This is a genomic window from Bradyrhizobium sp. Pa8 (assembly GCF_052588265.1).
On sequence record NZ_CP176767.1, the window covers coordinates 8,323,213 to 8,379,966 of the forward strand.

Here is a 56,754-nt window from a genome sequence, read left to right on the forward strand (position 1 = left end):
GAGGGGCATCGAGACGCGAGGACGAGATGCGGTCGCGGACCGTTTCAAGGGCTATTACGAGGGCACCTGGCACCTCGAACCCGACATGTCGAAATTCCACGTCGCCGTGATCTCGAACGAGGTCATGCAGGTCCTCGTTCCGATCGTCTTCACGCGTGGCCTTCCCGGCAAGCCGCCCCAACAGAATACGTTTCTGATCAGCCAGACCTACGTGCGGGATGCGAACGGCTGGTCCGTCGCCTCCGTCCTGCCGGTCGCGAACACGGAACTGAAATAGCCGCGATCGAGTATGGTCAGGGCGTGGCTCGCTGCAGCACCGGGCAAATCCCGGATTGCGCTTCGCTCCATGCGGGCTATACGCACGCTTCGCAATGGCAGATTGTTTGGGCTTGCCTGGCCAAAGCTTGCGGCGGCAGCCCGCCTGCGCCCTTTGGGCTTCGGCGTGGCATCCTTCTCTCGGCTATCACGAGCGAAGGATGGTGGGCGCGACAGGGATCGAACCTGTGACCCCTACCATGTCAAGGTAGTGCTCTCCCGCTGAGCTACGCGCCCTAGATGTCGTCTAGATCGGGTCGGGTCCCTATAACGGCTCAGGGGAGCCGGTGCAAGGACGGAAGGGGGCCGATTTAGGCCGCCAGCATCTTGTTCACTTCGCTGACCAATTCGCGCAGGTGCACGGGCTTGGACAGCACCTTGGCGTTCTTGGGGGCGTCCGAATCCGAGTTCAGGGCGACCGCGGCGAAGCCGGTGATGAACATGATCTTGATGTCAGGGTCGAGTTCCGAGGCCCGGCGGGCGAGTTCGATGCCGTCCATCTCCGGCATCACGATGTCGGTCAGCAGCATCTCGAACGGCTCCTCCCGGAGCCGCTGATAGGCGGCCATGCCGTTGTCATGGGACGAGACCTGAAAACCAGCGTTTTCCAGCGCCTTGACCAGGAAACGGCGCATGTCGTTGTCGTCTTCGGCGAGCAGGATTTTGGGCATGGCAGGAAACGTCAAATCCCCAGAGGATATCAGCAGAGATCACTAAGCCCGACAGAGGGTAAATTTGGGGTGAAAATCTTTACCCTGGACTGCGCTGCCGGTCCCTTGTGAACCGGAATGCGGCGCGAATCAATCGAGCCGCGCTGGCGCATCCCCGCTTCCCTGCCCGCACGGTTAAGACATGTTCCAGCGCCGATCACATCTTTTCGCTTGGCAGAATGGTTGCGATTCCAGACAATGACGACACATAAGAGCCGCTCCACCGGCCGAATCAATTCGATCCGAGACCCGGATCCTGCGGCGCGAAGGGACGAAGCCTGAGAAGATGACCCGGTTTGACGGCGACGTGTCGCCCGCCTTCGAGATCGTGGAGCCCGCGCAATGGCGCGCGCCTGTCATCTTCAACTCGCCCCATTCCGGCTCGACCTATCCGGACGAATTCCTCAGCGCCTCCAGGATCGACCTGACGACGCTGCGGCGGTCCGAAGATTCCTTCATGGACGAGCTGATCGGCCATTTGAGCGAGCGCGGCTTTCCGACCGTGCGGGTCAACTTTCCCCGCTCCTATGTCGACGTCAACCGCGAGCCCTATGAGCTCGATCCCCGCATGTTCACCGGCCGGCTGCCGAGCTTTGCCAATACCCGCTCGATGCGGGTCGCCGGCGGGTTGGGCACCATCCCGCGCGTGGTCGGCGACGGCCAGGAGATCTACCGCGAACGCATCCTGGTCGACGATGCGCTGGCGCGGATCGAGACGCTGTACAAGCCCTATCATCGCGCGCTGCGCCGGCTGATCAACAAGGTGCACCAGATGTTCGGTACCGTGGTGCTGGTCGATTGCCACTCGATGCCCTCGGTCGGCGTCAGCAGGGACGAGCCGCGGCGGCCCGACATCGTGATCGGCGACCGCTACGGCACGAGCTGCACGCCGCTGCTTCCGGACAGGGTCGAGGAGACCATGGGTGGGCTCGGCTATTCGATCGGCCGCAACAAGCCCTACGCCGGTGGCTTCATCACCGAGCATTACGGCAATCCCGCAAGCGGCCTGCACGCGGTGCAGCTCGAGCTCAACCGCGCGATCTACATGGACGAGCGGCGACGCGAGCGCAGTCCGCGCTTTGCGCAAGTGGCAAGCGACTTCGGCGTGCTCGCCGACGTGCTGGCGACGACGATCCCGTTCGGCGATCTCGGCCCGTTCCAGGCCGCGGCCGAATAGACGCGAGCCGTCGCCCGGCGATCGCGTCGCCGATCAAACATCAGATCAAGCTGCCGGCGTATCGTGCGCCGAATCTTCGCTTCGCGTTTTCGCGCGCTCGAAGTGAAGATCAAGGCTCAAAGAAAAAAGGGCCGCTTCTGATGAAGAAGCGGCCCAAGTCTAGGGAGGAAACGCCCAAGGAGGGCAGCGGTAACGCAGAGCGCTACCGCACCGCAACAATATGCGGCCGCGGCGCACAAAGTGCAAGGCCTTTTGAGCCGTTTCCCATGCAATATGCACATGGCTCATTTGCTTATAGCGAAACCCAGATTCAGTTTCTTTGATAAGGAAATTCAATAGGTTGATAACCGTTTGCATACGAACAAGGCATACTCGGAACTAAGTTTTCAACTCTGTGATCGGTATTTGGCCAGCATATGACTGAGATGGGGCAGCCGGTTGCGGCATCCAAAATACCAGGGAGCAAACCAACTCAGCGCTGCACGCGGGAAGCGAATTGAGCTAGGCAGGAGCGAGCTTGACCCGACTTTCGTTTTGAGGATGCGCCGTGACGGTGATCGACTTCTCAGCCTTCATCGGACGGCTCGCCACCGCCTCCGGCGAAACCATCCTGCCGTTCTTCCGCACCTCGCTGTCGATCGACGACAAGAGCAAGACCAAGGATTTCGACCCCGTGACGGAGGCCGACCGCGCCGCGGAGGCGGTGATGCGCCGTCTGATCAAGGCGAGCTTCCCCCAGCACGGCATCGTCGGCGAGGAATTCGGCAATGAGCGCGAGGACGCCGATTATGTCTGGGTGCTCGACCCCATCGACGGCACGAAATCCTTCATCGGCGGCTTTCCGATCTGGGGCACGCTGATCGCGCTGCTGCACAAGGGCGCGCCGGTGTACGGCATGATGCACCAGCCCTTCATCGGCGAGCGCTTCTCCGGCGACAACGGCTCGGCCACCTATAAAGGCCCGTCGGGCGAGCGCCGGCTCCAGGTCCGCCGCTGCGCCGCGCTGTCGGAAGCAACGAGCTACACCACCAGCCCGCTGCTGATGAACGAGCGCGACCGCGCCATTTTCAGCCGCATTGAACAGGGCGCGCGGCTGTCGCGCTATGGCGGCGACTGCTACTCCTATTGCATGCTGGCGGCCGGTCACGTCGATCTCGTGGTCGAGACCGAGCTGAAGCCTTACGACATCGCGGCCCTGATCCCGATCGTGACCGGTGCCGGCGGCGTCGTCACCACCTGGGAAGGCAAGCCGGCCCAGGGCGGCGGCCGCATCATCGCGGCCGGCGACGCCAGAGTTCACGAAGAAGCACTGAAACTGCTCAACCAATAACAATCGCGAGCGGGAGGCTTGCATGACCATCTCACGCAGGCTGCTCGTTGAATTGTTCTTGGGATTGTTCCTGTTGCTGCCGTCACTGGCGTCCGCTCAGAATTTTCCCGCAAAACCGATCAAGCTGATCGTGCCGTTCCCGGCTGGCGGTCCCAACGACATCATCGCGCGGGTGATCGGCCAGCGCATGTCGGAGCTATCAGGCCAGCCGGTGCTGATCGACAACCGCGGCGGCCAGGGCGGCGTGCTCGGCACCGACGCGGTCTCGAAGGCCCCGCCCGACGGCTACACCATCGCCATCTCCTCGGCCGGCGCGCTCGCGATCAGCCCGAGCATGGAGCGGGTCGCCTACGACACCTCGAGCGACCTCACGCCGGTGACGCTGGTTGCGACCGTGCCGGAAATGCTTGTCGTCGCCACCAACGTGCCCGCAAAGGACATCGGCGAGCTGATCGCGCTCACCAAGGCGCAGCCCGGAAAGCTCAATTTCGCCTCCTCCGGCCCCGGCAGCCTGCCGCACCTCGCCGGCGAACTGTTCAAGCTGACGGCCAGGATCGACATCGTCCACGTGCCCTATCGCGGCGCTGCTCCCGCGGTGAACGATCTCCTGGGCCAGCAGGTGCAGATGACCTTCCTGGATCTTCCGGTGCTGCTGCCGCAGGTCAAGGCGGGCGCGTTGAAGCCGATCGCGGTCGGCTCGGCCGAGCGCTCCGCGACCGCGCCCGACGTGCCGACCACCGCGGAAGCGGGCTTTGCTGATCTTCGCATCGAGAACTGGTACGGCATGGTGGCGCCGAAGGGCACGCCGAAGGAGATCGTCACCGCGCTGCATGGCCTGGCGACGAAAGCCATGGCGGATCCCGCGGTGAAGGAAAAGCTCGCCGCCCAGGGCGCAACGTTGATCGGCGATGAGCCGGAACATTTTCGGCAGTTCATCGCGGATGAGACCGCGAAATGGGCCAAGGTGATCAAGGATGCCGGCGTCGAAACGGCGAAGTAGCGGCCGACTTGTTACCGAAGTGAATTGACGTGGATCTCGCCTGTTTTGCCCGAGGGGGTAACACAAGGAATTGCCGAGGGTCGGCGTAACCACGCAATCACGGCCCTGTGTCGCACACCGCCGCTTTCGCAGTCTGGCGCCGCAATGTCTGGCATGCCAATGTAATTGCGCCAAACCCGCGGGAGGTCAGCATGCGGACAATGATACTGGGAGCATTTTGCGCCATCGCAATGGTCACCAGCGCAAACGCCGCGATCAAGGAGGAGCCGGTCACCTATACCGACGGCGAGACCACAATGAAGGGCTTCGTCGTGTACGACGACGCCAGCCAAGCCAAGCGCCCCGGAATCGTGATGGTGCATGAATGGTGGGGCATCACCAATCACATCCATAACGAGGCACGGAAGTTCGCGCAGCAGGGCTACACGGCCTTCATTGCCGACATGTATGGCGACGCCAAGACCGCCGACAACCCAAAGGACGCCGGCGCGCTCTCGGGCGCGGTGATGAAGAACCCGGCAGTCATGGAGTCGCGCTTCAAGGCCGCGCGGGACCAGCTTGCCAAACAGGCTTCGGTCAATCCCCAGCAGATCGGCGCCGTTGGTTACTGCTTCGGCGGCGCGGTGGTTTTGAACATGGCGCGTGCCGGCGCCGACCTCGCCGCCGTTGCGGGCTTTCATGCATCGCTTGGTCTCAACACGCCTGCGCCAGGGCCGGGAACCGTCAAGGCAAAGATCCTGATCCTGAACGGCGCGGACGACCCCTTCGTGAAGCGCGAGCAGTACGATGCGCTCAAGAAGGATTTCGACGCCGCCAAGGCCGATTATCGGATCGTCGAATATCCGGGCGCCGTGCACGCCTTCACGAACCCCGAAGCGACCGAGCTCGGCACGAAGTTCAACCTGCCACTCAGATACGACGCCAAGGCGGATCAGGAAGCCAAGGCCGAGGCGACCAAGTTTTTCGCCGCCGACCTCAAAAAGTAGACAGAAAGGGCCACCTTTTGGGTGGCCTTTTCGAGCTTGGCGAGCTGCGTCGTCTCCAGACCTTCAAGATCGTGTCTCACCTCTGAACTTCGGCACGCAAATAGTCCACCAATTGCTTGGCGGGGCGCGGCAATGATTTGAAGCTGCGGGCGCAGATCGTCAATCTTCGATTGGCCCAGCCATCGCGGATCCTGATGGCCACGATCGGCATCGATCTCGCGCAGCGCCTTGCCGCGGTTTCCGGAACAACGGCAATCCCGACATCGGCGGCGACCATCTGGCAGATCGCGTCGAAATCGCGCAGGCGGGCGCGAACGCGAAGGCGGGCACCGAGCTTCGCCGCATGCCGGGAGATGTGGACCTGCAACGCAGTCGACGCCGTAAGCCCGACGAAATCGCGTTCGGTCACCTCCTGGAAGTCGATCTGGCGACGACTGCCGAGGTCGCTTCGGCGCGCGGCCACCAGCATCAGCCGGTCCTCGCTGAACAGAAATCGTTCGACGCTGTCGGGCAGCGCGTGCTCCGCCGCGAAGCCGATATCCGCAGCGCCGCTGACAATCGCGGCGGCGATGTCAGCGCTCTCGCGCTCCTCGACGTCGACATTGATATCGGGATGCTCGCGCAGGAATGCCGCGAGCGCCCGCGGCAGGTGCTCCGAGAGCCCCGACGTGTTGGCAAGCAGCAGCACGCTCGCCCGCACACCGCTGGCATAGGCGGCGAGATCGCCTTGCAAGGCCTCGACATTATGGATGACGATGCGGGCGTGATCGAGCAGGCTTTCACCAGCGGCCGTCAGCTCGACGCCGCGGCGCCCGCGCTTGAGCAGGGCAACGCGGAGTGCATCCTCCAATCCCTTGATCCGCGCGCTGGCCGAAGCCAGTGCCAAATGCGATCGCTCGGCGCCGCGGGTGATGCTGCGCTGGTCGGCGACCGCGATGAAGAGCTGGAGGTCGACGAGGTCGAAGCGCATGGCGGGATTCTCCTCAGCCTCCGCCAGGAACGAAGGCTGTCTCCGTAACCTCCAGATTGTGCCGGCGCGCGGCTTCGGTCAATGTGCAAGATATGATCGACCCGCTCCTCATCCTCATCGCCGCCGTCTTCCTGATCGCCGGATTCGTCAAGGGCGTGGTCGGGCTCGGCCTGCCGACCGTGTCCATGGGCCTGCTCGCGGTGAGCATGGCGCCAAGCCGCGCGATCGCCATCGTGATCGTGCCCGCCATCGTCACCAATATCTGGCAGACCTTCGCCGGCCCGCACTTGCGCGACATCCTGAGGCGGCTGTGGCCGCTGATGATCGGCACCGTGATCGGATGCTGGCTCAATGCCGGCGCGCTGACCGGTCCCCATGCCCGTTACGGCACGATCGTGCTCGGAATCCTGCTCGTGATCTACGCGATCATCGGGCTCAGCAAATTCAAGTTCCACGTCGCGCCGCAGAACGAGAAATGGGTCGGCGGCGTGGTCGGCGTGATCACCGGCGTGATCTCGGCCTCGACCGGCGTGCAGGTGATCCCCTCGATGCCGTTCATGCAGGCGATCGGCATGGAGAAGGACGAACTGGTGCAGGCGCTCGGCGTGTTCTTCACGACCGCGACGCTGGCGCTCGCCTTCAATCTCACCGCCGGCGGATTGCTGACGCCGGCGAACGCCGTGCCGGGCGCCGTGGGCATGGCCATGGCCTTTGCCGGCATGTTCGTCGGCCAGTCGGTGCGGGCGCGGATGCCGGCGGAAGCGTTTCGCCGCTGGTTCCTGATCGCGATGATCCTGCTCGGCCTCTATCTCGCCGGCAGCGCACTGCTGAAGGAGTTCGCCTGAGGCCTACGATTTGGGTTCGTAGCCAGGCACCCATTTTTCGTGCTGGGGCAGATCGTCCTGGATCGTCCACCACGGTGCGCGCGACGAGGTGAAGACGTGGAGGCGGGGCCTGACATCGGGGTCGTCATCGAGCAGGCCGGCGGGAATGCTGACGGTCGGCAGATAACTCGCCTTGCCCGGCGTCAGGCAGCCGCAGGTCTTGCAGCGATGGCGGAAGCTCCCCGGTGCGGATTCGTAAGCCACCGTCATGTCCTCGCCGGCAACAAAGCGAAACTTGTCGGCATCGACATGGGCATAGGTGGCGAAGGCCGCACCGGTCAGCTTGCGGCAATTGGCGCAATGACAATGCGTCAGCGCACGCACCTGATCGATCTCGAAACGCACGGCGCCGCATAGGCAGCTTCCACCAACCATCGAAACCTCCCCACGCGGCCTCTATCGGGCCGACTGCATGCCGGACCAGTCATTCGTTCGAATGAGTTATCGCGTCTCCAGCATGGCGACGCGGATGCCGAGATAGATGAAGAGGCCGCCGAGCGCGCGGTTGACCCAGGCGATCGCGCCCTCGGAGCTCCGCAAGCGATGGGCGGCCCTTGCCGCGAACGCCGCCAGCACCAGGCACCACAACGTTCCCGTAAAGATGAAGATCAGGCCGAGCGTCAGGAAGGCGAGCGGCTTGTGCGGGGAATCGGCTGCGACGAATTGCGGCAGGAAGGCCAGGAAGAACAGCGCGACCTTGGGATTGAGCGCGTTGGTGAAGACGCCCTGGAGGAAGACCCGCCGCAGCGGGCTGCGCACCGGCTCGTCGATGACTGCGGCTAGCGCCGGGCGCGACCACAGCATCTGAAGTCCTGTCACGACGAGATAGGCCGCGCCGACCAGCTTCAGGATCGAGAAGGCGGTCGATGAGGCCATCAGCAGGGCCGAAAGGCCGATTGCCGCGCCCGCGACGTGGAAAAAGCAGCCGAAACTGATGCCGAGCGCGGCCGCGGCGCCGCCCCGCCAGCCCATCTGCATGCTGCGGCCGATCACGTAGACCGAGTCCGGGCCAGGCGTGATGTTGAGCAATATGCCCGACAGGATGAAGAGCCAGATCTCGTGAATGCCCAGCATGTGAGGTGCCCCCGTCAGCCTTGAAAGGCGGGCTTATTCGGTTCGGCCGCCGCCGTCCACCGCCAGGATTGCGGAGAATTTACCTCAAATTTGCAATGCGGATGATGCTTCCGCTCGGCCTTATCTGCTCTATAAAGGCAGGGTTCTTGGAAATGCGGGATTCGAGGCGACTGCCACGCGGGGGCCGGTCATCGATCCCTTGGAGCTCCGGATTATGGAAAGACGTCTGGCCGCCATCGTCTGCGCCGATGTCGCCGGCTATTCGCGCATGATGGGCAGCGACGAGGCCGGCACCCATGCCGCCTTCAAGGCCCATCGCAGCGCGATCCATCCCATCATCCTCAACCATGGCGGCCGCGTCGTCAAAAACACCGGCGACGGCTTCCTGCTGGAGTTCCCGAGCATCGTCGGCGCCGTCGAGGCCGCAATCGCGATGCAGATGCTGATGGCGGAGCGCAACCATCACCTGCCTGCCGAGCGCGCCATGCAGTTTCGCCTCGGCATCCACATGGGCGACGTCATCGCCGACGAGGACGAGGTCTTCGGTGACGACGTCAACATTGCCGTCCGCCTCGAATCGGTGGCGAGCCCCGGCGGCTTCGCCATCTCGGCCAAAGCCTACCGGGAGGCGAGCAAGCACCTGACCGCGCTGCTGGTCGATGCCGGCAACCATCGCTTCAAGAACATCAAGGACCCGATCGGGGTCTGGACCTGGATGCCCGACGGAGCTCCGGCGCTCGCGCCCGAGCTCCGGGAGGCGTCGGCGCTGTCGCAGCAGTACCGCACAGCGATCGTCGGCGTGCTGCCCTTCGCCAATCTCAGCGACGCCCAGGACGAATATTTCTCCGACGGCCTCACCGAGGATCTGATCCACGCGCTGTCGCTGCAATCCTTCTATCGCGTGCTGAGTCGCAACTCGACCTTCGCGTTCAAGGGCAAGAACACCAGCACCCGCCTGATCGCGCGCGAGATCGATGCCACCTATCTGATCCAGGGCTCGGTGCGGCGCGCCGGAGCCAAGATCCGCGTCACCGCCGAGCTGGTCGCGCCGGAGACCGGCGAGCAGCTCTGGACCGGCCGCTACGACCGTGACATCGGCGACCTGTTCGCGATGCAGGACGAGATCACCACCAATCTGTCCGCCGCCATCGCCACCGAGATCGTCCGTGCCGAGGCCTCGGCGCCGGCGCGGCTCTCCACCGACGTGACCGCCTGGGACCGCTTCCTCAAGGGGCTGTCGCACTACTACCGGCAGACCAAGGAAGACCTGGCCACCGCCGTCGGCCTGTTCCGCGAAGCCATCAGCCTCGACCCCAAACTGTCGATCGCGCACGCCTATCTCGCCACGATCCAGATCCAGAGCATCCAGTTCGGGTGGGTCAAGGGCACGCGCGAGATGTGGGCCGAGGCGATGGCCCTCGCCGAGACCAGCGTCCGGCTCGACCCGCGCTCCTCCTTCGCCTTCTCGATCCTGTCCTGGGCGCATGCCATGGAGGGCCATTACGAGGCCGCGATGGACGCCGCCAAGCGCGCGGTCGCGCTGAACCCCTACGACATGGGCGCGCGCGGCGTGCTCGGCATCTGCCATTTCGTCATCGGCGAGCACCGCGAGGCGATCGAGCTGTTCTCGATGGCCGCCCAGCGCGACAACAGCGACCCGCGCTACCAATGGGCCGCGCTGAACGCCTTCAGCCATTATCTGCTGGGGCAATACGACGCGACCCTGTCCTGGGCCCGCGAGCAGCTCTACATCAACCCGAACCACATGCAGGCGCTGGCGATCCGTGCCGCGGCGTTGGCACAGTTGGGCCGGGACGATGAGGCGGGCGAGGCCGTCGGCGTGCTGATGCGCAACTACCCGACACTGAATGTCGATCGTCACTTGCGCAATTTCCACTGGAAGCGGCCCGAGGACCTTGCCCATTACCGCGAGGGGCTTCTGAACGCGGGCGTGCCGCTCAGCAAGCTGACCCTGGTGCAAAGCGACGTCAAACGCGCGGCCGAGTCCTGACAGGCGGGCCTTCTCGGTCCCGACCCGGCCCCTTCGCAAAACCGCGGGCCGGCTTTTATTGACAGGACAGTGAATTCAGCCACACTTCTTTACACGCTGAAGTAGTACAAGTTGCTGTCGGTTTGTTAGGACTTTCCGCGCTCTATCGGCGCGTCTTCATTTCACGTTTCGCCGTTTGCAGGATTTTGGGCCATGAACGACCCCGTCTCGAAGCCTCCCTTCGATCCCTCAATCCAGGTTTCCCCCAACAATCCCTGTCCCTTCCTGCGCGGCCTCGTCGGCGAAGGTTTCGTCGACGGCGGGACCGTACCGCTCCGGACCCTGTCACAGACGATCGCAAACGCCAGCGGCGAGACCGGGCTGAAGAAGACCTCGGCCCGCATCCAGGTGCGTGGCGTCGCACTGATCGCCAACGGCGCCTGTCACATCCTGCAAAGCATCTTCTGGGGCGCGCAGCTCAACAGGCTGCGCGGCGGCCCGCTCGACAAGCTCGGTGCCGGCTCGCGCATCCTCGGCGTCGACGGGAGCGTCAACGAGGAAGAGATCGCGCGGCTCGCCAGTTTCGGCGGCACTTATGCCGATCCCGATGGCGGCGCCGAGACCGGGCTCAACGCCTCGCAAATCCAGACCTTCATGAGCGACAATCTCAAGCGCGCCGGCAATCAAGCGCGCTGGTACTACCCCATCCTGATGAAGTTCGAATGGCCGATCCTGCTCAGGATCATGGGCAAGGGTCAGGGTGACGACCGCTATCTCAGCGTGGCCGAGGTGAGGACATTGTTTAACGAACGCAAATTCCCTGACAGGGTCACCCAGCGGGTTGTCAGCCAGCCGGTCACCCCTCCCTCGCTCATCTTGCGCGCTGCCGGCGGACTCGTCGCCGCGCTCCTCGTCTTTGGCGTCGTGGCGCTGCGCTTTCCCGATCAATTCCAGCCGATGCTGCCCGGCATCCTCGGCGACCTGGTGGCGCCGCCATTGCCGGCGCACGTCGAACCGCGGGCCGCGTACTGGCTTGAACAAAACTGGGCGCTGGAGGACCGGCACTGGTTTCATCACGCCAGCCAGGGCACCGCGACCTTCCCGGTGCCCTACAGCTGGTTCATGGCGCTCGAGCAGCCGCGGCTTCATTTCTTCGCGAAGCCCGGGATGTTGCACGACAGCGACCATCTGCAGCGCTTCGGCTTCATTCCCAGTCCGCAGACGATCAACACCGACGACGCCACACTGCGCCGGTTCGGCTATGCCAATGTCTACGACAAGACGAAGCCGGTGCCGGCGCGACTTTGGGATCCGCCGGTTAACTGGGGCACCCAGGCTGAAAACGTCGACGGCCTGCCCGTCGGCTTTGCGCGCATGACCGGCGTACCCGATCCTGCGACCGGCCAGGTCGGCGAGGACCGGATCGGCCTGACCTGCGCCGCCTGCCACACCGGCCAGATCCGCTACAAAGGCATCGACATCCGTTTCGACGGCGGCCCGGCGATGACCGACCTGAGGAAGCTCGAGGTCACGACGGGTCTGTCGATCGCCTACACGCTCCTCGTGCCGGGTCGCTTTACGCGCTTCGCCGACCGTGTGCTCGGCCCCTCCGCCAGCGATGCGGATCGCGATGCGCTGAAGCAGAAGCTGCGCGCGATCAGCACGTTCCTGATCGACTGGGAGAAGACCTACGCGAAAACCATCGACGGCAAGACGAGGTTCAACGAGAAGACGAAGCGGGAAGAGAAGCAGCAGGACACGGAGGAAGGATACGGCCGTCTCGACGCGCTCAACCGCATCGGCAATCAGGTCTTCGCCCAGGACATGACGCTCAGCGGCCTCAGCGGCTTCGAAAAGAATCTGCATGCCAAGGATGCGCCGGTCAGCTTCCCGCCGATCTGGACCGTGCCCTGGCTCAAATTCGCGCAATATGACGCTTCCATCGAACAACCGCTGATCCGCAACGCCGGCGAAGCGCTGGGCGTGACGGCGCTGCTCAATCTGTCCGACAATACCCCCAAGGACACGCTGTTCCGCTCGTCGATGGATATCAAGAATCTGAACTGGATCGAGGATCTGCTGAAGGGGTCGGCGCCCTATCCGAAAAAACAGCTCTCCGGACTGACATCGCCGAAATGGCCGTCGGACATCTTCGGCGACAATGCCTGGAAGATCGATGGCGAGCGCGTCAAGAACGGCCGCAAGCTCTACGCGCAGATCTGCGTCGAATGCCATCTCGGGCCGGTCAACGATCCCGTGTTCGACACCGAGTTTCCGGACCAAAGCATCTGGTCCTCGTCGCGCTGGGAGACCATCGGCAAAGACAAATTCCTGAACGAGGTCCAGAAAAGCGTCAAGGGCATGGGCACCGATCCCGCTCAGGCCAGCGTGCTGGAGACGCGGACGGTTCAGGTCCCGGGCTTTCTCAAGCTCGATCCCACGCAGAATCTCAATGCCTGGTGGAGCTGCAACCTGCCGGATGTCTCTTCGACCGACATGCCGTACTCGCTCGGGCTGATGGTGCTCGTCGACATCGTCAGCCGCAAGGCGATGGACGATGCGAAGATCGACCCGAAGGTCCAGCAGGCTTGGTGGGGTGAGCGCAAGAACTGCCCGAATCCCGGTCCGCAGCCGCCCGAGGCGAAGGAGCCGCGACCCTGGTATCGCGCGCGACCGCTCAACGGTGTCTGGGCCACCGCGCCTTACCTGCACAACGGATCGGTACCCTCGCTCTACTGGATGCTGAGCCCCGCGGCCGAGCGCCCCAAATCGTTCTGCATGGGTGGTGGGCGCGACTACGATCCGAAGCAGGTCGGCTTCGCGGTCGTCGACGGCGAGAGCTGCAAGACCGGGCAGTCGCGCTTCTCGACGCGAGCGTTTGATGGCACCGAGACCTTCGGCAACAGCAATGCCGGCCATTCGTTCGATGGCACGCCGGGCCCCGGCAAGGACGGCACCATCGGCCGCGTGCTCAAAGAGCAAGAGCGCTACGACCTGATCGAGTATCTGAAGACGCTGTGAGGCTGAGAAGGTTCATCGTCATGGCCGGGCTTGTCCCGGCCATCCACGTTCTTTGATCGCAAGCAAGGCGTGGATGCCCGGGACAAGCCCGGGCATGACGGAGATTGTGGAACGATCAGCCGTCCTCAGGAAGTTTCCGTCACTTCACTTGAACAGCGGCGTGCCCGGCACGAAGGCGTCGAAGGCGGCCCAGAACTGGGAGCGGTAGCGGTCCTGCTCCTGCAGGATCTCGTGCTTGGCACCGGCGATCACGAGATGGGAGCCGGCGCGCAGGTGATAGGCGAACTCCTCGATCGCCGCGGTCGAGACCACCGTGTCGCTGGAAGCCGCCAGCATCAGGATCGGCTGGCGGATCTCGGAGGGGTAGTTCTTGCCCTTGAAGGTGTTCATGGCGTGGAAGGCGGTATCGGCCCAGGCGACCGTCGGTGACGCGAGCCCGAGCGTCGGATCCTCCTCCAGGATCGCGGCATTGCGCGCATAGCGCACGGGATCGCTGGTCAGCGGATTGTTGATGAAGGGATTGAGCCCGGTGATGTGGTCGCTGCCGCCGGGGACATAGCGACCGCCCATCCCCATCAGGCGCATCGTCTTCAGCAGCGCCCGCGCCGGAAACGAGGTGGCGCGGCCGGGCAGGTCGATCATCGGCGCCGACAGCACCATGCGGTCGAACCAGCGCTTGCCGGCATGCGCCACCCGCAGCATCACGGTGCCGCCCATGGAATGGGCGAGCGCGAAGAAGGGCGGCGGGCAATCCGGCAGCACCACCTGCTGCACGAAGGTCTCGACGTCGATCTCGAAATCGGAGAAGTCGCGCACATAGCCCTTGCGCGGATCGCGCAGACGGCGCGAGGAGTGGCCCTGCCCGCGCCAGTCGATCATCGCCACCGCAAAGCCGCGGTCGCGCAGGTCGCGCACGGTCTCGAAATATTTCTCGATCTGCTCGCTGCGTCCGGTGAAGACGCAGACCGTGCCCTTGCGGTTCGCCGGCGGCGCCCAGCGCGCAAAGCGCAGCTCGGCGCCATCGGGTGTCTTGATGGTGCCGCTGACGACGTCTTCGGGAACGGGATTGGACGGAATCGAGATCAGCGTCATTGGGCGAGAAATGCTGCAAATCAAGGGGCTGGAGCGCCGAAAAGGCGCAACTTGCCGCCCTCTTGAACGCCGTTCCCCTGAACCCATATCACCATGGTGCAGGCCGCTACCAGTGTTTCGGAACCGGAACATCAGGCTGCACACAGACTAAAGCCCGGCCCGATTGGCGGGCGGGTTACCAACAGTCGCTCAATGGAGGACTAGACCATGCGTAGCTACGACCTGACTCCGTTTTACCGTTCCACCGTCGGCTTCGACCGCCTCTTCAGCCTGCTCGACCAGGCCGGTTCGGACGGCAGCCCCGGATATCCCCCCTACAATATCGAGCGTACCGGCGAGAACGCGTACCGCATCACGGTTGCGGTCTCGGGCTTTGCCAAGGACGAGCTCTCCATCGTCGCGAAGGAAAACACGCTGACGATCAAGGGCGAGAAAGTCGCCAACGAGAATTCGAAGTCCGAAGTGCTCTACCGCGGCATCGCCGCGCGTGCCTTCGAGCGCGCCTTCCAGCTTGCCGACTTCGTGCAGGTGAAGGACGCCTCGCTCGAGAACGGGCTGCTTCACGTCGACCTCGTGCGCGAGATTCCCGAAGCCAAGAAGCCGCGCCAGATCGCCATCAACTCCAGCGCGCCGAAGGCGCAGGTGATCGAGAGCTCGGTCGCCGCCTAAGCACGTCGACAGCCGCCAAGCTGCGAAAACGCCCCGGTGCCCCGGGGCGTTTTTTTGTTTTGCATCGCATCACAGAACGGTGAGGACACGTAACGCCGCGACCACGCGCTCCGTCCTTTGGGCATCGCAGCAAAAACAATACGGAGCACGATCATGACACTTTGGCGCAGCCTTTTCGTCGCCGCGAGCCTGCTGGCGGCCCCCATCAGCCTTGCTCACGCGCAGACAGCGCAGACGGTGAAAGCGAAGAACGTCGTGCTGGTGCACGGCGCCTGGGCCGACGGCTCGAGCTGGTCGGAGGTGATCCCGATCCTCCAGGCCGCGGGCCTGCACGTGACTGCCGTGCAAAATCCGCTGTCGTCGCTTGCGGACTCCGTCGAGGCGACCAAGCGCGCGCTGGCCGAACAGGATGGTCCGACCGTGCTGGTCGCGCATTCCTGGGGCGGTACCGTGATCAGCCAGATCGGCAACGATCCGAAGGTCACCGGCCTCGTCTACGTCGCCGCACGTGCGCCCGATGCGAATGAAGACTTCGTCGCGTTGTCGAAGCAGTTTCCGGCAGGCCCGGCCCGCGCCGGCATCGTCGAGCGCGACGGCTACACAAAGCTCTCGGAAGACGCCTTCCTGAAGTATTTTGCCAATGGCGTGAAGCCGGAGCAGGCCAGGGAGCTCTACGCCGTGCAATGGCCGACGGCCGCCTCGATCTTCGCTGGCCGCACCACGGAAGCTGCATGGCACACGAAGCCGAGCTGGTACGCGGTGTCGAAGAACGACTACACCATCAATCCCGATTTCGAACGCTTCCTCGCCAAGCGCATGAACGCAACCACGATCGAGCTCGATGCCGGCCACCTCTCGCTGGTGTCGCATCCGAAGGACGTGGCGAATCTGATCCTGGAAGCCGCGGGGTATGCGCGCAGCTGAGCGCGCGATCGCCTCAATGAAAAAGCGCCCGAGATTCTCGGGCGCTTTGTTTTGCTCAGGTCTCCGTCCAACGCGTGGCGCACAGCGTCAAACGAGCGCGCTAGTCCAGCCCCTGCGCCGCCGGCATCTCCTGCGTCGGCATGATCGTCGGGGCCGGCTTGGCCTGACCGACGGTCGGCGCGGCGGTTTGCGGTGCGGCTTCAGCGGGCTTTGCCTGCACCGCAGCGGTCTGCTGGGCGGGCTGTGCCTGCGGGGCTTGTGTCTGCTGCGGAGCAGGCGCGGCCGGCTTGGCGGCGGCGACAGGCGCCTCGCCGCGGTGCGGGGCGGCCTTGGGCAGCGGCACGGTGCGGCTGGCGACATGCGGGATCGAGGCCGGCGGACGCGGCGGGCCGCTGCGGACCATGGTCGGCGGCGGCAGCGCGCTTTGCGGACGGTAAGGTGCAACCATCGGCACCTCATCGCTGGGCGCCATGCCGAAGGCGTCGGCGGCCGGCATGAAGCGCAGAATTCTGCCGTCGCGGGCATCGATCACCAGCCGGCCGTCGTCGCCGCGGCGGTCGATCACCGCGATGGTGTAGACGCTGCCGCGCAGGCGCGGGATGCCGAGCGGCGAGAAGCCGTTGTCGCGCAGCACGGCGTAGACCTCGGTCGGCGGCAGCAGCGCCGGTGCCGGGCCGCGCTCGTCGTAGCCATAGCCGTAACCGTAACGCGGCGGCGGTGGCGGCCCGGCTTCCGGCGGCCCATAGGGTCCGTCGAAATCCGAGACCGCGATATAGGCGCCCCGCGCAGCGCCGTTTGCCGGAACTTGTGCCTCGGCGGCCGTCGCCACCAGCGCCAGCGTGGCAGCGGCCACACATCCTGTGAAAAACTTCATGGTCGACACGCTCCTGTCAGGCCCCCGAATGTCTCGCGCTCTTTCGCTTCTTGCGGCGTGGCGCGCCTTTCGAAGGGCTGATCCGAAGCTTCATTCGGGATTTCGGCGTCGGCAGGGCCGGATCAGGGCGCGTTTGCTTCAAAACCGGGGCCGCGTGCCATGCGGAAAGCGCTGATTGACACTTTGGGAATCGGGACTTCCGCGCGCTTGTGTGATAGACCAAAATTTGGCAAGGTGATGGTTAGGACAGGAAGACTGTCTCAATTTTGCTTGCAGTTCCGGCATACGGATTGCAACGAAAGTCGGTGCTTTCGAGCGCCAGGAAGGCAACAGGCAAAGCCGTTCTCGGGGACGAAGAACGCCTTGGCCTGAATTTAAGAAAATGCGGCTCGCAGCGGACGAGCGGTGACCCAGAGGCGGGTGCCGCGGAACGCCCAAGGTGCGCCGAAGATAGCGGTGAGGCAGCTTGCCGCATGGAGAGGATTGGAACAATGAACGGGTCGCAATTCGAGCGCGCAAACATCGTGGCAGAAGAGCTGTCGGCGACGGTCGCCTCGAAAACGACTGATCCGATTCAGGAACACAATTCGCGCCCGCCGGCCGAAGGCCTCTACGATCCGAGCCTGGAGAAGGATTCCTGCGGCGTCGGCTTCATCGCCAACATCAAGGGCAAGAAGTCGCGCGAGATCGTCGCGGACGCACTCAGCATCCTCTGCAACCTCGAGCATCGCGGCGCCGTCGGCGCCGACCCGCGCGCCGGTGACGGCGCCGGCATCCTGGTGCAGATCCCGCATGCCTTCTTCAGCCGCAAGGCCAAGGAGCTCGGCTTCACGTTGCCGGCTCCGGGCGAATACGCCATCGGCGCGCTGTTCATGCCGCGCGACACCGCCTGGCGCAACGTCATCAAGAGCATCATCGCCGACCAGATCAAGGAGGAGGGCCTGACCCTGCTCGGCTGGCGCGACGTGCCGACCGACAATTCCTCGCTCGGCGTCACCGTGAAGCCGACCGAGCCCGCCTGCGTGCAGGTGTTCATCGGCCGCAACGGCACCGCCAAGACCGAGGACGATTTCGAGCGCCGGCTCTACATCCTGCGCAAGTCGATCTCGCAGGCGATCTACCAGCGCCGCGATCGCGGCCTTGCGGGCTATTACCCCTGCTCGATGTCGTGCCGCACCGTGATCTACAAGGGCATGTTCCTCGCCGACCAGCTCGGCAAGTACTATCCCGATTTGCACGAGGCGGACTTCGAGAGCGCGCTGGCGCTGGTGCATCAGCGCTTCTCGACCAACACCTTCCCGGCGTGGTCGCTGGCGCATCCCTATCGCATGATCGCGCATAACGGCGAGATCAACACGCTGCGCGGCAACACCAACTGGATGGCGGCGCGCCAGGCCTCCGTGAGCTCCGAGCTCTACGGCAAGGACATCAACCGGCTCTGGCCGATCTCCTACGAAGGACAGTCGGACACCGCCTGCTTCGACAACGCGCTCGAATTCCTGGTGCAGGGCGGCTACTCGCTGCCGCACGCCGTGATGATGATGATTCCGGAGGCGTGGGCCGGCAATCCCCTGATGGATGAGAAGCGCCGCGCCTTCTACGAATATCATGCCGCGCTGATGGAGCCGTGGGACGGCCCCGCCGCGATCGCCTTCACCGACGGCCGCCAGATCGGCGCCACGCTCGACCGCAACGGATTGCGGCCGGCGCGCTATCTCGTGACCAAAGACGACCGCATCGTGATGGCGTCCGAGATGGGCGTGCTGACGATCCCCGAGGACCAGATCATCACCAAGTGGCGGCTGCAGCCCGGCAAGATGCTGCTGGTCGACCTCGAGCAGGGCCGCCTGATTCCGGACGACGAGATCAAGGCCGAGCTCGCCCGAAGCCATCCCTATAAGGAGTGGCTGGAGCGGACCCAGATCGTGCTGGAAGAGCTGCCGAAGGTGCCGACCACCGGCGTGCGCTCCAACCTGTCGCTGCTCGATCGCCAGCAAGCGTTCGGCTACAGCCAGGAAGACATCTCCATCCTGATGACGCCGATGGCCTCCACCGGCGAGGAAGCCGCGGGATCGATGGGCAACGACACGCCGATCTCGGCGCTGTCGGACAAGGCCAAGCCGCTGTTCACCTACTTCAAGCAGAACTTCGCGCAGGTCACCAACCCGCCGATCGACCCGATCCGCGAGGAGCTGGTGATGAGCCTCGTCTCCATCATCGGACCGCGGCCGAACCTGTTCGACCTGCAAGGGCTCGCCACCACAAAGCGTCTCGAAGCGCGCCAGCCGATCCTGACCGATGCGGACCTCGAGAAGATCCGCTCGATCTCCGACGTCGCCGAATCCCACTTCAAGTCGCGCACGCTCGACACCACCTTCCACGCCGGTCTTGGTGCTGCCGGCATGGACCAGGTGCTCGACGAGCTCTGCGCGCGCGCCGAGAGCGCCGTGCGCGAGGGCGTCAACATCATCATCCTGTCCGACCGCATGGTCGGCACCGACCGGGTCCCGATCCCGGCACTGCTCGCCTGCGCCGCCGTGCATCATCATCTGATCCGCGTCGGACTGCGCACCTCGGTCGGTCTCGTCGTCGAATCCGGCGAGCCGCGCGAAGTGCATCACTTCGCCTGCCTCGCCGGCTACGGCGCCGAAGCGATCAACCCCTATCTCGCGTTCGAGACCATCATCGCGATGAAGGACCGCCTGCCCGGCTCGCTCGACGACTACGAGATCGTGAAGCGCTACATCAAGTCGATCGGCAAGGGCCTTCTGAAGGTGATGTCCAAGATGGGCATCTCGACCTACCAGTCCTATTGCGGCGCGCAGATCTTCGACGCGGTCGGCCTCAAGGCCGACTTCGTCTCCAAGTTCTTCGCCGGCACGCATACCCGCGTCGAGGGCGTCGGCCTTGCCGAGATCGCGGAAGAAGCGGTGCGCCGTCATGCCGACGCGTTCGGCGAGGCGCAGGTCTACAAGACCGCGCTCGATGTCGGCGGCGAATATGCCTATCGCAGCCGCGGCGAGGACCATGCCTGGACCGCCGAGTCGGTCGGGCTGCTGCAGCACGCCGCCCGCGGCAATTCGCTGGAGCGCTATCGCGCTTTCGCGAAGATCCTCAATGAGCAGTCCGAGCGTCTGCTGACGCTGCGCGGCTTGTTCCGGATCAAGAACGCGGACGAGGAGAAGCGCAAGCCTATCCCGCTCGACCAGGTCGAGCCGGCCAAGGACATCGTCAGGCGTTTCGCCACCGGCGCGATGAGCTTCGGCTCGATCTCGCGCGAGGCGCACACCACGCTCGCGATCGCCATGAACCGGATCGGCGGCAAGTCGAACACCGGCGAAGGCGGCGAGGAAGCCGACCGCTTCAAGCCGATGCCGAACGGCGATTCCATGCGTTCGGCGATCAAGCAGGTCGCCTCGGGCCGCTTCGGCGTCACCACGGAGTATCTCGTCAACTCCGACATGATGCAGATCAAGATGGCGCAGGGTGCCAAGCCCGGCGAAGGCGGCCAGCTGCCCGGCCACAAGGTCGACGCGACCATCGCCAAGGTCCGCCACTCGACGCCGGGCGTCGGTCTGATCTCGCCGCCGCCGCACCACGACATCTACTCGATCGAGGATCTGGCGCAGCTCATCTACGACCTCAAGAACGTCAACCCGACGGGCGACGTCTCGGTCAAGCTCGTCTCCGAGATCGGCGTCGGCACGGTCGCCGCCGGCGTTGCCAAGGCGCGCGCCGACCATGTCACCATCGCAGGCTTCGAGGGCGGCACCGGCGCTTCGCCGCTGACCTCGATCAAGCATGCCGGTTCGCCCTGGGAGATCGGCCTCGCCGAAACCCACCAGACCTTGGTGCGCGAGCGGCTGCGCAGCCGCATCGTGGTCCAGGTCGACGGCGGGTTCCGCACCGGCCGTGACGTCGTGATCGGCGCGCTGCTGGGGGCCGACGAGTTCGGCTTCGCCACCGCGCCGCTGATCGCGGCCGGCTGCATCATGATGCGCAAGTGCCATCTCAACACCTGCCCGGTCGGCGTCGCGACCCAGGATCCCGTCCTGCGCAAGCGCTTCACCGGCCAGCCCGAGCACGTGATCAACTACTTCTTCTTCGTCGCCGAGGAAGTCCGCGAGATCATGGCATCGCTCGGCTTCCGCACCTTCAACGAGATGATCGGACAGGTTCAGCTGCTCGATCAGACCAGGCTGGTCGCGCACTGGAAGGCCAAGGGCCTCGATTTCTCGAAGCTGTTCGTCAAGCAGAAGGAAGAGAAGGGCCAGAAGATCTATCACTCCGAGCGCCAGAACCATCATCTGGAAGCGGTGCTCGACCGCACGCTGATCGAGAAGGCGACGCCTGCGCTCGACCGCGGCGCGCCGGTGAAGATCGAGGCCAGGATCAACAGCACCAACCGCTCCGCGGGTGCGATGCTGTCGGGCGCGGTCGCCAAGATCTATGGCCATGCCGGTCTGCCGCACGACACGATCCATGTCGGCCTCAAGGGCACCGCCGGCCAGGCGTTCGGCGCGTGGCTGGCGCAAGGCGTCACCTTCGAGCTCGAAGGCGAAGCCAACGACTATGTCGGCAAGGGCCTCTCGGGCGGCAAGATCATCGTCAAGCCCCCCGCCAACAGCGGCATCGTGCCGGAAGAGAGCATCATCGTTGGCAACACGGTGATGTATGGCGCTATCCAGGGCGAGTGCTACTTCCGCGGCGTCGCCGGCGAGCGTTTCGCCGTGCGCAACTCGGGTGCGGTGGCGGTCGTGGAAGGCGCCGGCGATCACTGCTGTGAATACATGACCGGCGGCATCGTGGTCGTGCTCGGCAAGACCGGGCGCAATTTTGCGGCCGGCATGTCCGGCGGCATCGCGTACGTGCTCGACGAGACCGGCGACTTCGACAAGCTGTGCAATCTCAGCATGGTTGAGCTCGAGCCGGTCCTGTCGGAAGAGCTGATCAACGCCGGCACCTACAATCACGCCGGTGACCTCGAGGCGCATGGCCGGGTCGACGTGTTCCAGAACCTGCTCGCCTCCGACGTCGAGCGCCTGCACGTCCTGATCACGCGCCATGCGAAAGCGACCGGCTCCAGGCGCGCCGCCGAGATCCTTGCCAATTGGAAGGACTGGCTGCCCAAATTCCGCAAGGTGATGCCGGTGGAGTACCGGCGCGCACTGCGCGAAATGGCCGCCAACGCGGACGCCGAGCCGAAAATCGCGATCGGGGCGTAACAATATCAGCGCCCGTCATTGCGAGTGTAGCGAAGCAATCCAGACTTTCTCCTCAGTAACAGACTGGATTGCTTCCTCGCTCCTCGCAATGACGGTTGAAGAAGCAACAAACGAATTAAGCGGCAGGGACTTCGGGTTTAATGGGCAAGATCACGGGTTTTCTCGAAATCGAACGGCATGACCGCAAGTACACCCCGGTCGCCGAGCGCGTGAAGCATTACAACGAGTTCGTCGTTCCCTTGACCGAGAAGGAAACGCGCGATCAGGCCGCGCGATGCATGAATTGCGGCATCCCCTATTGCCACGGCACCGGCTCGGTGGCGCCCGGCACGCCCGGCTGCCCGGTCAACAACCAGATCCCCGACTTCAACGACCTCGTCTATCAGGGCAATTGGGAAGAGGCCTCGCGCAACCTGCACTCGACCAACAATTTTCCGGAGTTCACCGGCCGCATCTGCCCGGCTCCGTGCGAGGCGTCCTGCACGCTCAACATCGACGACAACCCCGTCACCATCAAGACCATCGAATGCGCGATCGTCGACCGCGCCTGGGACAATGGCTGGCTGAGGCCGGAAGTGGCGGCCGTCAAGACCGGCAGGAAGGTCGCGGTGATCGGCTCGGGTCCGGCCGGGATGGCCTGCGCGCAGCAGCTCGCGCGCGCCGGCCACGACGTGCACCTGTTCGAGAAGTTCGCCAAGGCCGGCGGCCTGCTGCGCTACGGCATCCCCGACTTCAAGATGGAGAAGGGCATCATCGACCGCCGCGTCAAGCAGATGGAAGGCGAAGGCGTCACCTTCCACTACAACAGCCATGTCGGCGCTGACGGCAATGTCGACCCGCGCGAGATGCTCAACGACTATGACGCCGTGGCGCTGACCGGCGGCGCGGAAGCCCCGCGCGACCTGCCGATCCCCGGCCGCGATCTTCAAGGCATCCACTACGCCATGGACTTCCTGCCGCAGCAGAACCGCCGCGTCTCCGAGGAGCCGCTCGGCGGCGTCGCCGAGATCCTGGCCGGCGGCAAGCATGTCGTCGTCATCGGCGGCGGCGACACCGGATCTGACTGCATCGGCACCTCGCTGCGCCAGGGCGCGCTCTCCGTGACCCAGCTCGAGATCATGCCCGCCCCGCCCGAGCGCGAGAACAAGGGCCTGACTTGGCCGAACTGGCCGCTGAAGATGCGCACCTCTTCCAGCCAGGCCGAAGGCGCGATCCGCGAATATGCCGTGCTGACGCAGAAGTTTTCCGGCGAGAACGGCGAGGTCAAGAAGCTGCACTGCGTGCGCGTCGACGACAAGTTCAAGCCGATCGCCGGCACCGAGTTCGAGCTCGATGCCGAGCTGGTCCTGCTCGCGATGGGCTTCGTGCATCCAGTGCACGAGGGCCTCTTGAAGCTGCTCTCGGTCGACCTCGACCCGCGCGGCAACGTCAAGGCCAACACCCTGGACTACCAGACCTCGCGTCCGAACGTGTTCACCGCCGGCGACATGCGCCGCGGCCAGTCGCTGGTGGTGTGGGCGATCCGCGAGGGCCGGCTGTGTGCACGGTCGATCGATACGTTCCTGATGGGGAAGACGGATCTGCCGCGGTAACCGCGGCTAGTTTCTGCCGCCAGTTCAACAAACGTTGTCATCGCCCGGCTTGACCGGGCGATCCAGCATTCCAGAGACAGTTGTAATTGAAACGATAGGCCGCGGCGTACTGGATGCCCCGGTCAAGCCGGGGCATGACAGCGGAGTAGGTGGCGAGAGCGGAGCCAACTAAGCCGCATGCGTATACGCTCAAACGCGCTCCGTCATGCCCGCTAATTCTGCAACCTCACCCCCACCATCATCACCGTCCCTTGCGAGCTCGAGCCCGGCTGGTTCGAGTTCAGGATGTCGCGGCGCAGCGTGCCCTTGATCCAGATGTTGCGGTTGAGCTTGTAGATCAGATTGCCTTCGAGCGAGTAGGTCCTGTCGTTGCGATTCTGGTTCTGGTAGTCGTACGTGCCGTAGGTGAACTTGCCGACAGCGGTCAGCCAGCGGCGGAAGTCGTGGTCGACCTCGGCGGCGTAGGTATGCACCAGCACGCCGGAGGAGCCGGGGACCGTGGACTCGGCGATCTGCGTGTCGGTGAAGAATTTCACGGTGGTCAGGCCACTCGCATTCCAGATCAGAGAGCCCGAGGTCAGGAAGCCCGCGAGCTGGCTGAGGCGCGGGTCGACGTAGTTGCGTGCGGTATAGCCGACCGAGATCTCGCCGGTGAGAATGCGCGAGAACTCGAACGTCGAACCGACCTTGGCGTAGCCACCCGATGAATCGCGGAAATAGCCGTTGCGGTCCGCGGGCTGGTCGTGCACGCGGCTGTCGCCTTCGATCTCGACGAACGGCTTCAGCCCCGGCTTGAGGTCGTAGGAGAACCGTCCGATACCGCCGTACTGGTTGAAGTCGCGATCGTCGTTGCTCGAAATCGTACCGTCAGTGAGCTTGGAGTTCGTATAGGCGGTGCGATCCACGGTCGCGCCGGCTGCGACCTGGAAGCGGTTGAAGGTCTGGTCGAAGCCGATGGTCGTGCCGTAGGTGGCGTAGATAGGATATTTCTGCAGGCCGGCCTGCACGTTCGGGCTGCCGGGATTGTCGGTGGCGAGCCGCAAGCGGAGCTGCGAGGTCAGCTTGAGGTCGCGGTCGACGTCGAGGCGGCCGTCGACATGGCCGGTAAAGTCTGGGCGGTCGATCTCGACCGGCGACGGCGAGGCGAAGCCGTCGATCGTCGCCGGCATGTTGTTGGTGTAACCGGAGAACGAGCCGCGCAGATCCGCGACCAGCGCGTGGCGCTCCCAGTCGGACATCACGAGAAGATCGGGCGCGACCACATAGGCCGGCGAGCCGACCGGCTTGTTGAGGCGCGCAGGGTTGGTGTCATAGCCGGCGGAGAGCTCGAGCCCGCCCTTGATCAGGAAGCTGCCGGCATAGTCGCCGACCGCGCCGAACGCGTCGTCATCGACCTTGAGGCGACGGCGCAGCGGCTGGCCGGGCACGGTGCCCGCCATCGCCCGTGGCACCGGCGCCTTGTTTGCGGTTTCCGACGGCGGTGGGGCGATACGCGGCGGCCCGAGCGTCCGGTCCGGCGTTGCCGGCGGCACCGGCGAGCCGGGTCCGACCGGGCGCTTCGGTTTCGGCTGCCCGGGATAGAGCTTTGGCTGCTGCCGCTTGCGATTGAGCGAGTCGTAGCCGGAGCCGCTGGCGCCGTTGGCGCCGTTGGCGGCCGGCAGGCCGTAGGTCGGCACCTGGCCGACGCGCGAGGTCGCCGGTGCCTGCTGGCGCTTGCGCGGATCGGCGTTGGGATCGGGCAGCGCCGGGAGCGCATCCGACGGCGCCTGCGGCACGCCCGCGGTGCGCCGCGTCGGCAGCGTGTCGGGCGCGGCGAAGCCGCCGCGGTTTGGATTGAACAGGTCGGGCGTGAGGCTCTGGGCGGCCGCCGGCGCGCTTTGCAGGGCGGTCAGCGCAAGGCACGGCAAAGCCGCGCGCAGGAAATGCCCGCGTTTGCTCCGGCTTGTGCCTGGAGGCGCCCCCACGATGTAAGAACTCCAACGAAATCAGAGACTTCCACGATGACATCCGCCGGCAGGCGGGAACCATCGTTAATGGAGTTAAAACAATTATGGTTAATGACCGGTTGAGGGCATTTGGGCCCTCGTCGCCTCGCCCGCCCGGGCATGCTAAGCAGGCGGCAACTGGCGAACGCCCCACCCTTCCCTGGACCTGGACATGCCGAGTTCGAAACCGCTGATGACCCAATCATCCGGCCCCATCCCCGACAGCATCGAATCCGCGCTCCGCACGCTGGAGACGGAGAGCGGCGGCATCAACGCGCTCGCGGCCGCGTTGCGCGGCCCGCTGGGCGCGACCTTCGCCAAGGCGGTCGATTTGATCCGCAACGCCAAGGGCCGCGTCATCGTCACCGGGCTCGGCAAGTCCGGCCACATGGCGCGCAAGATCGCGGCGACGCTGGCCTCGACCGGCACGCCGGCGTTCTTCGTCCACACCGCGGAAGCCGCCCATGGCGACCTCGGCATGATCACCGCCGACGACGTCATCATGGCGCTGTCCTGGTCCGGCGAGCAGCCGGAGATGAAGACCCTCGTGAATTATTCGGCGCGGTTTGCGATCCCGATGATCGCGGTGACGTCGAACGCGGCGTCTTCGCTTGGACAAGCCGCCGACATCGTGATCGAGTTGCCGAAGGCGCGCGAGGCCTGCCCGCACAATCTGGCGCCGACGACGTCGACGATGATGCAGGTCGCGATCGGCGATGCCATCGCGATCGCGCTGCTCGAAGGCCGCGGCTTCACCGCGCTGGAGTTCGCGCATTTCCACCCCGGCGGCAAGCTCGGCGCGATGCTGAAATTCGTTCGCGACTACATGCGCACTGGCGCGGAGATCCCGCTCAAGCCGCTCGGCACCATGATGTCGGACGCGGTGATGGAGATGTCCGCCAAGGGCCTGGGGTGCGTCTGCATCGTCGACGATGCCGGCGGGATCGCGGGCATCATCACCGACGGCGATCTGCGCCGCCACATGCGGCCGGATCTCTTGACGGCGTCCGCCGACGACATCATGACCAGGCAGCCGAAGACCGTGCCGCCGTCGATGCTCGCCACCGAGATGATCGAGGTGCTGAATACAAGCAAGATCACCACGCTGGTGGTGACCGAGGCGGACAAGGTGGTGGGCATCGTGCACCTGCACGATCTGCTGCGGGCGGGCGTGGCGTAGGGTTTACCCGTCATCCCGGGGGTATCGCGAAGCGATGAGCCCGGGATCCATCGTGCCGCAGAGTTTGTCTCGCCATGGATTCCGGGCTCGCGCCAAGTGGCGCGCCCCGGAATGACAGTGAGGGTGTGGCGACACCTGCCTCCCCATCGTCATTGCTTCGTCGCAAGGGCTCCTCGCAATGACGGCGGTTAGACCGCCGGAAACTGCGCAGCCTTCTCCTCCAGCGGCAGCTTCAGCCCGTTCGCCAGATACGACACCGTGCGGTAGAAGCCGCACAGCAGCATGATCTCCAAGATCTGGGCCTCGTCGTAATGCGCCGACAGCGCGGCGAATTCGGCGTCGTCCAACGTCGCGCGGTGATGCAGCGCGTCGACGGCCGCGATCAGCGCCTGCTCCGCCGGCGACCAGCACGGTGACGTCCCATCGCCCCGCACGGTCGCGCGCACCTCCGCCTCGCTGAGCCGCGCAGGCCCGGCGAAGATCGCGACATGCACGCCCCATTCATATTCGCATCCGGTCAGCGCGCAGGTGCGGTCGATCACGATCTCGCGCTGGCGCAGGGAGAGTGGACCCGGATCAAGAAGCCCGCCGGCGCGGAACTTGTCCCAGGCGCGCGTATGGCCCGCCATCACCCGGAACAGCGCCAGTGGCGGGGCGCCGCGCATGATGCGGTCGAATTGCGCCTGGATCTCCGGGGGATAAGGCGGGACGAGCGCCGCGATGCGCGGCGTGGCCTGGGACATCAGCTGTCTCCGTTGCTACAATTATCGTAGCAAAACGCTACATTATTTGTAGCACGACGCAAGAGGGGGCCGGGATGGCGAAACAGGCAGCATCAGGGAGCCGGACCGTGCGCGGCTCCCGCACCGGCCGGCCGATCATGGCGCTGCTCGACCTCCTCGGCCGACGCTGGAGCCTGAGGATCCTGTGGGAATTGCGCGACCAAGCCCTCACCTCCCGCGCCTTGCGCACCGCCTGCGACGAGGCCTCGCCGACGGTGCTGCAGGCGCGGCTGACGGAGCTGCGCGAAGCGGGGTTCGTGGAGCTGGGCGACGGTGGAGGCTACGGGCTGACGGCGCTTGGGCGCGAGCTGTGCGAGACGTTCATGCCCCTGCACCGGTTTGCGGAGAGGTGGAAGAGGTGAGGTCTTCTCGCTTACCCTCCCCTAGAGGGGGAGGGTCGGCTCACATGGAGCGCAGCGAAATGTGAGACGGGGTGGGGTGACGGTCTCTCCACGGAAGCAGTGCCCGAGTGGAGAGATCACCCCACCCCGCTCGCGCTTCGCGCGATCGACCCTCCCCCTCCAGGGGAGGGTAAGAGCGGCTACGCCGCCGCCACAGTGAGATTCGCACCATCCACCTGCACCACCTTCACCCGCGTCCCGGCCGGCGTATCGGGCCCGGCCACGCGCCAGACCGTGTCGCCGAGGCGCACGGTGCCGCTGCCGTCGATGATCGGCTTCTCCAGCGTGAACTCGCGGCCGAGCAATGCCTCGCTGCGCTTGTTCAGGAAGGGGCTGGTGCTTGCGTCCAGCTTCGGCCGCGCCAGCCGGCGCCACACCGGCACAGCGGCGGCTGCGAAGATCGCGAACATCACGAGCTGGATCTGCCACGACACGGCGACAGCAAAGGAGATCAGGCCGACCAGCAACGCGGCGAGCCCGAGCCAGAGCAGGAATACGCCCGGCGCCAGCACCTCCAGCGCCATCAGGACGAAGCCGAAGATCAGCCAATTCCAGGTGCCGAGCGATACGAACATGTCGGTCATGACACGACCTCCTTCTATTAGCGCATGCCCTGATCGGAAAACCGGTCTCCACTTTTCCGGGGCATGCGCCTTGAATTGACGCATGCCCTCATCGCAAGCGCATGCGCTTTGATTACCCCTGTCGCGGCGGCACCGCCGGCGGCGTGGGGCCGGTCGTCGGCACCGAGCCGCCGCGGCGGGCGGCAGCAGCCGCGGACGCCGCGCTTTCGCCGAACGTTGCCTTGGCGATCTCGCCGATGCCGGCGAGCGAGCCCAGCATGCTCATCGCCTCGACCGGAAGCATGATGACCTTCTGGTTCGGCGAGTCGGCCAGTTGCCCGAACGCCTTGATATACTTGTCGGCGATGAAATAGTTCAGCGCGGCGACATCCCCCTTGGAGATGGCCTCACTGACCATCTGCGTCGCCTTGGCCTCGGCCTCGGCGGAACGTTCGCGGGCCTCGGCGTCGCGAAACGCGGCTTCCTTGCGGCCCTCGGCCTGGAGGATCTGCCCCTGCTTGGCGCCCTCGGCGCGCAGGATCTCGGACTGGCGCTGGCCTTCGGCGGCGAGGATGTCGGCGCGCTTGACGCGCTCGGCCTTCATCTGCCGGCCCATGGCTTCGACGAGGTCGGCGGGCGGCACGATGTCCTTGATCTCGATGCGGTTGACCTTGACGCCCCAGGGCGAGACCGCGGCGTCGACGACGCGCAGCAGGCGCTCGTTGATCTCGTCGCGGTGCGACAGCACCTGGTCGAGGTCCATCGAACCCATCACCGAGCGGATGTTGGTCATGGTCAGGACCGTGATCGCCTGGTTGAGGTTGGCGACCTCGTAGCTCGCCTTCGCGGCGTCGAACACCTGATAGAAGGCGACGCCGTCCACCGTCACGGTCGCGTTGTCCTTGGTGATGACCTCCTGCTCGGGAATGTCGATCACCTGCTCCATCATGTTGATCTTGCGGCCGACGCGATCGAAATAGGGCACGATCAGATTGAGCCCGGGGCTCAGAGTCTGGGTGTATTTGCCGAACCGCTCGATGGTCCAGTCATAGCCCTGCGGCACCGTCTTCACGCCGGCGACCAGCGTGACGATGACGAGCAAAACCAGAACAATCGCGAAAACATCGAAACCGCTCATATTTCCTCCAAGGCGGGAAAGCCCTTTCCCGCGCTGTCATTGGTCGGGAACGTGACCTTACCGGTTCAGCGGTCACCATTCACGTCGGCGCGGAGCAACATTTCCACAAGAAGTACGGAGGCGGAACGATCGCCGATAAGTATTGTGAGACAACCCTTGAAACGGCACGGGGGCAACCTAGCAACGGCCGGTGTCCTAGTTGGACCATGTAAAATTCACCGGCTTCAGCGTGGCGAGCTCGGGCCGCTCCTTGCGCAGCTTCGCCAGCTGGACGGCCGTCGGCCTCGTCTCGAAACTGCGTTGCTGCCCCGGAAAGACGGTCGCAACGTAATACAGTCCGGGGGAGGGAAGATCGATCTTGGGTGTATGCACCGGCACGAATCCCATCGACACGCCATTCGGAAGATAGGTGCCCGGGCGACCCGTCGTCGTATAGTTTTGCAGCTCAAGCCCAGTCGTTCCGACAGCGACCGGAATCGCAACAAACCCGTCCGGAGCAAGGCTGATCCCTCGCGCATTGATCGCGGGAAAACCATTGTGAACGAATTGAAGATAGTTGATCGTCTCGCTGCCGCCGTTTGCGACCAGGACAATGGCCGTATCACTCTTGACGGCACCGCCGGCCCGCACCGCTTCTGGATACATGGTCGACGCAACGTCCCCCGTCGTGTTGCAGCCAGCGAGTCCGCAGGCCACGACAGCTACAAGCAACAATCCCCGCATGTAATCGCGCCCGCCCCGTTCGAGCCGCATCGCTCGCGGCAACATCCCCACCGTCATTCTGCCCCAGGAATTATGGAATCACCAGTCGAAGGCAGCATCGGCGCCCCTATTCGACCACGGTGTTGGCAATCGCAAGCAGCGAGGGCGACATCGTCAACCCCAGCGCCCTCACCGTCTTCAGGTTGATCGCAAGCTCGAACTTGGTGGGATTCTGGACCGGCAGGTCGGCTGCCTGCGCGCCCTTCAGGATGCGATCGATGTAGTTGGCGGCGCGGCGAAGCTGCTCGGCGCTGTCGGTGCTGTAGGACATCAGCCCGCCCTCGTCGACGAAGGTGCGGCTCCAGAACACCGCCGGCACGCGGGCTTCACCGATTGCAGCCAGGAGCTGGGCACGATTGGCCATGGTGAAGAAGTCAGGCAGCACCAGCAGGCCGCCGTCTTTCCGCGAAGCCAGCGCGGCGATCGAGCCAGAGTCATGAACTGGCGTTGCCTCGACCGTCACGTGAAGCGTCCGTGCGGCGTCCTCGATCGTGCGCAGCATCAGGGGCGCGAACGGCGCGGTGGCTGGATTGTAGACGACGAAGACGCGGGACACTTTTGGCGTGACCTGCATCAGCATCTCCAGCCATTTGCCGGCGAGCGGGCCGTCGTAATCGGTGAAGCCGGTGATGTTGCCACCGGGATGAGCGAGGTTTTTGACAAAGCCCTGGCTGACGGGATCGGTGACGACGGCGAACACGATCGGGATCGTCGTGGTGCGCTGGCGCAGCTCCTCGACCGAGGGCGTGCCGACCGCGAGCAGGATGTCCGGCTTGAGCGCCACGAGTTCGTCGGCGAGACGCGCGATGCGTGCCCGGTCGCCGGCGCCGCTGCGCCAATCGATCCTGAGATTGTCGTGCTCCTTCCAGCCATGGGCGGCGAGCGTCTCGACCAGGATCGTACTGCGGGCCTGCCCGATCGCGTCATCCGCGGCCGTGACCGAGAGCACGCCGAGCCGCCGCGTCGCGTTCGGCTGCTGCGCCAGCACCGAGGCCGGCAGCGCGGCGATCGTCCCAAGAAGCGCCAAAGTCTCGCGGCGGTTCATGGGATACGCCATCAGATCCAGCCCTGAAGCTCGCGCAGCACCAGGGTGCAGATCACGTCCATGCCGGGATCGCTGTCGTTGAGACAAGGGATCGCGGAAAACTGCTCGCCGCCATTATGCTTGAAGATCTCGGCATTCTCCTGCGCGATCTCCTCCAGCGTCTCCAGGCAGTCGGCGGCAAAGCCCGGTGTCACCACCGCGATGCGGCGCACGCCTTCCTTGGCCAGGCGCTCCATGGTCTTGTCGGTGTAGGGCTGGAGCCACTCGTCATTGCCGAAGCGCGACTGGAAGGTCAGTAGCAGTTTCGTCTCGTCCATGCCGAGCCGGCGGCGCAGCGCCTCGGTCGTGGCGACGCAGTGGGACTGATAGGGATCGCCCTTGTCGACATAGGATTTCGGCATGCCGTGGAAGGACGCCACGATCAGCTCCGGCTTGAAGGACAGCGTCGCCAGATGCGTCTCGATCGAGATCGCGAGCGCCTCGATATAGGCCTCGTCCTCGTAATAAGGCGGCGTCACCCGCAGCGTCGGCTGGTTCCGCAAGCGGGCGAGCACGCGGAACACTTCGTCGCAGACGGTCGCCGAGGTCGAGGCGGAATATTGCGGGTAGAGCGGCACCGCGAGGATGCGGTCGCACCCCTTCGCGATCAGCGCGTCGATGCCCGACTTGATCGAGGGATTGCCGTAGCGCATCGCCCAGTCCACCACGACGTGGTCGCTGTCAGACAGTGCAGCAGCAAGCTTGTCGGCTTGCGACCGCGTGATGGTCTTCAGCGGCGACTCGTTCCGCTCATTGTTCCAGATCTTCTGATAGTCCAGCGCCTTGGTGCGGGGACGGCTGCGCAGGATGATGCCGTTGAGCACGAACTGCCAGACCAGCCCCTGGTCCTCGATGACGCGGGCGTCCGAGAGGAACTCCTTGAGATAGACCCGCACGCCGGGCGCATCGGCCGTATCGGGCGTGCCGAGATTGACCAGAAGCACGCCGACCCGGCTGGACTGAACGGTCGGCTTCGCGGTCTCGATGGGGGCTGCGATCGTCATGGCCCGTTGCGTCGCGCGTTGCACCGATCTTGTCAAGATGAGGCCGGTTTCGCTAGGGTCGCGCCCAAGCGGGGGAGGAAAGATGACACTCGCGGAATGGTGCGTATTTGGAGCGCTGCTGCTTTATCTGTCGACGATCGTCTCGATCAAATGGACGCGGTTTCGCGCGTTCGACAATTCGCGGCCGCGCGACCCCGCCTTCTTCGAGGATGCGCTGGCGCAGCGCGCGCTCGGTGCCCACCAGAACGGCATCGAGACCTTTCCGTTCTTCGCCTTCGCGGTGCTGCTTGCGGAATTCCGGGATTCGCCGCAGCGGCTGATCGACGAGCTCGCCGTGCTGTTCCTGATCGTGCGGATCGCCTACGTGCTGACCTATCTCGGCAACCGCCCGACGCTGCGCTCGATCCTCTGGAGCATCGGTTTTGCGATCAATCTCGGAATCTTCTTCATGCCGACGCTGAAGCGGTTTTTGCCCGTGTGAGGCGGCCTCACGCCGAGAGATGACGTTCCCGCGTCGCGATCAACGCCCGCATCGACGCCGGGATCGTGACCGGACGATGGGTCTCCTGGTTGGTGTAGACCCACACGATCTCGCCGGTCACCAGCGTATCCGCGCCGTCTTTCAGAAAGATGGCGAGCTCGAAGCTGAGGCTCGAATTGCCGATCCGCGCCACGCGCGCACCGACATCGAGCTCCCAGTCGAACCTGACAGGCGCCTTGTATTCGATCACCGATTTGACGACGTGGAAGTCGATGCCGCTCGCCTGCGCGTCTGCATATTGGTCAAAGCCCAGCGCGCGGAAATACTCGGTGATAGCGGTGTCGAAATAGGTAAGATAATGCGCGTTGAAGACGACGCCCTGGCCGTCGATCTCGGAATAGCGCACCCGAAACGGATGAAAGAACCAGAAATTTTCGCGCGACATTGAATCCCCCGACCGTTCTTGTTGGCAGACTGAATAGCCGACGGGAGGGAGTTCGCAAAGGCGCCGGACTACGTGGCTGCAGCCGATGCGCTTCTTACCCTCGCCTGGAGGGGGAGGGTCGATCGGGCGAAGCGCGAGCGGGGTGGGTGATCTCTCCGCAGGGGCAGTGTCGGATGTGGAGAGACCGTCACCCCACCCCGCTACGCATTGCGCTTCGCTTCATGCGTAGCGACCCTCCCCCTCCAGGGGAGGGTGAAGGAAGCTTAAAAACACGTCGTCCGTTCGGCGGCGATGTAGCCGAACAACAGGCCCGCGCCGAACAGCAGCACGAGAGCGGCGGCGCCGAATTCGATGCCGCGCATGAAGAGAGCGCCGCCACCGTCGCGCCCGGCGCTGAGACGGGCGGCGATGTCCTTGGCGGAGACGGCGACGACGGCGATGGCCGCGACCGTAATGGCGGTGCCGAGCCCCATCAGGAGGGTCGCGGCGATGCCGGCCCAGAACAGGCCCTGCGCGAGCGCGAACACCAGCACCAGGATCGCACCCGAGCACGGACGGATGCCGACGGTCAGGATCGCAGCAAACCCGCGCCGCCAGCCGCCGGGACCGGCGAGCTCGCTCGGCGTGGGGCCGTGGGAATGGCCGCAATGCTCGTCATGGACGTGGTCGTGCCCGTGGTGGTGATGGGCGTGGGCGTGACCATGGTCGTGATGATGGTGATCATGACCGTGATCGTGGTCGTGATGATCATGGGCATCATGGTGATGGTGATGGCCGTGATCATGATGGTCATGCGGCACGCCGGCGATCGCCGGCATCGGCTGGGCCGCCTGGAGCGCGCGGATGAACGTGCGACCCTTGACCCAGACCAGCCGCAGGCCGAACAGCGCGATCAGGCCGTAGCTCGCGATCTCGATCGCGCCCTCCGCCTTGCACATGGTCTTGGCGGTGGCATTCAGCACCCAGGCCGAGATGCCGACGATCAGGATCGCCACCAGCGACTGCATCAGCGCCGAGGCAAACGACAGCGCGATGCCGCGCCGCGCGGTCTCGCGGTTGGCGACGAGATAGGAGGCGATCACCGCCTTGCCGTGACCGGGGCCGGCGGCGTGGAAGATGCCATAAGCAAAGGAGATGAAGAGCAGCGTCCACACCGCCGAGCCGTCGGACTTGGCGGCGCGGATGGTCGCCGACATCTGGCGATAGAACTCCGACTGCTTCGCCAACAGCCAGCCGATGATGCCGCTGGCCTCGGGCTCGGCCGCCTGCGCCGGGCGCGGCGCGCCGAACGGATTTTGCGCGAGGAGATCGTGAAGCGCGGCGTCCGCCACGCTCACAACAAGAAGCACGGCCGCACAGGCCAGAAGCCCGCGCACAAGCGGGGAACGAAGACGACCGATCAAGGGCAATCCACCGTGATCTTGTTGGCGAACATCATGCCGAAATTCGAGTTCTCACCGTTCAGGAAGGTCTGCTCGTTGAGCTTCTGCGCGGTGGCGGAGCCGTCGCTGGGCCGATCAAGCTTCATCTGGCAACCGGCGGGCGCGCCGACCAGCTTGACCGGATTGTCCTTGGCCATCTGGAAGTCGATGAAGTAGGAGCGGTCGAACACTTCGAGCACCAGCTGCTTGGGCTTGACCGGGTTCTTCAGCGGCAGCGTGAAGTGCAGGGTCAGCACGGTATCCTTGTAGTCGAGGAAGTAGTCGACCGGCTCGTTAAAACGCTCCTTCTTGCCGTCGGCTCGCGCGAAGGTGAAGTAGGCGTATTCCTTCAGCGACTCGACATTGGTCTGCGCCAGCGGCCCCAGCTCCTCACGGGTGTATGCGCCCTTGGTCTTGCTCTCGAGCCCCTGCAGCGCATAGGCCGAGAACATGTCATCGAAGGTCCAGGCGTGGCGGACACCGGTAATGCTGCCGTCGGCGGCGTAGAGCAGCTCGCTGGTCGCGGTGATCCAGACATGCGGATGCGCCCTCGCCGCGCCCGCTGCGAACGTCATCGCAGCGGCGAGCAACAGGCCGAACAGGGCACGCATGCCCATCAGGCCGCCTTCGCGCCATCGAGCAGGCCGCGCCGGCGCAGCAGCGCGTCGGGCTCCGGCGGACGGCCGCGGAAGGCTTCATAAGCGGTTTCGGGATCGACCGATCCGCCCGAGGAGTAGATGTCGTCGTGCAGGCGTTTTGCCACCGCAGGATCAAAGATGTTGCCGGCCTCCTCGAACGCGCCGAAGGCGTCGGCGTCCATCACCTCCGACCACATGTAGCTGTAATAACCGGCGGCATAATGGTCGCCGGAGAAGATGTGGCCGAACTGCGTGGGCCGGTGGCGGAGCGAGATCTCCTCGGGCATGCCGATCTTCTCCAGCTCCTTCTTCTCGAAGGCGCGGACATCCTGCGCGGCTGAAGCCGGCTGGGTGTGGAATTCGAGATCGACCAGCGCCGAGGAGACGAACTCGACCGTGGAAAAACCCTGGTTGAACTTTCGCGCGGCAAGGAAGCGCTGGAGAAGATCGTCCGGCAGCGGCTCGCCGGTCTGGTAGTGGCGGGCGAACTGCTGCAGCACCTCCGGCCGCTCCTGCCAGTGCTCGTAGAGCTGGGAGGGCAGCTCGACGAAGTCGGTGAACACCGCGGTGCCCGAGAGTGACGGATAGGTCACATTGGAGAGCATGCCGTGCAGGCCGTGGCCGAACTCGTGGAACAAGGTACGGGCATCGTCGGGCGAGAGCAGCGAGGGCCCGCCGTTCGCGCCCTTGGCGAAGTTGCAGACATTGATGACGAGCGGCGCGATCTCGCCGTCGAGCTTCTGCTGGTCGCGCAGCGAGGTCATCCAGGCGCCGGAGCGCTTCGACGGCCGGGCGTAGTAGTCGCCGTAGAACAGCGCCTTGTGCTTGCCGTCCGGCCCCTTCACCTCCCAGACCCGGACATCCGGGTGCCAGGTCGGCACGTCCTTGCGCTCCTCGAAGGTGATGCCGAACAGGCGGGTGGCGCAGTCGAAGGCGGCGGCGATCATGTGATCGAGCGTGAGATACGGCTTGATCGCGGCGTCGTCGAAATTGGCGCGCTGGAGGCGGAGTTTTTCGGCATAGAAGCGCCAATCCCAGGGCGCGAGCTTGAAATTGCCGCCCTCTTCCGTGATCAACGCCTGCATCTCGTCGCGGTCGGCGAGCGCGCGCGCCCGCGCCGGCTTCCAGACCCGCTCCAGCAGGCCGCGCACCGCATCCGGTGTCTTGGCCATGGAATCCTCGAGCCGGTAGGCGGCGAAGGTCGGATAGCCCAGAAGCTTGGCGCTCTCCTCGCGCAGCTTCAGGATCTCGACGATGGTGCCGTTGTTGTCGTTGGTATTGCCGTTGTCGCCACGCGCCGTGAAGGCCTTGTAGACCTTCTCGCGCAGGTCACGGCGGACCGAGCTCTTCAGGAACGGCTCGGTCGAGGAGCGCGAGAGCGTGACGATGGCCTTGCCTTCCATGCCGCGCTCTTCCGCCGCAGCCTTGGCAGCGGCGACGAAGCTCTCCGGCAGGCCCTGGCGGTCGGCCTCCCCCAACTCCATGAACCACTCCTGCTCGTCGCCGAGCAGATGATGGCTGAAGCTGGTGCCGAGTTGGGCGAGCTTCTCGTTGATCTCCGCCATCCGCGCCTTGGCCTCTTCGGAGAGGCCGGCGCCGGAACGGTGGAAGCGGGTGTAGGTGCGCTCCAGCAGCCGGAGCTGCTCGGGCGAAAGACCGAGACCCGCGCGGTTCTCGTGCAGATGGGCGATGCGACCAAACAGCACGGCGTTCATCATGATCGGATTCCAGTGCCGCGCCATCCGCAAGGAGACCTCCTTGTCGATCTCCAGGATGGCCGGGTTGGAATGCGCCGAGACGAGGTCGTAGAAGACCGCCGCGACCTTGGTGAGGAGCTTGCCGGAGCGCTCCAGCGCCGTGATGGTGTTGGCGAAGTCGGCGGCCGCGGGATCGTTGGTGATCGCCGCGATCTCGGCGGAGTGATCGGCGAAGGCCTGCTCGAAGGCCGGGAGAAAGTGCTCGGGCTTGAGCTCGTCGAAGGGCGGGGTCGCAAACGGCGTCACCCAGGCCTTCAGCAGCGGGTTGGTCTCGGGGTCCGTGGTTTGGCGGGGGTCTGACATCGCAAGTCCCGGTTTTTGTGGCTCGATTGTTGGGGTCAGCTATAGCACGCGATGGGGCTTTTTTGGGCCATTTGCCCTTGCTCCCGGCCGCCTTTTCGGGGAGATTGCGGCCCTCGAAACCACGGACCCCAGAGCTCATGAACGCGCCTGCCTCCTCTTCCCGTCAGATCGTCTGGCCGAGCGTCATCACTGTCGTCAGCGCGGCCATCCTGATCGGCGCCGAGGTGTTCGGCGCCGCGTTCGCCGGCGGCTGGGCGCTCGCGATCCTGTTCGGACTTGGCGATCAGGGCACGCACATCCTGCAGGCCGTACTGTTCGCGCTCGGCGTGCTCGTGATGACCGCGTTCATCCGCGCGGCTCAGCGCGTCGAGCCGTTCACGAAGCGCCGCTGACGCTTCCTCGCGCGCGCAAGACGCGCGCACGACTGAGAAAACTTAACGCGCGTTCATCTTCCGCGTCGCTCGCGCAACACTGCGCAAGCAGATGTTAGGCAATTCTGTCCTCAGCCTAAAAAAATTCTTGCGAAGCTGAGTCAAAACGCTTATGTGCGCTCTTGCCCAATTTCGCACGTGCCTGTGGTCGTGTGTCAGTCGGTAGGTATCCGGACAAGAGGCCGGACAGCCGCCAAGGGGTGAAGAAGCCGAGGGGCTCTTCGGAAGTGCGGAAGTCGAAAGACCGAAAGGTCGGACGAGGAAGCAAACCCGGAGCGTCCAGCATCTCTCTCAAAGAGATGCCATGTCGAAGGTGACTTCACTTTTTGCAACCGTGACTGGCAGCCGGAGGCGAACCGGCGCACCCCGCTCTCAACGGGGGACGCGACTTAAAGCAACGACGGATCGGGCTTTTTTGGTCTCTACCGGCGGTCCAACGCCGGCTCGGGCTACTGAAAAGGCTTGTCCTTCATTGCCAGGTGTGCGGGCGGGAACAATCCCAACCAATCCACGGCAGCACAGTCTGGTTTGAGTCTTTGGCTCGTCGCGCCTCCATCGCGCGATCTGGCCGGAGTGCTCTTATCCGACGTCATTTTTTGAACGGATCCCCGTCGCTGGGCCGTTTGGGAGAGTGCTATGACCGATCGTATCCAGGAATTCCTGCGCAACCGCCGCAAGGATGGCCTCGACACCGAGCCGTGCCTCGTCGTCGACCTAGAGGTCGTGCGCGACAATTACCAGACCTTCGCCAAGGCGCTGCCCGACAGCCGCGTGTTCTACGCCGTCAAGGCGAACCCGGCGCCGGAAGTGCTGGCGCTGCTCGCTTCCATGGGCTCCTGCTTCGACACCGCGACGGTCGCCGAGATCGAGATGGCGCTGGCCGCGGGTGCGACGCCCGACCGCATCTCCTTCGGCAACACGATCAAGAAGGAGCGCGACATCGCGCGCGCCTTCGCGCTCGGCATCCGGCTTTTCGCCGTGGATTGCGCCGCCGAGGTCGAGAAGGTCGCCCGTGCCGCTCCCGGCGCGAAGGTGTTCTGCCGCATCCTCTACGACTGCGCCGGCGCCGAGTGGCCGCTGTCACGCAAGTTCGGCTGCGACCCGGAGATGGCCGTCGAGGTGCTCGACGTCGCCAAGCGCCTGGGCCTGGAGCCGTGCGGCATCTCCTTCCATGTTGGCTCGCAGCAGCGCAAGGTGAAGGCGTGGGACCGTGCGCTGGCGATGGCCTCGCAGGTATTCCGCGACTGCGCCGAGCGCGGCATCAACCTGACCATGGTCAACATGGGCGGCGGCTTCCCAACCAAGTACCTGAAGGACGTGCCGCCGGTCGTGACCTACGGCCGCTCGATCTTCCGCGCGCTGCGCAAGCACTTCGGCAACCAGATTCCGGAGACCATCATCGAGCCGGGCCGCGGCATGGTGGGCAACGCCGGCATCATCGAATCCGAGGTCGTGCTCATCTCGAAGAAGAGCGACGAGGACGAGGTGCGCTGGGTCTATCTCGACATCGGCAAGTTCGGCGGTCTCGCCGAGACGATGGACGAGTCCATCCGCTACGCCATCCGCACCCCGCATGACGGCGCGGACATGACGCCGTGCGTGCTCGCGGGCCCGACCTGCGACAGCGCCGACGTGCTGTACGAGAAGACCCCGTATCCGCTCCCCGTCACGCTCGAGATCGGCGACAAGCTGCTGATCGAAGGCACCGGGGCCTATACGTCGACCTACTCGGCGGTGGCGTTCAACGGCATCCCGCCGCTGAAGACGTACCACATCTGATTTGCCACATCTGATCCGCCTCTCGGTCTGAGGCCTGACGAACCCGGGAGCCGGTCCGCCGGCTCCCTTCCTGACATTACCATTCTGACGACGTCTTGAGCCGGCGTGCTTCTCGCACGCGGGTTCAAGCGGGGACTGACGCGCCATGACTGCTTTTCGGAAGCCACAAGTCGCCCTCACTTCGAAAGCCGCTCCGTTCGCGATCCGTGCGGAACGTGCTGCCGACGTCGCCGCCCGTGAAGCGCTGCTGGATGCCTGCTTTGGCGAGAACCGCCATGACCGCACCTGCCAGCGACTGCGCGACGGACGTGCACCTGCCGCAGGCCTTGCCCTGTCGGCTGTGCGCGAGGGGACACTCGTGGGAACCGTGCGGCTGTGGCACGTCAGCGCCGGAGGCAGGCCCGCTCTGGTCCTCGGACCGCTGGCGGTGGAGCCTGCCTTCCGCGAGCTCGGGATCGGCGCCGCGCTGATGCATCAAGCGCTGGCCGCCGCCCGGGCACGCGGGCATGCCGCCGTGATCCTGCTCGGCGATGCCCCCTATTACGCCCGCTTCGGCTTCTCGCCCGAGAAGACCGGCGCATTGATGCTGCCCGGCCCGTTCGAGCGCGATCGCCTGCTGGCGATCGAATTCCAGGCCGGTGCGCTGGATGGCGTTGACGGGATGATCGTCCCGACCGGCGCGGCCCTGCCCAAACGGAGGGTAGTTCGCGCCCTCCAGGCGCACGCGGCCTAAGGGATTGCCATGATGGCGACGACTTAAGCCGCGCTCCGCGGCGATGCCCGCGCGTGCCCGTTCCTTTAGGGTTGCGCGGGCCTGAGAAACGCCCTTTAACCCGCCAAACACCCCTTCAGTCGAGGCCTACGACCATGTCCCGTCGCCTGATCTCCACCGGCTCTCCCCTCGAGAAGACCGTCGGCTACAGCCGCGCCGTGATCGACGGCGAGTTCGCCTTTGTCGCCGGAACCACCGGCTATGACTACACGACGATGACGATGCCGGCCGATGTCACGAGCCAGTCACGCAACTGCTTCAAGACCATCGAAGCCGCCCTGAAGGAGGGCGGATTCGAGATGGCCGATATCGTCCGTGCGACCTACTACGTCACCGACGCCAGCTACATCGACGCCCACTTCGCCGTCTGCGGCGAGGTTCTCGGTGACATCAGGCCGGCTGCGACACTGCTTGTCGTCAGCGCCCTCGCCAAGCCCGAGATGAAGGTCGAGATCGAAGTCACCGCCAAGCGCCGCAGCGCCTGATCCACCCCCACCCTTTGTCTGCCAGCACGTTCCGGAGAAACCATCCCATGAGCCACCCCTCGCAGATCTACGCGAAGATCACTGGTCCCATCGTCATGGTCGGCTTCGGCTCCATCGGCAAAGGCACGCTGCCGATGATCGAGCGGCATCTCGATTACGACAAGTCGCGCGTCACCGTGATCGATCCCAAGGACGAGGGCCGCAAGGCGCATTGCGAGAAGCAGAACGTCCGCTTCATCCAGAAGGCCGTGACCAGGGACAATTACCGGGAGTTGCTGACCCCGCTGCTCACCGAAGGCGGCGGCCAAGGCTTTTGCGTCAATCTCTCGGTCGATACCGGCTCCACCGACATCATGGAGCTCTGCAACGAGCTCGGCGCTCTCTATATCGACACCGTCAACGAGCCCTGGCTCGGCTTCTATTTCGACGCGTCGAAGGGCCCGGAAGCGCGCTCCAACTACGCGCTTCGCGAAGTGACGCTGGCCGCCAAGAAGGCGCGCCCGGCGGGCTCGACGACGGCCGTCTCCTGCTGTGGCGCCAATCCCGGCATGGTCTCCTTTTTCGTCAAGCAGGCGCTGCTCAATGTCGCCGCCGATCTGAAGCTCAATGCCCCCAAGCCGAAGACCAAGGCCGAATGGGCCGACTTGATGCGGCAGGCCGGTATCAAGGGCATCCACATCGCCGAACGCGACACCCAGCGCTCCAAGACGCCGAAAGAGCCCGACGTCTTCGTCAACACCTGGTCGGTGGAAGGCTTCCTGTCGGAAGGTGTGCAGCCGTCCGAACTCGGTTGGGGCACCCATGAAAACTGGATGCCCGAGAATGCGCATACCCACGAAGCCGGCTGCGGCGCCGCCATCTATCTGATGCAGCCCGGCGCCAACACGCGCGTGCGCACCTGGTGCCCGACCCGCGGCGCGCAGTACGGCTTCCTCGTCACCCACAACGAGTCGATCTCGATCTCCGATTACTTCACGGTGCGTGACGCATCGGGCACGGCGGTCTACCGGCCGACCTGCCACTATGCCTACCATCCGGCCGACGATGCCGTGCTGTCGCTGCATGAAATGTTCGGCCGTGCCGCGAAGATGCAGGAAAAGCACCACATCCTCGATGAGAACGAGATCGTCGACGGCATCGACGAGCTCGGCGTGCTGCTGTTCGGCCATGACAACAATGCCTATTGGTACGGTTCGCAGCTCTCCATCGAAGAGACCCGCAAGCTCGCGCCGTATCAAAACGCCACCGGCCTGCAGGTGACCTCCGCCGTGCTCGGCGGCATGGTGTGGGCGCTGGAAAACCCGAACGAAGGCATCGTCGAAGCCGACGAGATGGATTTCGACCGTCTGCTGGAAATCCAGCTGCCGTATCTCGGCCCGGTGAAGGGTTTCTATACCGACTGGACGCCGCTGACGGATCGTCCGGGACTGTTTCCGGAAGACATCGACACGAGCGATCCCTGGCAGTTCCGGAATGTTCTGGTGCGCTGACCTCTCAGCGCTTCCGGTTGATCGCGATGCCCGGCCTTGTGCCGGGCATTTCTTTTTGCCGACCTATTTCGCCATGTAGTCGAACGCGACGCTGCCGAGCCCCAGCGTCAAATCCGCCTTGAAATGCAGCGCCGAGACCACCTCGCGCACCGGCAGACGGGCGACGTCGCAGAGTGCATGGGGAAACAGGCCGAGTGCGGCAGGGCCGGTCCATGCTTCCTTCAGCGTGATGTCCTCGAGATGGAAGCGCACCAGCTCGCAGATCCGCGGGCTGCCGTCGACATGGGGGATGATCTTCAGGATGAAGTTCGGCGACGCCATCGACTTCAGCACGACGTCATGGTCGACCTTGCGGTGCTTGTAGCCCATCGTCGCGGAGGCGCAGAGCACCGAGCCGTAATGCAGCGAGCCGACCAGCACGTCGCTTTCGACCTCGATCTTCGGCCGCGCCAGCTTCTTCGGAAAGCCCCACAATTCGCGACCGCCGGCGATCGGTCCCTCGTCGTCCAGATACATCGCGTGGGTGTAGGCCCCCTCCTCGCCCTTGAGGCGGACCGGGATCACTTGCCCGGTTTCGGTGTAGTCGCCGAATCCGGTCGAGTCGGGCATGCGAATGAATTCGTATTTCACCACCGGCTCCGCCACCTCAAGCGGCTCGGGCACGATGGCGGCGAGGGCTTCGGGATCGGTCCTGTAGGTGATGACGAAATATTCGCGGTCGAAGAAGCGATACGGCCCCGGCGGGAATGACGGGTTGGTGAGCGGCATCGAATAAGCGGTGCGGCGGACGTCTTCGATCTTCATGGGAGGCCCCATCTGTCGTTGGCGCGACAGATTATGGAACGGGCCGGCTGCCGAGGCGAGATCAAATGCGCGTCACCATACGCCGGCCGTCGGGCTACTTCTCCTTGATCGGCGGCGCGATCTTCTCCGCGGGCGCCGCCGGCAATGCCGGCTTGGTCGCCGCACCCTGCGTCTGCGCATCGGGGCGCGCGGGCTCGGGGGCCGGCGTAGTCGGCCGGTCGCCGCCGGGCTTGGATTCCGCAGGTGTCTTGCCCTGATCGTCGGACGGTGTGCCCTGAAGCGGTTGTGTCGCCTGTGCCGTCTGCATCCGGTTCTCGGCGCGGATTTCCGCCAGGGAAAGGCCTGCGACCACGACACCTGCCGCGAACAGCGAGCAGGCGATCACCAGGTCGAGCTTCAGTCTGCGCTTGTCATTTGGGCCGGGCATGTCGATCACCGCCTTTATCCGCGGGATCAACGAACTTGCCCGACTGCGGTTCCGTGCCGGACGAGGCGGGAACCGTGCCTTCGCACGCCAAAACGCCGCGCTCAGTCTGAGGTGTTAACCTCCCACGTCGCGTGGCGCACGCCCGGCAGGTGCTGGAGATCGGTCGCCACCGCGTTCAGCTCGTTCGGATCGACCGCGGTCGCGACCAGCTTTGCGACAATCTCGATCAGGTCATCCCCGGTCTCAACCACGTCGATATCGGCCACCGGATATTTCGCGGCCTCCAGCTTGTCGACGAGCCGGTCGCGCATGTCGGGCAGGGCGTCGGCCGCGACGGCGAGCTTGAAATAGTAGGTCGCCTCCGAGGTCTTCTCGTTCAGCGGAATGCGGTTGATGGCGTTGACCAGCGGGCGCAGCATGGTGTTGCCGGCGATGACGAACACGGTCAGCGCGGCCGCCTGTGCGACCATGTCGGCGCCGGCACAGGAGCCCACGGCGGCGGAGGCCCACAGCGTCGCCGCGGTGTTGAGCCCGCGCACGTCCATGCCCTGCTTCATGATGACGCCGGCGCCGAGGAAGCCGATGCCGGATACGACATAGGAGATCACCCGCACCGCGCCGTCGGCGCCGGTCAGGTGCATCGCGAGATCGACGAAGGCGGCAGCGCCGACCGCGACCAGCACGTTGGTGCGCAGGCCGGCGGTGCGCTGGCGGTACTGCCGCTCGGCGCCGATCAGCGTGCCCAGCACGAAGGCCGTGAACAGGCTGACCAGCGTGTCGGCGAAATCAGCAATCTGGAATGTCGTCAAAAACCGCATGGTCCCTCGCACGGGTTGGCAAACGATCTATGCGAGAGTGCCGACGAGGTCAATTTGAACGGGCACCGGCTGTGGAAGCCGATGCCCGATCGTCTTGTTTTCTCCGCCTTAGTGAGCGGCCGCGAGCAACGTCTGCTGGGGTGGCGTATAGCTCAGCATGGTGCCGCCATTGCCGTCGGCCGAGAGCACGAAGGACGAGGCCGAGTATTGCGCCAGCAGAGCCCAGGAGTAGCTCTGGCCGCCGTCGGTCGTGACCGTCAGATTGTTCGCGCCGTCGACATCGACGCTGCTGATCACGGTGTTGCGGAAGTCGATGTGATCATCGGCGCCGAAATTGGCGATCGAGCCGGCCAGGCCCGCCGGCGTGTCCAGCACCAGCGCTGCGCCGTCGGAGCCGCCGAAATCGACATTCTGGAGCAGGCCGCCGGCGTAGACATGCTCGCTGCCGCCATCCAGATGCGCGTTCGAGACGTTGCCGCCCGCTCCCACATCCTGCTCGCCGCCGCCGCTGACGGTCGTTGCGGTCGCAGCACCTGCGACGAACTGATAGCCGCCATTGATCGTCGCGCTGCCGTCGGTGGCACCGGCGTCCACGTACTGGAAGCCGCCGGCTGCGATCGTCGTGCCCGTGGTCGCGCCACCGGAGCCGACATATTGCCGCCCGCCGGCATTGATGACGGTGCCGGCAGCGTGGCCGTTGCCGAGCACCTGCTGATTGCCGTCGAGCACGGTGTTGGTGACCGTCGCCTGGTAGACGTCCTGATAGCCGCCCGCAGCAACGGTGGTGCCGCTGGCGCTGCCGCCCTGATAGACGTGCTGGGCGCCGCCGCTCTGGACCAGCGCACCGGTTGCCGTGCCGTAGTCGTATTGATTGCCACCCGAGCCGATCGTGGCATTCGCGCTGCTGCCCGTCACATATTGCGTGCCGAAGACGATCGCATCGTGGTCAGCGCCGGCCGTGCTTTGGGTGCCAAGAGCCTCGATGACGGTGCCGTAGGCGCTGCCGTTGACGTAGACGTTCTGAAGTCCGCCCGCCTTGATCGTCGTGTGGATCGCCGTGTTGCCGACCGTTTGCGTGCCATAAAGCACCGTGTCCTTGGCGGTCCCCTGGAAGCTCACGAGTTGAGTACCGCCAGCCTGCACCAGGGTCCCGGACGCCGTGCCGTATTCGAGCCCTTGGCTCCCACCATTGTATATCGTTGCCCCGGTCGAGGTTCCGCGGACGATTTCGCCCGCGCCGGAGAGCACGATCGCGCCGGTTTCCGCGGCGTTGAAATCCACGGTGAAGAAACTGTTCACAACCACCGCGTTGGCGATCTGCGTGCTGGAGACAAGCGTATAGCCGCCCCTGATGAGCGTATAGGTCGGCGAGGCGCCGACATTGCCTGCGGCATCCGAGAATTTAGCCGCGATCGTCGTCAATCCGTACGGCACGACCTGGCTGTTGAACTGCCACGATCCGGTCGCGCTGGAGACGATCACGTCGGTCCCTCCGACCGAGACGGTCACCTGCGCCGCCGCGTCGGTCGTTCCCTGCAGGGTGATCTTCGGGTCTGACAGTGACGAGTCTGCAGACAAATTGATGCCCGTGATCCCGAGCGATGCAGTCGCATCGACTGTGAAGGTGAACGCCGGGCCGACGGTGCTGTTGCCCTGGGAGTCGGTCGCAGCCGCGACATAGCTGTAAGTGGTGCCGTCCTGTAGGCCGGACACGCCGAGGCTCCACGTGCCGTCCTGGCCAACCGTGGTCGTGCCGACGACCGCGTGAGTCTGGGCATCGGTGACCGCGATGGTGTCGCCTGCATTGCCGGTGCCGGCCAGCGTCGTCGCCCCGCCGTGGAAATGCGCCGCGTTGATGTAGTTGTTGCCGTCGGCGCCGAGGGTGACGTCCCCGTCGGTGATGGTCAGCGCCGGTGACGTCCGCACGATCGTGTACGCCGGTCCGGTCTCATTCGATGAACCGGTCAGGAGGATATCGGCGCCCGAACTTTGAGTGAAAGGATTGGTGCCGAATTGATATCCGACCAGAACGTCGGCCTTGCCGTCGCCATTCAGGTCACCGACGCCGATCTGCCCGGCGGTCTTGTCGAGCGGCGAGACCCTCACTTGCCCGAACGTGCCGTCGCCGTGACCGTAGAAGGTCGAGAGCGTGTTGTTGGAAGCGACGACAACGAGATCCGCCTTGCCATCGCCGTTGATGTCGGCGACCGCGCCGGAGCCGATCGTACCCGCCGCCTGAAGAGTCGTCCCGGACGAGGTGAAAGTGCCGTCGCCGTTGCCAAGCAGGATCGAGATTGTGGCGCTGCTGACGGCCGCCATGTCGAGCTTGCCGTCACCGTTGAAATCGCCCGTGAGGACAGATGTCGCCGTCCCGACCGGGGACGACGGAGCTTGGAACGTGCCGTCACCATTGCCGAAGCTCAGCGCTATTGCCAAATTGGACGAATTCCTCGTCACGAGGTCGAGCTTGCCGTCTCCATTGAAGTCACCATAGGCGATGGAGTTCACGCCGAGATTCGTGCTGATGGCAGTCCCAAACGTACCGTTGCCATTTCCTGGCAGGACCGTGCTGCCGATGACGATGTCGAGCACGCCATCGCCGGTCACGTCGATCACTTTTGGTGCTTGATAGGCGCGGCCAGTGGAATAGCTCGTGTCGGCCCCGAACGTGCCGTTACCGTTGCCGAAACGAACATTCACGGCACCGTCGGCGCTGACCTGTGCGATGTCCAACTTGCCGTCGCCATTCAGATCGGCAAGCGCCAGCAAGGGCAATATGCCCGGGCTCGAGGTGCTCGAGGCTGAGGAAAAGTGACCGGTCCCGTCGTTCAGCGCCACGCTGACGTAGTTCATGCTGACGAAAAAGGATGTCCCCATCACAACGTCCAGCTTCCCGTCTCCGTTGACGTCGCCGATCGCGAAGGACGCCGGGCTGCTTACGTTCAACTTCGATTCGGATTGGTACGGTCCGACATAGTAACCATTGGTATCGTGGACGTTGCTTCCCGTGAACTGGAGCGCCACCGAGCCGGATCCGGATCCGGTATTCACCGTGACAGTATAGCTCGAAAGGTTGCTGCCGGCGACCGGCGTCACATCGGTGATGCCTGCGCCACCGATGCCGCCACTCGTTGCAAGACTGAACTGGTCGATCGTGACGCCAAGAACAGGCTTCGAGAAGGTGACGGTATAGTGCACCGTTCCGGCGTCGGTCTGGGTCGGATCGGTCGCTGTGATGCTGGTGATGGTCGGAAGATCGGAGATGACGGGCATCTGAATTCCCTGCGATGGCGCGTGTTGATGCGAGGAATCGAATTGCACACCAGCGCCGGACAGGCCGGCCGCTAGGCGCAATCGATCACGCGGCGGCAATTCGAAATTGCACGCCGTGCGCTCTACATCTGCGACCCTACAGAGGCTGCTTGTCGGTTATGTTACACGATAACAAAAATAACATAACGGGGAGAGGCTGTGGATGGTCGGCCTCATAGCTCCAGCAATCCGCCGTCGCCGTTCTCGTCGGCAAAGGCCAGCAGCGTACCCTTGGCGTTCCAGGCAATCGCGGCGACCGGGGGCGTGCCATTGCGACGGACCAGGATCTCCGCACCGTCTTCCAGACGCACCATCAGCACGGTGCCGTCGCTGTAGCCGGCGGCGAGGATGTCGTTCTTGGGATGACACGCGACCACCGACACGCGCGCCTGCAGCGGCGCGAGCATCGCGGGCTCCTTGCCCATCGGGCCGTCCTTGCTGCCGAACGGCCAGACGATGACTGTGTCGGCACCCGAAGTCGCCAACCCTTTGCCGCCCGCGCTCCAGGACATCGAACGGACGCGGCCGGGATAGCCGGTCATGCGCATGTGCCTGTTGTCGGCAAGCCGCCAGCCGTGCAGCGCAGCCTCGTGCATCGTGGTGACCAGGAACTTGTTGTCCGGGCTGAAGGTGACGCCGAGATGGGAGCCGGCCCATGGCAGGAATTCGGCCGATCCTTCCATGTTCGGAAACCACAGCGTCGCGCCGTTGTAGTGCGCGATCGCGAGCCGCAAGCCCTTCGGCGCGAAGGCGAGGCCGCCGACGGTCGAGGGCACCTCGAGCGACTTCTCCTCGGCCTTGCCGCTCTTGACGGTGGCCGTCTTGCCGGCCGACCAGGCATAGGCACCGTCGGGATGCAGCGCCACCGCGTCGATCCAGCGCCGCTTGGGGTCGGTGGCGAGCAGCGTCACCTCACCCTTGGTGTCGAGCGACACGACCTTGCCGTCGTCGCCGCCCATGATGAGGCGCTTGCCGTCGGAGGCGGTCGACAGAATGCCGCCGCTATGCACGGCGACCGTCGTGATCTCGCCCTTGGCGTCGACGAACGCGACATTCTCCTCGCCACCGACGAAGGCGGCGCGGGGCCCGAGGAAATACACCGAGGTCACGCCCATGCCGAGCGCAACAGGCTTGACGCGATCGGTGACGGAGACGATCGAGGCGGAATCGGGGGCCGGCGTAAACTCTTTCATCACGAGACGATGCAGCTCTCAAAACCCTCGCGAATGGCCTTTTCCGGCAATTCGCGGCCGATGAAGACGAGTCGGCTCTCGCGCGGCTCGCCGTCCTTCCACTTCCGCTGGTGGTTGCCCTCCAGCATCATGTGGACGCCCTGGAAGACATAGCGGTCATCGTCGTCGTGGAAGGCGAGGATGCCCTTGGAGCGCAGGATCTTGCCGCCCTCCACCTGCACCAGGTTCTGGAGCCAGGGCATGAACACGTTCGGATCGAGCGGCTTGTCGGTCTTTAGCGACAGCGATTGCATGTCCTCGTCGTGATAGTGCTTCAGACCGTGGCCGTGATCATGGTGGTGATGGTCGTGGCCGTGATGGTGGTGATCATGGTCGTGGTCATGATCATCGGCCTCCAGGAAATCCGGCTCGATGTCGAGGATGCGGTCGAGGTCGAAGGCGCCGCGGTCGAGCACGTCCGCCAGGGCGACCGAGCAGCGCTCGGTGCGATGCAGCTTGGCATAGGGGTTGATGGCGCGGATGCGGGCCTCGACCTCGGCAAGTTCCGGCTTGGTGACGAGATCCGTCTTGTTCAGCACGATGACGTCGGCGAACGCGATCTGGTTCTTGGCCTCGGGCGCGTCCTTGAGCCGGTCGGACAGCCATTTGGCGTCGGCGACCGTGACGACGGCATCGAGCCGCGCGTTCTTCTGCACGTCCTCGTCGACGAAGAAGGTCTGGGCGACCGGCGCCGGATCGGCAAGGCCGGTGGTCTCGACGATGATGGCGTCGAACTTGCCCTTGCGCTTCATCAGGCCGTCCATGATGCGCACGAGGTCGCCGCGCACGGTGCAGCAGATGCAGCCGTTGTTCATCTCGAACACTTCCTCATCGGCGCCGATGATGAGGTCGTTGTCGATGCCGATCTCGCCGAATTCGTTGACGATGACGGCGTATTTCTTGCCGTGGTTTTCCGACAGGATGCGGTTCAACAGCGTGGTCTTGCCGGCGCCGAGATAGCCGGTCAGCACGGTCACGGGAATTTTTGGGGACGCTTCAGACATAACAACTCCGGGTCGGGCTTTTCCGCGCGACGCACGGCGGGGTGGCCCCCTGCCCTAGTGGTCAAGCGCGCTGGTCAGGGCCTTTATATTGTGCCTGACCATATCAATGTAAGTGGGTGCAGGCCCCTTTTCGCCGGTCAAACCGTCCGAAATCAGGGTCCCGCCGACCTTGGCCCCGGTCTCGGCCGCGATCCGCCGGATCAGGCGGTCATCACTGATGTTTTCCAGGAACACGGCCGGGATTTTTTGGGCCTTGATCTGGCCGATGATGGCGGCGATGTCCCGCGCGCTGGGCTCGGTCTCCGTGGAGACCCCCAAGGGGGCCACGAACTGGACACCATATTCGGCGGCGAAATAGCCGAAGGCGTCGTGGGTGGAGATCACCTTGCGCCGGCCCAGCGGGATTTTCGCCACGGCCTCCCGCACCTCGCGGTCGAGCGCTTCGAGCTTGTCCAGATAGGCCTTTGCCCGGGCGCGGAAGAACTCGGCGTCGTCAGGGTCGGCCGCGGCCAGCGCATTGGCGATGTCGCTCACGTAGATCTTGGCGTTCGGGACGGACTGCCAGGCATGCGGATCCGCGGCCGAGCCGAGCTTCAGCGGTGCGATGCCGGCACTCACGGTGACCACCTGCGCCTTGCTTCCTGCGGACTGCACCAGACGCGGCAGCCAGCCTTCGAGGCCGAGCCCGTTGACGATGACGAGCTTTGCATCCGCAATCCGCTTCGCATCGCTTGGCGCGGGCGTGTAGACGTGGACGTCGCTGTCGGGGCCGACCAGCGTCGTGACGTTGACTCGATCACCCCCAACGTTCCGGACGAAATCGCCGAGGATCGAGAAGCTCGCGACGACGTTGAGCCGCTCGGCCGCATGCAGCGGCGAGGCGATCAGCAGGAGAACACAAAGCAGGAGGCGCCGCATCGTCACGCTTCCAGATGCCGGCCGGGAAACATCTGCCGGACGACGCCACCGACGCGGCCGAACAGGACGGAGACAATATACAGCACGGTCGCCACGAGGATGATTGCAGGGCCCGACGGCACGCGGGTCTGAAACGACAGCACGAGGCCGGCATAGCCCGAGACGGCGGCAGCGACGACGGCGATGCAGATCATCACCGTGAGATCGCGCGACCAGAACCGGGCAATGCCCGCCGGCAGGATCATCAGGCCCACCGCGAGCAGCGTGCCGAGCGCCTGAAAGCCGTTGACGAGATTGATCACGACCAGCGCGAGGAAGGCGAGATGCGCGGGGCCGCCGGCACGGCTGACGGTGCGCAGGAACAGGGGATCGACGCTCTCGATCACCAGCGGGCGATAGATCACCGCGAGCACCAGCAGCGTCACCGTGGCGTTGAAGGCGACCACCAGCAGGGTCTGGTCGTCCATCGCGAGAATGTTGCCGAACAGCACGTGCAAGAGGTCGATATTGGTGCCCTTGATCGAGACGATGGTGACGCCCAGCGCCAGCGAGGCCAGATAGAAGGTCGCAAGCGAGGCGTCCTCCTTGAGCCCGGTCGAGCGCGCGACAACGCCGGCGAGAATCGCCACTGCAAAGCCGGCGACCAGGCCACCGGCGGTCATCGCGAACAGATTGAGGCCCGACAGCAGGAAGCCGACGGCCGCGCCGGGCAGGATCGCATGCGCCATGGCATCGCCGACGAGGCTCATCCGCCGCAGCATCAGGAACACGCCGATCGGCGCGCCAGCCAGCGACAGCGCGATCACGGCGGCGAGCGCGCGCCGCATGAACTCGAATTCGGTGAACGGGCCGATCAGCGCGTCATAGACCATCTGCGATCACGCCGCCCGCGAGTGTCCGTCCTCGGCGCAAGCCGTGGCACTATCGTCAAAAGCCTCGCACATCCGCATCGCGACCAGCAGGTTTTCCGGCGTCAGCACCTCCGCCGTCGGTCCCCAGGCCACGGGGCCGCGCGCCAGCACCAGCGTTTCGGTGAAATGGTTGCGCACCATTTCCATGTCGTGCAGCGCGGCGAGCACGGTGCGGCCTTCGCCGTGCCAGTGCTTTACCAGCGCAAGCAGATCGGCCGTGGTCTTGCTGTCGATGGCGTTGAAGGGCTCGTCGAGCACGATCAGGCGTGCGTCCTGGAGCAGCACGCGCGCGAACAAGATGCGCTGCATCTGGCCGCCGGAGAGCGTGCCGATAGGGCGGTTCTCGAAGCCGTTGAGGCCGACGGAGGCGATCGCGCGCAGGATCTTCTCGCGCGCAGCCTTGCCGATGCCGCCGAACAAGCCCGCGTCGCGCCACAGCCCGGTGCCGACGAAGTCGAACACCGAGATCGGGAAGCTGCGGTCGATCTCCGCGCTCTGCGGCAGATAGGCGATATCGCGGGAGTCGAGCCCGCCGAGATGGATGCTGCCGTCGAGCGGCCGGAGGATGCCGACGATGCCGCGCAACAGCGTCGACTTGCCGGCGCCGTTCGGGCCGATCACAGCGACCAGCGCGCCAGCTGCGACCTCGCCGTTGAGATGATGCACGGCCGGGTGGCGGTCATAGCCGAGTGTGACGTTGTGAAAGTGCAGTGCCGCCGCCATGGTCACCTCATCGCCAGGAAGACCACGCCCCAGAGCACGGCGCAGACGGCAAGCGCGGCCGCGAGGCGGCCAGCCAAGGTCATGCGCAGGATCGACCAGGGCGCGTCCTGGGCCGGATGGGGCGAGGCCGCATCATGGACGTGGGCATGGGTGTGGTCGTGCCCATGCGAATGCGCGTGGTCATGAGAATGGTCATGAACGTGGTCGTGGTGATGGGCGTGGGACGCGGCGGGAACCATGTCGGGGACGTTATATTATAACATTACCTCTGTCCACGGCCGGCTCAGGGCTTGCCGATCACCATCGCGATGGCGGCGGCGACGAACGGGAACGGCACCGAGACGGCGCAGCGGAACCAGACGAACCGGGCCGGCATGAACGGTATTTCCCACAAAATCACCCGCTGGAAGGCGAACAGGGCCCAGGCGACGACATAGGCGACCACCTGCGGCACCCCACCGCCCGACTTCAGCGCCACCGTGCCGATGGAGAAGCCGATCACCGGTCCGCCGGGCGTGGCGGCACCGGCGACCACGGCGGTCGCAACCCCGAGCCAGCCGCTGTCCGGCCCGAGCCAGCCGGTGATCACCTCCTGCGGGATGATGGCGGCGATGTAGCCGGAGCCGATCACCCCGAGCGCGATGCGCGGCACGATGTTGACGAAGTCCATCGAGCCTTCGCGGAGCGAGGCCTTGAACACCGGTGGGCCGCGGCGGAAGGCGATCAGGCCGACGCCGAACACCGAGCCCCACAACAGGATGTCGATCAGAAGCGCGGCGCTCAATTCTCGTCGTCCTTCGCGGCCGGCTGCGGATAGATCCGGACATAGACGAAGCGGCCGAGCGCGCCGGCGAGCACCGGCAGCGGCAGCGAGATCAGGATCCGCCACAGCGTGAAGTCGGTGCCCATGATCGGGATCTCCCAGGCCACCGCGCGGCCGTAGCCGATCAGGGTCCAGCTCACGACCATGGCGATGGTGGCGCCGAAATCGGCGCCGACAGCGAGCAGCGCGCTCGCCACGGGATAGGCGGTGAAGGGTCCGCCCGGCAGGATCGCGCCGAAGGCGGTGCCGATCAAAAGGCCCATCAGGCCGGATTTCGGCCCGAGCGAGCGCGAGACTTTTTCGTGCGGCAGGATCTCGGAGATGAAGGCCCCGAGCAGGCAGCCCGCCAGCACGCGCGGCAGGATGCCGCCGAACAGCGAGAGGTCGTGCGTGAGAATCTCCAGGACACCATCTGTGCCATCACGCCGCCAGACCAGGCCCGCGCTCACCGCCACCAGCGCCGCGATGATGACGGTCGACCAGCCGATCGGCTTGCGCACGCGCCCCGGCCGCGGCTCGGACTCCGCGTCCTCGGCAGGCGCAGGATTGTTCGGGGAAGGCTCTGACAACGGGCTCGGTGGGCTCGAGGGTGATGCCCATCCTGATTAAGGGCGCCGCCCATGCGATGCAAACAGTACGATGACGGGAAGCGATGCGCACCTCGCGCAGGCCCATGCGAAGCAGCTGAATTCCGCACAGCAAAAAGGCGGCCGCGCATGCGACCGCCTTTTTCCGATCTGTCATTCCGGGGCGCGCGGAGCGCGAGCCCGGAATCCATTTGTCCACACGGACTGACGCCCGATGGATTCCGGGCTCGGCGCTGACGCGCCGCCCCGGAATGACCAAGAAGGCTTACGCCTTGTCGTACAGGGACTCGACGTATTCCCAGTTCACAAGGTTCTCGACGAACGCCTTCAGATAGTCCGGACGGCGGTTGCGATAGTCGATGTAGTAGGAGTGCTCCCAGACGTCCACGCCGAGGATCGGAGTGGCGCCGTGCACCAGCGGATTCTCGCCGTTGGGGGTCTTGGAGATCTCGAGCTTGCCGTTCTTGACCTGGAGCCAGGCCCAGCCGGAGCCGAACTGGCCGACGCCGGCCGCCTGGAAGTCGGTCTTGAACTTCTCGAAGCCGCCGAGGTCCTCGTTGATCTTCTTCTCGAGCTTGCCCGGCAGCTTGGTGCCGCCGCCATTGGGCTTCATCCAGCTCCAGAAGTGGATGTGATTGTAGTGCTGGCCGGCGTTGTTGAACACGGCCGGGTTCTTGCCGAACGAGCCCTTGACGATCTCCTCAAGGGACTTGCCTTCCCATTCGGTGCCCTTAAGCGCGTTGTTGCCGTTGGTGACGTAGGCCTGATGATGCTTGTCGTGGTGGAATTCCAGCGTCTCCTTCGACATGAACTGGCCGAGGGCGTCATAGGCGTAAGGGAGTGGGGGCAGCGTAAAGGTCATGGGTTGTTGTCCGCGACTGATGGGGAACTGGCTTAACGGGGAGTCTTATAGAAGGTTCCACCGTCGTTAAATACCGCCAATTTGCGAAATTGCGTGATGCGGCCGATTGGCCGGATTGCATAAAATCGACGCATCGTGGGGCGGGCTTCGACAGGCCGTAAAATATCATTGCCTTTGAGGCGCTTATGGCAGAACGAACGCACCACGGCGCGGAGATGCGAAAGAGAAAGCAATGAGCATCGAGATCGACATTTTGAACGGCGACGCCTCGTGGCGGATCGCACAGCCCCTGCTCAGCGCGGTCTGGGGACGTGACGCCGCCGAGAAACCGTCCTGGGCCCATGTCAAATGGGCCAATGCCGACCTTCGCGTGCTGATCGAGACGCCCGAGGACGGCCTCGTCTGCCATGTCGGCATCTATTTCCGCACCGTCACCTGGAACGGGCAGAAGGTCCATGTCGGCGGCATCGGCGGGGTCTGCACGCGCGAGGACCGGCGCGGTCGCGGCTACGCGACCATGGCGATCGACGCAGCCATCCACACCATGCGCGCCAACGAGGCGGTCCGTTTCGGGCTGCTGTTCTCCGAACCGAACAATTTTGCGTTCTACGAAGCCCGCAGCTGGCTCCCGTTCAAGGGCGAGGTCTATTGCGAGCAACCGGAGGGTCGGATCCGCTTCGACTACTTGGCGCCGTACGTCTTCAACATCGTCCGCGCGCCGACGCTGGGCACCATCGACCTATGCGGCCTGCCCTGGTGAGCCCTGCGTGAGGGGAGGACTGGCGCCGGAGAGCCACGCCCTGTAATATGTCGATCGTCATCCAATATTCCGCCCGGTGAACATGACGATCGACGCCTCCGCAGACGCCGCGCCGCCACGTGCACCGGTCGCTTCCCCCATTGCGAGCCTGCTGACGGCGCCGATCCTGCCGACACTGCTGCGGCTTGCGATCCCCAACATGATCGCGATGGTCGGCAGCACGCTGGTTGCGATTGCCGAGACCTCCTATATCGGCCGGCTCGGCACCATTCCGCTGGCGGCGATCGCGCTGGTGTTTCCGTTCGCGATGCTGACGCAGATGATGAGCGCGGGCGCGATGGGCGGCGGCGTTTCGTCCGCGATCAGCCGCGCGCTCGGCGCCGGCGATCGTGACCGCGCCGCGACGCTGGCGCTGCATGCCGCCATCATCGGCCTCTGCGGCGGACTGTTCTTCACGGTGATGATGCTCGCTTTCGGCCGCAGCTTCTTCACGCTGCTCGGCGGACGCGAGCGCGTGCTCGAGGAAGCCAGCGGCTATTCGCAAATGCTGTTCTCCGGCGCGGTCGCGATCTGGCTCGTCAACACGCTGGCCTCGGTGATCCGCGGCACCGGCGACATGCGCCTGCCTTCGATGATTCTGATCGGAGCGAGCGCGCTCCAGATCGTGCTCGGCGGCACGCTGGGGCTCGGCCTGTTCGGCGTGAAGCAATTCGGCATGCCCGGTGTCGCCGCCGGCCAGCTGATCGCCTTCACCTGCGCGGCGATCTTCTTCCTCTGGTATCTCCTGTCCGGCCGCAGCCGGCTGCCGCTGAAGGTCCGCGCCTTCCATTTCGAACGCG

51 protein-coding genes, 1 tRNA gene and 1 pseudogene (2 of these 53 cut by a window edge) are annotated in these 56,754 nt (G+C 64.9%); 22 read left to right on the top strand and 31 right to left on the bottom strand.

Annotated features, from left to right (window positions below):
- A protein-coding gene (locus ACKWRH_RS39440) for a DUF4440 domain-containing protein (RefSeq protein ID WP_445217938.1) crosses the window boundary here: on the top strand, positions 1–277 show its 3' portion. Its footprint begins 248 nt before the window's first position; the window shows 277 of its 525 coding nt (coding positions 249–525); the start codon falls outside the window, past its left edge; the stop codon is at positions 275–277.
- A gap of 200 nt (positions 278–477) precedes the next feature.
- Here the strand turns inward: ACKWRH_RS39440 and ACKWRH_RS39445 are convergent.
- Positions 478–552, bottom strand: a tRNA-Val gene (locus ACKWRH_RS39445).
- 74 nt (positions 553–626) lie between these two features.
- Positions 627–986 (bottom strand): cell cycle two-component system response regulator CpdR, encoded by a 360-nt coding sequence (cpdR, locus tag ACKWRH_RS39450; RefSeq protein WP_007597092.1) that lies wholly within the window; start codon positions 984–986, stop codon positions 627–629.
- A gap of 325 nt (positions 987–1,311) precedes the next feature.
- Here cpdR and ACKWRH_RS39455 point away from each other — a divergent pair, with 325 nt between their 5' ends.
- The 4 genes from ACKWRH_RS39455 (at position 1,312) to ACKWRH_RS39470 (ending at position 5,518) form a co-directional block, all read left to right on the top strand.
- Entirely contained in the window at positions 1,312–2,202 is an 891-nt protein-coding gene (locus ACKWRH_RS39455; protein WP_014491809.1) for an N-formylglutamate amidohydrolase, read from the top strand.
- A 547-nt stretch (positions 2,203–2,749) separates the two neighbouring features.
- Entirely contained in the window at positions 2,750–3,532 is a 783-nt protein-coding gene (gene hisN, locus ACKWRH_RS39460; RefSeq protein WP_282521865.1) for a histidinol-phosphatase, read from the top strand.
- A gap of 22 nt (positions 3,533–3,554) precedes the next feature.
- The gene (locus ACKWRH_RS39465) at positions 3,555–4,532 is read left to right on the top strand and encodes a Bug family tripartite tricarboxylate transporter substrate binding protein (RefSeq protein WP_445217939.1); all 978 of its coding nucleotides are present in this window, start codon (positions 3,555–3,557) and stop codon (positions 4,530–4,532) included.
- 191 nt (positions 4,533–4,723) lie between these two features.
- Complete coding sequence (locus ACKWRH_RS39470; protein ID WP_038935629.1) at positions 4,724–5,518, top strand: dienelactone hydrolase family protein; 795 nt, start codon at positions 4,724–4,726, stop codon at positions 5,516–5,518.
- Between the two features lie 76 nt (positions 5,519–5,594).
- Here the strand turns inward: ACKWRH_RS39470 and ACKWRH_RS39475 are convergent, their stop codons facing one another.
- The gene (locus tag ACKWRH_RS39475) at positions 5,595–6,488 is read right to left on the bottom strand and encodes a LysR substrate-binding domain-containing protein (RefSeq protein WP_445217940.1); all 894 of its coding nucleotides are present in this window, start codon (positions 6,486–6,488) and stop codon (positions 5,595–5,597) included.
- Between the two features lie 92 nt (positions 6,489–6,580).
- On the opposite strand from ACKWRH_RS39475, the gene ACKWRH_RS39480 reads away from it, so the two are divergent.
- Positions 6,581–7,333: a sulfite exporter TauE/SafE family protein gene (locus ACKWRH_RS39480; protein WP_445217941.1), complete on the top strand. Its 753-nt coding sequence runs from the start codon at positions 6,581–6,583 to the stop codon at positions 7,331–7,333.
- Positions 7,334–7,336: 3 nt separating this feature from the next.
- On the opposite strand, the gene ACKWRH_RS39485 is transcribed toward ACKWRH_RS39480, so the two are convergent.
- Complete coding sequence (locus ACKWRH_RS39485; protein ID WP_038935626.1) at positions 7,337–7,747, bottom strand: GFA family protein; 411 nt, start codon at positions 7,745–7,747, stop codon at positions 7,337–7,339.
- A 66-nt stretch (positions 7,748–7,813) separates the two neighbouring features.
- Positions 7,814–8,446 (bottom strand): LysE family translocator, encoded by a 633-nt coding sequence (locus ACKWRH_RS39490; protein WP_445217942.1) that lies wholly within the window; start codon positions 8,444–8,446, stop codon positions 7,814–7,816.
- Positions 8,447–8,660: 214 nt separating this feature from the next.
- Between ACKWRH_RS39490 and ACKWRH_RS39495 the strand changes: the two genes are divergently transcribed.
- Both ACKWRH_RS39495 and ACKWRH_RS39500 read left to right on the top strand, forming a co-directional pair.
- Positions 8,661–10,457: an adenylate/guanylate cyclase domain-containing protein gene (locus tag ACKWRH_RS39495; RefSeq protein ID WP_445217943.1), complete on the top strand. Its 1,797-nt coding sequence runs from the start codon at positions 8,661–8,663 to the stop codon at positions 10,455–10,457.
- A 192-nt stretch (positions 10,458–10,649) separates the two neighbouring features.
- Positions 10,650–13,457: a di-heme-cytochrome C peroxidase gene (locus ACKWRH_RS39500; RefSeq protein ID WP_445217944.1), complete on the top strand. Its 2,808-nt coding sequence runs from the start codon at positions 10,650–10,652 to the stop codon at positions 13,455–13,457.
- Positions 13,458–13,601: 144 nt separating this feature from the next.
- Here the strand turns inward: ACKWRH_RS39500 and ACKWRH_RS39505 are convergent, their stop codons facing one another.
- Positions 13,602–14,549 carry an alpha/beta fold hydrolase gene (locus ACKWRH_RS39505; protein ID WP_445217945.1) on the bottom strand — a complete coding sequence of 316 codons (948 nt, stop codon included), beginning with the start codon at positions 14,547–14,549 and terminating at the stop codon, positions 13,602–13,604.
- 207 nt (positions 14,550–14,756) lie between these two features.
- On the opposite strand from ACKWRH_RS39505, the gene ACKWRH_RS39510 reads away from it, so the two are divergent.
- Positions 14,757–15,218, top strand: a complete 462-nt coding sequence (locus ACKWRH_RS39510) for an Hsp20 family protein (RefSeq protein WP_445217946.1) — start codon at positions 14,757–14,759, stop codon at positions 15,216–15,218.
- A gap of 153 nt (positions 15,219–15,371) precedes the next feature.
- Positions 15,372–16,142 (top strand): alpha/beta fold hydrolase, encoded by a 771-nt coding sequence (locus tag ACKWRH_RS39515; protein ID WP_445217947.1) that lies wholly within the window; start codon positions 15,372–15,374, stop codon positions 16,140–16,142.
- 100 nt (positions 16,143–16,242) lie between these two features.
- On the opposite strand, the gene ACKWRH_RS39520 is transcribed toward ACKWRH_RS39515, so the two are convergent.
- On the bottom strand, positions 16,243–17,016 hold the full coding sequence (locus ACKWRH_RS39520; RefSeq protein WP_445217948.1) for a hypothetical protein: 774 nt from the start codon (positions 17,014–17,016) through the stop codon (positions 16,243–16,245).
- A gap of 491 nt (positions 17,017–17,507) precedes the next feature.
- Here ACKWRH_RS39520 and gltB point away from each other — a divergent pair, with 491 nt between their 5' ends.
- A complete protein-coding gene (gene gltB / locus ACKWRH_RS39525; RefSeq protein ID WP_445217949.1) occupies positions 17,508–22,241 on the top strand; it encodes a glutamate synthase large subunit in 4,734 nt (1,577 codons plus the stop codon).
- 140 nt (positions 22,242–22,381) lie between these two features.
- Positions 22,382–23,833 (top strand): glutamate synthase subunit beta, encoded by a 1,452-nt coding sequence (locus tag ACKWRH_RS39530; RefSeq protein WP_445217950.1) that lies wholly within the window; start codon positions 22,382–22,384, stop codon positions 23,831–23,833.
- A gap of 212 nt (positions 23,834–24,045) precedes the next feature.
- Here the strand turns inward: ACKWRH_RS39530 and ACKWRH_RS39535 are convergent, their stop codons facing one another.
- Complete coding sequence (locus tag ACKWRH_RS39535; RefSeq protein ID WP_445217951.1) at positions 24,046–25,797, bottom strand: outer membrane beta-barrel protein; 1,752 nt, start codon at positions 25,795–25,797, stop codon at positions 24,046–24,048.
- 193 nt (positions 25,798–25,990) lie between these two features.
- Between ACKWRH_RS39535 and ACKWRH_RS39540 the strand changes: the two genes are divergently transcribed.
- Positions 25,991–26,998 carry a KpsF/GutQ family sugar-phosphate isomerase gene (locus ACKWRH_RS39540; protein WP_445217952.1) on the top strand — a complete coding sequence of 336 codons (1,008 nt, stop codon included), beginning with the start codon at positions 25,991–25,993 and terminating at the stop codon, positions 26,996–26,998.
- Between the two features lie 188 nt (positions 26,999–27,186).
- On the opposite strand, the gene ACKWRH_RS39545 is transcribed toward ACKWRH_RS39540, so the two are convergent.
- On the bottom strand, positions 27,187–27,741 hold the full coding sequence (locus ACKWRH_RS39545) for a carboxymuconolactone decarboxylase family protein (RefSeq protein ID WP_445217953.1): 555 nt from the start codon (positions 27,739–27,741) through the stop codon (positions 27,187–27,189).
- A gap of 74 nt (positions 27,742–27,815) precedes the next feature.
- Between ACKWRH_RS39545 and ACKWRH_RS39550 the strand changes: the two genes are divergently transcribed.
- Positions 27,816–28,142 (top strand): winged helix-turn-helix transcriptional regulator, encoded by a 327-nt coding sequence (locus tag ACKWRH_RS39550; RefSeq protein ID WP_445217954.1) that lies wholly within the window; start codon positions 27,816–27,818, stop codon positions 28,140–28,142.
- Between the two features lie 179 nt (positions 28,143–28,321).
- Here ACKWRH_RS39550 and ACKWRH_RS39555 read toward each other — a convergent pair whose 3' ends face one another.
- The 5 genes from ACKWRH_RS39555 to hemH all read right to left on the bottom strand — a co-directional run bounded on the left by ACKWRH_RS39555 (position 28,322) and on the right by hemH (position 32,732).
- Entirely contained in the window at positions 28,322–28,765 is a 444-nt protein-coding gene (locus ACKWRH_RS39555) for an NfeD family protein (RefSeq protein WP_445217955.1), read from the bottom strand.
- A gap of 112 nt (positions 28,766–28,877) precedes the next feature.
- The gene (locus tag ACKWRH_RS39560) at positions 28,878–29,882 is read right to left on the bottom strand and encodes an SPFH domain-containing protein (protein ID WP_445217956.1); all 1,005 of its coding nucleotides are present in this window, start codon (positions 29,880–29,882) and stop codon (positions 28,878–28,880) included.
- A 195-nt stretch (positions 29,883–30,077) separates the two neighbouring features.
- Positions 30,078–30,635: a hypothetical protein gene (locus tag ACKWRH_RS39565; protein ID WP_445217957.1), complete on the bottom strand. Its 558-nt coding sequence runs from the start codon at positions 30,633–30,635 to the stop codon at positions 30,078–30,080.
- 76 nt (positions 30,636–30,711) lie between these two features.
- Positions 30,712–31,689, bottom strand: coding sequence for an ABC transporter substrate-binding protein (locus ACKWRH_RS39570; RefSeq protein ID WP_445222557.1), 978 nt, complete (start codon positions 31,687–31,689; stop codon positions 30,712–30,714).
- A gap of 11 nt (positions 31,690–31,700) precedes the next feature.
- Complete coding sequence (hemH, locus tag ACKWRH_RS39575; protein ID WP_445217958.1) at positions 31,701–32,732, bottom strand: ferrochelatase; 1,032 nt, start codon at positions 32,730–32,732, stop codon at positions 31,701–31,703.
- Between the two features lie 82 nt (positions 32,733–32,814).
- Here hemH and ACKWRH_RS39580 point away from each other — a divergent pair, with 82 nt between their 5' ends.
- Complete coding sequence (locus ACKWRH_RS39580) at positions 32,815–33,213, top strand: MAPEG family protein (RefSeq protein ID WP_445217959.1); 399 nt, start codon at positions 32,815–32,817, stop codon at positions 33,211–33,213.
- Between the two features lie 7 nt (positions 33,214–33,220).
- Here the strand turns inward: ACKWRH_RS39580 and ACKWRH_RS39585 are convergent, their stop codons facing one another.
- The 4 genes from ACKWRH_RS39585 to ACKWRH_RS39600 form a co-directional block, all read right to left on the bottom strand.
- Entirely contained in the window at positions 33,221–33,658 is a 438-nt protein-coding gene (locus ACKWRH_RS39585; RefSeq protein ID WP_445217960.1) for an acyl-CoA thioesterase, read from the bottom strand.
- Positions 33,659–33,921: 263 nt separating this feature from the next.
- A complete protein-coding gene (locus ACKWRH_RS39590) occupies positions 33,922–35,067 on the bottom strand; it encodes a nickel/cobalt transporter (protein ID WP_445217961.1) in 1,146 nt (381 codons plus the stop codon).
- Complete coding sequence (locus ACKWRH_RS39595; protein ID WP_445217962.1) at positions 35,058–35,696, bottom strand: DUF1007 family protein; 639 nt, start codon at positions 35,694–35,696, stop codon at positions 35,058–35,060. The genes ACKWRH_RS39590 and ACKWRH_RS39595 overlap by 10 nt, the downstream gene beginning before the upstream one ends.
- Positions 35,696–37,777: a M3 family metallopeptidase gene (locus ACKWRH_RS39600; protein ID WP_445217963.1), complete on the bottom strand. Its 2,082-nt coding sequence runs from the start codon at positions 37,775–37,777 to the stop codon at positions 35,696–35,698. The genes ACKWRH_RS39595 and ACKWRH_RS39600 overlap by 1 nt, the downstream gene beginning before the upstream one ends.
- 137 nt (positions 37,778–37,914) lie before the next feature.
- Here ACKWRH_RS39600 and ACKWRH_RS39605 point away from each other — a divergent pair, with 137 nt between their 5' ends.
- The 5 genes from ACKWRH_RS39605 (at position 37,915) to ACKWRH_RS39625 (ending at position 42,734) form a co-directional block, all read left to right on the top strand.
- Entirely contained in the window at positions 37,915–38,169 is a 255-nt protein-coding gene (locus ACKWRH_RS39605; RefSeq protein WP_041954176.1) for a hypothetical protein, read from the top strand.
- 675 nt (positions 38,170–38,844) lie between these two features.
- Positions 38,845–39,987 (top strand): type III PLP-dependent enzyme, encoded by a 1,143-nt coding sequence (locus ACKWRH_RS39610; RefSeq protein WP_445217964.1) that lies wholly within the window; start codon positions 38,845–38,847, stop codon positions 39,985–39,987.
- A gap of 145 nt (positions 39,988–40,132) precedes the next feature.
- Positions 40,133–40,720: a GNAT family N-acetyltransferase gene (locus ACKWRH_RS39615; protein WP_445217965.1), complete on the top strand. Its 588-nt coding sequence runs from the start codon at positions 40,133–40,135 to the stop codon at positions 40,718–40,720.
- Positions 40,721–40,854: 134 nt separating this feature from the next.
- Positions 40,855–41,244, top strand: coding sequence for a RidA family protein (locus ACKWRH_RS39620; RefSeq protein WP_085398473.1), 390 nt, complete (start codon positions 40,855–40,857; stop codon positions 41,242–41,244).
- A gap of 47 nt (positions 41,245–41,291) precedes the next feature.
- Positions 41,292–42,734, top strand: coding sequence for a homospermidine synthase (locus tag ACKWRH_RS39625; protein WP_445217966.1), 1,443 nt, complete (start codon positions 41,292–41,294; stop codon positions 42,732–42,734).
- Positions 42,735–42,797: 63 nt separating this feature from the next.
- Here ACKWRH_RS39625 and ACKWRH_RS39630 read toward each other — a convergent pair whose 3' ends face one another.
- The 13 genes from ACKWRH_RS39630 to ACKWRH_RS39690 all read right to left on the bottom strand — a co-directional run bounded on the left by ACKWRH_RS39630 (position 42,798) and on the right by ACKWRH_RS39690 (position 55,155).
- The gene (locus tag ACKWRH_RS39630) at positions 42,798–43,538 is read right to left on the bottom strand and encodes an acetoacetate decarboxylase (protein ID WP_445217967.1); all 741 of its coding nucleotides are present in this window, start codon (positions 43,536–43,538) and stop codon (positions 42,798–42,800) included.
- 94 nt (positions 43,539–43,632) lie between these two features.
- Positions 43,633–43,965: a hypothetical protein gene (locus ACKWRH_RS39635; protein WP_445217968.1), complete on the bottom strand. Its 333-nt coding sequence runs from the start codon at positions 43,963–43,965 to the stop codon at positions 43,633–43,635.
- Positions 43,966–44,066: 101 nt separating this feature from the next.
- Entirely contained in the window at positions 44,067–44,783 is a 717-nt protein-coding gene (locus tag ACKWRH_RS39640) for an MgtC/SapB family protein (RefSeq protein ID WP_063985720.1), read from the bottom strand.
- Between the two features lie 108 nt (positions 44,784–44,891).
- Entirely contained in the window at positions 44,892–48,056 is a 3,165-nt protein-coding gene (locus tag ACKWRH_RS39645; RefSeq protein ID WP_445217969.1) for a beta strand repeat-containing protein, read from the bottom strand.
- A 212-nt stretch (positions 48,057–48,268) separates the two neighbouring features.
- Positions 48,269–49,288: a WD40 repeat domain-containing protein gene (locus tag ACKWRH_RS39650; protein WP_445217970.1), complete on the bottom strand. Its 1,020-nt coding sequence runs from the start codon at positions 49,286–49,288 to the stop codon at positions 48,269–48,271.
- Positions 49,288–50,331 (bottom strand): CobW family GTP-binding protein, encoded by a 1,044-nt coding sequence (locus ACKWRH_RS39655; RefSeq protein ID WP_354176638.1) that lies wholly within the window; start codon positions 50,329–50,331, stop codon positions 49,288–49,290. The genes ACKWRH_RS39650 and ACKWRH_RS39655 overlap by 1 nt, the downstream gene beginning before the upstream one ends.
- Before the next feature lie 54 nt (positions 50,332–50,385).
- Positions 50,386–51,249, bottom strand: coding sequence for a metal ABC transporter solute-binding protein, Zn/Mn family (locus ACKWRH_RS39660; protein ID WP_445217971.1), 864 nt, complete (start codon positions 51,247–51,249; stop codon positions 50,386–50,388).
- Between the two features lie 2 nt (positions 51,250–51,251).
- Positions 51,252–52,121, bottom strand: coding sequence for a metal ABC transporter permease (locus tag ACKWRH_RS39665; RefSeq protein ID WP_445217972.1), 870 nt, complete (start codon positions 52,119–52,121; stop codon positions 51,252–51,254).
- Between the two features lie 6 nt (positions 52,122–52,127).
- Entirely contained in the window at positions 52,128–52,883 is a 756-nt protein-coding gene (locus tag ACKWRH_RS39670; RefSeq protein ID WP_445217973.1) for a metal ABC transporter ATP-binding protein, read from the bottom strand.
- Positions 52,884–52,885: 2 nt separating this feature from the next.
- Positions 52,886–53,122: a hypothetical protein gene (locus ACKWRH_RS39675; protein ID WP_445217974.1), complete on the bottom strand. Its 237-nt coding sequence runs from the start codon at positions 53,120–53,122 to the stop codon at positions 52,886–52,888.
- Between the two features lie 44 nt (positions 53,123–53,166).
- Positions 53,167–53,667, bottom strand: coding sequence for a hypothetical protein (locus tag ACKWRH_RS39680; protein ID WP_063686929.1), 501 nt, complete (start codon positions 53,665–53,667; stop codon positions 53,167–53,169).
- Entirely contained in the window at positions 53,664–54,275 is a 612-nt protein-coding gene (locus ACKWRH_RS39685) for a permease (RefSeq protein WP_445217975.1), read from the bottom strand. Before ACKWRH_RS39685 ends, ACKWRH_RS39680 begins: the two co-directional genes overlap by 4 nt.
- 283 nt (positions 54,276–54,558) lie before the next feature.
- The gene (locus tag ACKWRH_RS39690; RefSeq protein WP_028148125.1) at positions 54,559–55,155 is read right to left on the bottom strand and encodes a superoxide dismutase; all 597 of its coding nucleotides are present in this window, start codon (positions 55,153–55,155) and stop codon (positions 54,559–54,561) included.
- 232 nt (positions 55,156–55,387) lie between these two features.
- Between ACKWRH_RS39690 and ACKWRH_RS39695 the strand changes: the two genes are divergently transcribed.
- Positions 55,388–55,915, top strand: a complete 528-nt coding sequence (locus ACKWRH_RS39695) for a GNAT family N-acetyltransferase (protein WP_445217976.1) — start codon at positions 55,388–55,390, stop codon at positions 55,913–55,915.
- Positions 55,916–55,997: 82 nt separating this feature from the next.
- Positions 55,998–56,754: pseudogene (locus ACKWRH_RS39700) on the top strand (MATE family efflux transporter); it runs 628 nt beyond the window's last position.

Coding starts and splice junctions, on each gene's coding strand:
- cpdR (WP_007597092.1), bottom strand. CDS start 986: ATGCCCAAAATCCTGCTCGCCGAAGACGACAACGACATGCGCCGTTTC.
- ACKWRH_RS39455 (WP_014491809.1), top strand. CDS start 1,312: ATGACCCGGTTTGACGGCGACGTGTCGCCCGCCTTCGAGATCGTGGAG.
- ACKWRH_RS39465 (WP_445217939.1), top strand. CDS start 3,555: ATGACCATCTCACGCAGGCTGCTCGTTGAATTGTTCTTGGGATTGTTC.
- ACKWRH_RS39470 (WP_038935629.1), top strand. CDS start 4,724: ATGCGGACAATGATACTGGGAGCATTTTGCGCCATCGCAATGGTCACC.
- ACKWRH_RS39475 (WP_445217940.1), bottom strand. CDS start 6,488: ATGCGCTTCGACCTCGTCGACCTCCAGCTCTTCATCGCGGTCGCCGAC.
- ACKWRH_RS39480 (WP_445217941.1), top strand. CDS start 6,581: ATGATCGACCCGCTCCTCATCCTCATCGCCGCCGTCTTCCTGATCGCC.
- ACKWRH_RS39485 (WP_038935626.1), bottom strand. CDS start 7,747: ATGGTTGGTGGAAGCTGCCTATGCGGCGCCGTGCGTTTCGAGATCGAT.
- ACKWRH_RS39490 (WP_445217942.1), bottom strand. CDS start 8,446: ATGCTGGGCATTCACGAGATCTGGCTCTTCATCCTGTCGGGCATATTG.
- ACKWRH_RS39495 (WP_445217943.1), top strand. CDS start 8,661: ATGGAAAGACGTCTGGCCGCCATCGTCTGCGCCGATGTCGCCGGCTAT.
- ACKWRH_RS39500 (WP_445217944.1), top strand. CDS start 10,650: ATGAACGACCCCGTCTCGAAGCCTCCCTTCGATCCCTCAATCCAGGTT.
- ACKWRH_RS39505 (WP_445217945.1), bottom strand. CDS start 14,549: ATGACGCTGATCTCGATTCCGTCCAATCCCGTTCCCGAAGACGTCGTC.
- ACKWRH_RS39510 (WP_445217946.1), top strand. CDS start 14,757: ATGCGTAGCTACGACCTGACTCCGTTTTACCGTTCCACCGTCGGCTTC.
- ACKWRH_RS39515 (WP_445217947.1), top strand. CDS start 15,372: ATGACACTTTGGCGCAGCCTTTTCGTCGCCGCGAGCCTGCTGGCGGCC.
- ACKWRH_RS39520 (WP_445217948.1), bottom strand. CDS start 17,016: ATGAAGTTTTTCACAGGATGTGTGGCCGCTGCCACGCTGGCGCTGGTG.
- gltB (WP_445217949.1), top strand. CDS start 17,508: ATGAACGGGTCGCAATTCGAGCGCGCAAACATCGTGGCAGAAGAGCTG.
- ACKWRH_RS39530 (WP_445217950.1), top strand. CDS start 22,382: ATGGGCAAGATCACGGGTTTTCTCGAAATCGAACGGCATGACCGCAAG.
- ACKWRH_RS39540 (WP_445217952.1), top strand. CDS start 25,991: ATGCCGAGTTCGAAACCGCTGATGACCCAATCATCCGGCCCCATCCCC.
- ACKWRH_RS39545 (WP_445217953.1), bottom strand. CDS start 27,741: ATGTCCCAGGCCACGCCGCGCATCGCGGCGCTCGTCCCGCCTTATCCC.
- ACKWRH_RS39550 (WP_445217954.1), top strand. CDS start 27,816: ATGGCGAAACAGGCAGCATCAGGGAGCCGGACCGTGCGCGGCTCCCGC.
- ACKWRH_RS39555 (WP_445217955.1), bottom strand. CDS start 28,765: ATGACCGACATGTTCGTATCGCTCGGCACCTGGAATTGGCTGATCTTC.
- ACKWRH_RS39560 (WP_445217956.1), bottom strand. CDS start 29,882: ATGAGCGGTTTCGATGTTTTCGCGATTGTTCTGGTTTTGCTCGTCATC.
- ACKWRH_RS39565 (WP_445217957.1), bottom strand. CDS start 30,635: ATGCGGCTCGAACGGGGCGGGCGCGATTACATGCGGGGATTGTTGCTT.
- ACKWRH_RS39570 (WP_445222557.1), bottom strand. CDS start 31,689: ATGAACCGCCGCGAGACTTTGGCGCTTCTTGGGACGATCGCCGCGCTG.
- hemH (WP_445217958.1), bottom strand. CDS start 32,732: ATGACGATCGCAGCCCCCATCGAGACCGCGAAGCCGACCGTTCAGTCC.
- ACKWRH_RS39580 (WP_445217959.1), top strand. CDS start 32,815: ATGACACTCGCGGAATGGTGCGTATTTGGAGCGCTGCTGCTTTATCTG.
- ACKWRH_RS39585 (WP_445217960.1), bottom strand. CDS start 33,658: ATGTCGCGCGAAAATTTCTGGTTCTTTCATCCGTTTCGGGTGCGCTAT.
- ACKWRH_RS39595 (WP_445217962.1), bottom strand. CDS start 35,696: ATGGGCATGCGTGCCCTGTTCGGCCTGTTGCTCGCCGCTGCGATGACG.
- ACKWRH_RS39600 (WP_445217963.1), bottom strand. CDS start 37,777: ATGTCAGACCCCCGCCAAACCACGGACCCCGAGACCAACCCGCTGCTG.
- ACKWRH_RS39605 (WP_041954176.1), top strand. CDS start 37,915: ATGAACGCGCCTGCCTCCTCTTCCCGTCAGATCGTCTGGCCGAGCGTC.
- ACKWRH_RS39610 (WP_445217964.1), top strand. CDS start 38,845: ATGACCGATCGTATCCAGGAATTCCTGCGCAACCGCCGCAAGGATGGC.
- ACKWRH_RS39615 (WP_445217965.1), top strand. CDS start 40,133: ATGACTGCTTTTCGGAAGCCACAAGTCGCCCTCACTTCGAAAGCCGCT.
- ACKWRH_RS39620 (WP_085398473.1), top strand. CDS start 40,855: ATGTCCCGTCGCCTGATCTCCACCGGCTCTCCCCTCGAGAAGACCGTC.
- ACKWRH_RS39625 (WP_445217966.1), top strand. CDS start 41,292: ATGAGCCACCCCTCGCAGATCTACGCGAAGATCACTGGTCCCATCGTC.
- ACKWRH_RS39630 (WP_445217967.1), bottom strand. CDS start 43,538: ATGAAGATCGAAGACGTCCGCCGCACCGCTTATTCGATGCCGCTCACC.
- ACKWRH_RS39635 (WP_445217968.1), bottom strand. CDS start 43,965: ATGCCCGGCCCAAATGACAAGCGCAGACTGAAGCTCGACCTGGTGATC.
- ACKWRH_RS39640 (WP_063985720.1), bottom strand. CDS start 44,783: ATGCGGTTTTTGACGACATTCCAGATTGCTGATTTCGCCGACACGCTG.
- ACKWRH_RS39645 (WP_445217969.1), bottom strand. CDS start 48,056: ATGCCCGTCATCTCCGATCTTCCGACCATCACCAGCATCACAGCGACC.
- ACKWRH_RS39650 (WP_445217970.1), bottom strand. CDS start 49,288: ATGAAAGAGTTTACGCCGGCCCCCGATTCCGCCTCGATCGTCTCCGTC.
- ACKWRH_RS39655 (WP_354176638.1), bottom strand. CDS start 50,331: ATGTCTGAAGCGTCCCCAAAAATTCCCGTGACCGTGCTGACCGGCTAT.
- ACKWRH_RS39660 (WP_445217971.1), bottom strand. CDS start 51,249: ATGCGGCGCCTCCTGCTTTGTGTTCTCCTGCTGATCGCCTCGCCGCTG.
- ACKWRH_RS39665 (WP_445217972.1), bottom strand. CDS start 52,121: ATGGTCTATGACGCGCTGATCGGCCCGTTCACCGAATTCGAGTTCATG.
- ACKWRH_RS39670 (WP_445217973.1), bottom strand. CDS start 52,883: ATGGCGGCGGCACTGCACTTTCACAACGTCACACTCGGCTATGACCGC.
- ACKWRH_RS39675 (WP_445217974.1), bottom strand. CDS start 53,122: ATGGTTCCCGCCGCGTCCCACGCCCATCACCACGACCACGTTCATGAC.
- ACKWRH_RS39690 (WP_028148125.1), bottom strand. CDS start 55,155: ATGACCTTTACGCTGCCCCCACTCCCTTACGCCTATGACGCCCTCGGC.
- ACKWRH_RS39695 (WP_445217976.1), top strand. CDS start 55,388: ATGAGCATCGAGATCGACATTTTGAACGGCGACGCCTCGTGGCGGATC.